The sequence below is a fragment of the Pelagivirga sediminicola genome, from assembly GCF_003072125.1.
Classification (GTDB): Bacteria; Pseudomonadota; Alphaproteobacteria; order Rhodobacterales; family Rhodobacteraceae; genus Roseovarius; species Roseovarius sediminicola.
Window position 1 is genome coordinate 1 of sequence record NZ_QCYH01000010.1, and the last position, 54040, is coordinate 54040.

Annotated in this window: 60 protein-coding genes, 1 tRNA gene, 1 other RNA gene, 1 pseudogene and 1 riboswitch (1 of these 64 cut by a window edge); of the genes and pseudogenes, 40 read left to right on the forward strand and 23 right to left on the reverse strand. The window is 66.3% G+C overall.

Annotated features, from left to right (window positions below; translation table 11 throughout):
• A partial coding sequence (gene ku / locus DC366_RS14745) for a non-homologous end joining protein Ku (RefSeq protein WP_108693004.1) occupies positions 1-675 on the reverse strand: 675 nt, incomplete at its 3' end.
• Between the two features lie 383 nt (positions 676-1058).
• Positions 1059-1148 (reverse strand) — tRNA-Ser (locus DC366_RS14750).
• Between the two features lie 248 nt (positions 1149-1396).
• On the opposite strand from DC366_RS14750, the gene DC366_RS14755 reads away from it, so the two are divergent.
• The 8 genes from DC366_RS14755 to DC366_RS14790 are packed head-to-tail and all read left to right on the forward strand — an operon-like array spanning position 1397 to position 8243.
• A complete protein-coding gene (locus DC366_RS14755; RefSeq protein ID WP_108693005.1) occupies positions 1397-2260 on the forward strand; it encodes an SPOR domain-containing protein in 864 nt (287 codons plus the stop codon).
• Positions 2261-2308: 48 nt separating this feature from the next.
• Complete coding sequence (locus tag DC366_RS14760) at positions 2309-3475, forward strand: D-alanyl-D-alanine carboxypeptidase family protein (RefSeq protein ID WP_108693006.1); 1167 nt, start codon at positions 2309-2311, stop codon at positions 3473-3475.
• Entirely contained in the window at positions 3472-4110 is a 639-nt protein-coding gene (gene tmk / locus DC366_RS14765; RefSeq protein ID WP_108693007.1) for a dTMP kinase, read from the forward strand. Before DC366_RS14760 ends, tmk begins: the two co-directional genes overlap by 4 nt.
• On the forward strand, positions 4107-5216 hold the full coding sequence (locus tag DC366_RS14770) for a DNA polymerase III subunit delta' (protein WP_108693008.1): 1110 nt from the start codon (positions 4107-4109) through the stop codon (positions 5214-5216). The genes tmk and DC366_RS14770 overlap by 4 nt, the downstream gene beginning before the upstream one ends.
• Positions 5217-5225: 9 nt before the next feature.
• Positions 5226-6044, forward strand: coding sequence for a TatD family hydrolase (locus DC366_RS14775; protein ID WP_108693009.1), 819 nt, complete (start codon positions 5226-5228; stop codon positions 6042-6044).
• Complete coding sequence (locus DC366_RS14780) at positions 6044-6856, forward strand: MBL fold metallo-hydrolase (protein WP_108693010.1); 813 nt, start codon at positions 6044-6046, stop codon at positions 6854-6856. The genes DC366_RS14775 and DC366_RS14780 overlap by 1 nt, the downstream gene beginning before the upstream one ends.
• Before the next feature lie 4 nt (positions 6857-6860).
• Positions 6861-7790 (forward strand): AEC family transporter, encoded by a 930-nt coding sequence (locus DC366_RS14785; RefSeq protein ID WP_108693011.1) that lies wholly within the window; start codon positions 6861-6863, stop codon positions 7788-7790.
• Positions 7791-7811: 21 nt separating this feature from the next.
• Positions 7812-8243, forward strand: coding sequence for a PACE efflux transporter (locus tag DC366_RS14790; RefSeq protein ID WP_108693012.1), 432 nt, complete (start codon positions 7812-7814; stop codon positions 8241-8243).
• On the opposite strand, the gene DC366_RS14795 is transcribed toward DC366_RS14790, so the two are convergent.
• Genes DC366_RS14795 through DC366_RS14810 form a run of 4 tightly spaced genes read right to left on the reverse strand, consistent with a single transcriptional unit; the run spans position 8234 to position 12032 of the window.
• Positions 8234-9466: a mandelate racemase/muconate lactonizing enzyme family protein gene (locus tag DC366_RS14795; RefSeq protein WP_108693088.1), complete on the reverse strand. Its 1233-nt coding sequence runs from the start codon at positions 9464-9466 to the stop codon at positions 8234-8236. The two genes, DC366_RS14790 and DC366_RS14795, sit on opposite strands and share 10 nt — an antisense overlap.
• Positions 9467-9522: 56 nt before the next feature.
• Positions 9523-10509 carry a threonine ammonia-lyase gene (locus DC366_RS14800; RefSeq protein ID WP_108693013.1) on the reverse strand — a complete coding sequence of 329 codons (987 nt, stop codon included), beginning with the start codon at positions 10507-10509 and terminating at the stop codon, positions 9523-9525.
• On the reverse strand, positions 10506-11348 hold the full coding sequence (locus tag DC366_RS14805) for an alpha/beta fold hydrolase (protein ID WP_108693014.1): 843 nt from the start codon (positions 11346-11348) through the stop codon (positions 10506-10508). Before DC366_RS14805 ends, DC366_RS14800 begins: the two co-directional genes overlap by 4 nt.
• Positions 11349-12032, reverse strand: a complete 684-nt coding sequence (locus DC366_RS14810) for a haloacid dehalogenase type II (protein WP_108693015.1) — start codon at positions 12030-12032, stop codon at positions 11349-11351.
• A 301-nt stretch (positions 12033-12333) separates the two neighbouring features.
• On the opposite strand from DC366_RS14810, the gene DC366_RS14815 reads away from it, so the two are divergent.
• Together DC366_RS14815 and DC366_RS14820 are read left to right on the forward strand one after the other, a co-directional pair.
• A complete protein-coding gene (locus tag DC366_RS14815; RefSeq protein WP_108693089.1) occupies positions 12334-12762 on the forward strand; it encodes an FKBP-type peptidyl-prolyl cis-trans isomerase in 429 nt (142 codons plus the stop codon).
• Between the two features lie 137 nt (positions 12763-12899).
• Positions 12900-13229 carry a hypothetical protein gene (locus DC366_RS14820; RefSeq protein ID WP_108693016.1) on the forward strand — a complete coding sequence of 110 codons (330 nt, stop codon included), beginning with the start codon at positions 12900-12902 and terminating at the stop codon, positions 13227-13229.
• A gap of 162 nt (positions 13230-13391) precedes the next feature.
• On the opposite strand, the gene DC366_RS14825 is transcribed toward DC366_RS14820, so the two are convergent.
• A complete protein-coding gene (locus tag DC366_RS14825; RefSeq protein WP_108693017.1) occupies positions 13392-14381 on the reverse strand; it encodes an NADPH:quinone reductase in 990 nt (329 codons plus the stop codon).
• Positions 14381-14812 (reverse strand): iron response transcriptional regulator IrrA, encoded by a 432-nt coding sequence (gene irrA / locus DC366_RS14830; protein ID WP_108693090.1) that lies wholly within the window; start codon positions 14810-14812, stop codon positions 14381-14383. The genes DC366_RS14825 and irrA overlap by 1 nt, the downstream gene beginning before the upstream one ends.
• Positions 14813-15007: 195 nt before the next feature.
• On the opposite strand from irrA, the gene fabA reads away from it, so the two are divergent.
• From fabA to DC366_RS14850, 4 genes are all read left to right on the forward strand, one after another.
• Positions 15008-15517: a bifunctional 3-hydroxydecanoyl-ACP dehydratase/trans-2-decenoyl-ACP isomerase gene (fabA, locus tag DC366_RS14835; RefSeq protein ID WP_108693018.1), complete on the forward strand. Its 510-nt coding sequence runs from the start codon at positions 15008-15010 to the stop codon at positions 15515-15517.
• Positions 15518-15547: 30 nt separating this feature from the next.
• Positions 15548-16777, forward strand: a complete 1230-nt coding sequence (locus DC366_RS14840) for a beta-ketoacyl synthase N-terminal-like domain-containing protein (RefSeq protein WP_108693019.1) — start codon at positions 15548-15550, stop codon at positions 16775-16777.
• 6 nt (positions 16778-16783) lie between these two features.
• The gene (locus DC366_RS14845; protein ID WP_243405147.1) at positions 16784-17602 is read left to right on the forward strand and encodes an enoyl-ACP reductase FabI; all 819 of its coding nucleotides are present in this window, start codon (positions 16784-16786) and stop codon (positions 17600-17602) included.
• A gap of 132 nt (positions 17603-17734) precedes the next feature.
• On the forward strand, positions 17735-18403 hold the full coding sequence (locus DC366_RS14850) for an FAD-binding oxidoreductase (RefSeq protein ID WP_108693021.1): 669 nt from the start codon (positions 17735-17737) through the stop codon (positions 18401-18403).
• Positions 18404-18407: 4 nt separating this feature from the next.
• Here the strand turns inward: DC366_RS14850 and DC366_RS14855 are convergent, their stop codons facing one another.
• On the reverse strand, positions 18408-19280 hold the full coding sequence (locus DC366_RS14855) for a glycosyltransferase family protein (RefSeq protein WP_108693022.1): 873 nt from the start codon (positions 19278-19280) through the stop codon (positions 18408-18410).
• 221 nt (positions 19281-19501) lie between these two features.
• Between DC366_RS14855 and miaB the strand changes: the two genes are divergently transcribed.
• The 9 genes from miaB (at position 19502) to trmB (ending at position 28255) form a co-directional block, all read left to right on the forward strand.
• A complete protein-coding gene (gene miaB / locus DC366_RS14860) occupies positions 19502-20830 on the forward strand; it encodes a tRNA (N6-isopentenyl adenosine(37)-C2)-methylthiotransferase MiaB (protein WP_108693023.1) in 1329 nt (442 codons plus the stop codon).
• 217 nt (positions 20831-21047) lie between these two features.
• Complete coding sequence (locus tag DC366_RS14865) at positions 21048-21638, forward strand: OmpA family protein (protein WP_165802926.1); 591 nt, start codon at positions 21048-21050, stop codon at positions 21636-21638.
• Positions 21639-21650: 12 nt separating this feature from the next.
• A complete protein-coding gene (locus DC366_RS14870; RefSeq protein ID WP_108693024.1) occupies positions 21651-21950 on the forward strand; it encodes a hypothetical protein in 300 nt (99 codons plus the stop codon).
• Positions 21951-22168: 218 nt separating this feature from the next.
• Complete coding sequence (locus tag DC366_RS14875) at positions 22169-23134, forward strand: PhoH family protein (RefSeq protein ID WP_108693025.1); 966 nt, start codon at positions 22169-22171, stop codon at positions 23132-23134.
• Positions 23135-23161: 27 nt separating this feature from the next.
• A complete protein-coding gene (gene ybeY / locus DC366_RS14880) occupies positions 23162-23650 on the forward strand; it encodes an rRNA maturation RNase YbeY (RefSeq protein WP_108693026.1) in 489 nt (162 codons plus the stop codon).
• A gap of 58 nt (positions 23651-23708) precedes the next feature.
• Positions 23709-24608: a hemolysin family protein gene (locus DC366_RS14885; protein WP_108693027.1), complete on the forward strand. Its 900-nt coding sequence runs from the start codon at positions 23709-23711 to the stop codon at positions 24606-24608.
• On the forward strand, positions 24601-26118 hold the full coding sequence (gene lnt, locus DC366_RS14890; protein ID WP_108693028.1) for an apolipoprotein N-acyltransferase: 1518 nt from the start codon (positions 24601-24603) through the stop codon (positions 26116-26118). The genes DC366_RS14885 and lnt overlap by 8 nt, the downstream gene beginning before the upstream one ends.
• Before the next feature lie 38 nt (positions 26119-26156).
• A riboswitch (SAM-SAH riboswitch) is annotated at positions 26157-26204 on the forward strand.
• A gap of 5 nt (positions 26205-26209) precedes the next feature.
• Positions 26210-27409: a methionine adenosyltransferase gene (gene metK / locus DC366_RS14895; RefSeq protein WP_108693029.1), complete on the forward strand. Its 1200-nt coding sequence runs from the start codon at positions 26210-26212 to the stop codon at positions 27407-27409.
• 132 nt (positions 27410-27541) lie between these two features.
• A complete protein-coding gene (trmB, locus tag DC366_RS14900) occupies positions 27542-28255 on the forward strand; it encodes a tRNA (guanine(46)-N(7))-methyltransferase TrmB (RefSeq protein ID WP_108693030.1) in 714 nt (237 codons plus the stop codon).
• Between the two features lie 14 nt (positions 28256-28269).
• Here trmB and argE read toward each other — a convergent pair whose 3' ends face one another.
• Positions 28270-29403: an acetylornithine deacetylase gene (argE, locus tag DC366_RS14905; protein ID WP_439331664.1), complete on the reverse strand. Its 1134-nt coding sequence runs from the start codon at positions 29401-29403 to the stop codon at positions 28270-28272.
• Positions 29404-30058: 655 nt separating this feature from the next.
• Between argE and DC366_RS14910 the strand changes: the two are divergent.
• Positions 30059-30269: pseudogene (locus DC366_RS14910) on the forward strand (transporter); the annotation flags it as partial.
• Between the two features lie 56 nt (positions 30270-30325).
• On the opposite strand, the gene dtd reads toward DC366_RS14910, so the two are convergent.
• From dtd to DC366_RS14950, 8 genes are all read right to left on the reverse strand, one after another.
• Positions 30326-30763 carry a D-aminoacyl-tRNA deacylase gene (dtd, locus tag DC366_RS14915; RefSeq protein WP_108693032.1) on the reverse strand — a complete coding sequence of 146 codons (438 nt, stop codon included), beginning with the start codon at positions 30761-30763 and terminating at the stop codon, positions 30326-30328.
• Positions 30763-31878, reverse strand: coding sequence for a TFIIB-type zinc ribbon-containing protein (locus tag DC366_RS14920; RefSeq protein ID WP_108693033.1), 1116 nt, complete (start codon positions 31876-31878; stop codon positions 30763-30765). The genes dtd and DC366_RS14920 overlap by 1 nt, the downstream gene beginning before the upstream one ends.
• A gap of 42 nt (positions 31879-31920) precedes the next feature.
• On the reverse strand, positions 31921-33057 hold the full coding sequence (locus tag DC366_RS14925; RefSeq protein ID WP_108693034.1) for an SPFH domain-containing protein: 1137 nt from the start codon (positions 33055-33057) through the stop codon (positions 31921-31923).
• An 84-nt stretch (positions 33058-33141) separates the two neighbouring features.
• On the reverse strand, positions 33142-34107 hold the full coding sequence (locus DC366_RS14930; RefSeq protein ID WP_108693035.1) for a DUF2927 domain-containing protein: 966 nt from the start codon (positions 34105-34107) through the stop codon (positions 33142-33144).
• A gap of 4 nt (positions 34108-34111) precedes the next feature.
• Positions 34112-35308 (reverse strand): toxic anion resistance protein, encoded by a 1197-nt coding sequence (locus tag DC366_RS14935; RefSeq protein ID WP_108693036.1) that lies wholly within the window; start codon positions 35306-35308, stop codon positions 34112-34114.
• Entirely contained in the window at positions 35308-36210 is a 903-nt protein-coding gene (locus tag DC366_RS14940; RefSeq protein ID WP_108693037.1) for a 5-bromo-4-chloroindolyl phosphate hydrolysis family protein, read from the reverse strand. Before DC366_RS14940 ends, DC366_RS14935 begins: the two co-directional genes overlap by 1 nt.
• Before the next feature lie 5 nt (positions 36211-36215).
• Positions 36216-36431, reverse strand: a complete 216-nt coding sequence (locus tag DC366_RS14945) for a hypothetical protein (protein ID WP_133176219.1) — start codon at positions 36429-36431, stop codon at positions 36216-36218.
• Between the two features lie 134 nt (positions 36432-36565).
• Positions 36566-37594, reverse strand: coding sequence for a pseudouridine synthase (locus tag DC366_RS14950; RefSeq protein WP_243405149.1), 1029 nt, complete (start codon positions 37592-37594; stop codon positions 36566-36568).
• A gap of 64 nt (positions 37595-37658) precedes the next feature.
• On the opposite strand from DC366_RS14950, the gene DC366_RS14955 reads away from it, so the two are divergent.
• Entirely contained in the window at positions 37659-38111 is a 453-nt protein-coding gene (locus DC366_RS14955; protein WP_108693040.1) for a nucleoside deaminase, read from the forward strand.
• Between the two features lie 81 nt (positions 38112-38192).
• Here the strand turns inward: DC366_RS14955 and DC366_RS14960 are convergent, their stop codons facing one another.
• Positions 38193-38885, reverse strand: coding sequence for a metal-dependent hydrolase (locus DC366_RS14960; RefSeq protein WP_108693041.1), 693 nt, complete (start codon positions 38883-38885; stop codon positions 38193-38195).
• Between the two features lie 141 nt (positions 38886-39026).
• On the opposite strand from DC366_RS14960, the gene gatC reads away from it, so the two are divergent.
• The 7 genes from gatC (at position 39027) to DC366_RS14995 (ending at position 44110) form a co-directional block, all read left to right on the forward strand.
• A complete protein-coding gene (gene gatC, locus DC366_RS14965; protein WP_108693042.1) occupies positions 39027-39314 on the forward strand; it encodes an Asp-tRNA(Asn)/Glu-tRNA(Gln) amidotransferase subunit GatC in 288 nt (95 codons plus the stop codon).
• Complete coding sequence (gatA, locus tag DC366_RS14970; RefSeq protein ID WP_108693092.1) at positions 39314-40801, forward strand: Asp-tRNA(Asn)/Glu-tRNA(Gln) amidotransferase subunit GatA; 1488 nt, start codon at positions 39314-39316, stop codon at positions 40799-40801. Before gatC ends, gatA begins: the two co-directional genes overlap by 1 nt.
• 35 nt (positions 40802-40836) lie before the next feature.
• Positions 40837-41592 carry a hypothetical protein gene (locus DC366_RS14975; protein ID WP_108693093.1) on the forward strand — a complete coding sequence of 252 codons (756 nt, stop codon included), beginning with the start codon at positions 40837-40839 and terminating at the stop codon, positions 41590-41592.
• A 10-nt stretch (positions 41593-41602) separates the two neighbouring features.
• Complete coding sequence (locus DC366_RS14980; RefSeq protein WP_439331663.1) at positions 41603-42319, forward strand: N-acetylmuramoyl-L-alanine amidase; 717 nt, start codon at positions 41603-41605, stop codon at positions 42317-42319.
• A gap of 11 nt (positions 42320-42330) precedes the next feature.
• An RNA gene (rnpB, locus tag DC366_RS14985) (RNase P RNA component class A) lies at positions 42331-42743 on the forward strand.
• A 222-nt stretch (positions 42744-42965) separates the two neighbouring features.
• Positions 42966-43133, forward strand: a complete 168-nt coding sequence (gene rpmG, locus DC366_RS14990) for a 50S ribosomal protein L33 (RefSeq protein ID WP_007204264.1) — start codon at positions 42966-42968, stop codon at positions 43131-43133.
• Between the two features lie 197 nt (positions 43134-43330).
• Complete coding sequence (locus tag DC366_RS14995; protein ID WP_108693044.1) at positions 43331-44110, forward strand: cyclase family protein; 780 nt, start codon at positions 43331-43333, stop codon at positions 44108-44110.
• 100 nt (positions 44111-44210) lie between these two features.
• On the opposite strand, the gene DC366_RS15000 is transcribed toward DC366_RS14995, so the two are convergent.
• Both DC366_RS15000 and DC366_RS15005 read right to left on the reverse strand, forming a co-directional pair.
• Entirely contained in the window at positions 44211-44930 is a 720-nt protein-coding gene (locus DC366_RS15000; RefSeq protein WP_108693045.1) for a Bax inhibitor-1/YccA family protein, read from the reverse strand.
• 128 nt (positions 44931-45058) lie between these two features.
• Positions 45059-46018 (reverse strand): NADPH:quinone oxidoreductase family protein, encoded by a 960-nt coding sequence (locus DC366_RS15005; RefSeq protein ID WP_108693094.1) that lies wholly within the window; start codon positions 46016-46018, stop codon positions 45059-45061.
• A 317-nt stretch (positions 46019-46335) separates the two neighbouring features.
• Here DC366_RS15005 and DC366_RS15010 point away from each other — a divergent pair, with 317 nt between their 5' ends.
• From DC366_RS15010 to DC366_RS15020, 3 genes are all read left to right on the forward strand, one after another.
• Positions 46336-46716 (forward strand): helix-turn-helix domain-containing protein, encoded by a 381-nt coding sequence (locus DC366_RS15010; RefSeq protein WP_108693046.1) that lies wholly within the window; start codon positions 46336-46338, stop codon positions 46714-46716.
• Positions 46717-46793: 77 nt separating this feature from the next.
• On the forward strand, positions 46794-47627 hold the full coding sequence (locus DC366_RS15015; RefSeq protein WP_243405159.1) for an inositol monophosphatase family protein: 834 nt from the start codon (positions 46794-46796) through the stop codon (positions 47625-47627).
• 115 nt (positions 47628-47742) lie between these two features.
• Positions 47743-48177, forward strand: coding sequence for a CAP domain-containing protein (locus DC366_RS15020; RefSeq protein ID WP_243405150.1), 435 nt, complete (start codon positions 47743-47745; stop codon positions 48175-48177).
• A gap of 31 nt (positions 48178-48208) precedes the next feature.
• Here the strand turns inward: DC366_RS15020 and DC366_RS15025 are convergent, their stop codons facing one another.
• A complete protein-coding gene (locus DC366_RS15025) occupies positions 48209-48463 on the reverse strand; it encodes a hypothetical protein (RefSeq protein WP_108693049.1) in 255 nt (84 codons plus the stop codon).
• A gap of 179 nt (positions 48464-48642) precedes the next feature.
• Between DC366_RS15025 and mgtE the strand changes: the two genes are divergently transcribed.
• Both mgtE and DC366_RS15035 read left to right on the forward strand, forming a co-directional pair.
• Positions 48643-50043 carry a magnesium transporter gene (gene mgtE / locus DC366_RS15030; RefSeq protein WP_108693050.1) on the forward strand — a complete coding sequence of 467 codons (1401 nt, stop codon included), beginning with the start codon at positions 48643-48645 and terminating at the stop codon, positions 50041-50043.
• Positions 50040-50606, forward strand: coding sequence for a 5-formyltetrahydrofolate cyclo-ligase (locus DC366_RS15035; RefSeq protein WP_108693051.1), 567 nt, complete (start codon positions 50040-50042; stop codon positions 50604-50606). Before mgtE ends, DC366_RS15035 begins: the two co-directional genes overlap by 4 nt.
• A gap of 70 nt (positions 50607-50676) precedes the next feature.
• Here the strand turns inward: DC366_RS15035 and tyrS are convergent, their stop codons facing one another.
• Positions 50677-51927 carry a tyrosine--tRNA ligase gene (gene tyrS, locus DC366_RS15040; RefSeq protein ID WP_108693095.1) on the reverse strand — a complete coding sequence of 417 codons (1251 nt, stop codon included), beginning with the start codon at positions 51925-51927 and terminating at the stop codon, positions 50677-50679.
• 63 nt (positions 51928-51990) lie between these two features.
• Between tyrS and DC366_RS15045 the strand changes: the two genes are divergently transcribed.
• The 3 genes from DC366_RS15045 to DC366_RS15055 form a co-directional block, all read left to right on the forward strand.
• Positions 51991-53091, forward strand: coding sequence for an anhydro-N-acetylmuramic acid kinase (locus tag DC366_RS15045; RefSeq protein WP_108693052.1), 1101 nt, complete (start codon positions 51991-51993; stop codon positions 53089-53091).
• Positions 53091-53822: a maleate cis-trans isomerase family protein gene (locus DC366_RS15050; RefSeq protein WP_108693096.1), complete on the forward strand. Its 732-nt coding sequence runs from the start codon at positions 53091-53093 to the stop codon at positions 53820-53822. Before DC366_RS15045 ends, DC366_RS15050 begins: the two co-directional genes overlap by 1 nt.
• A gap of 67 nt (positions 53823-53889) precedes the next feature.
• Positions 53890-54040 carry the start of a hypothetical protein gene (locus DC366_RS15055; protein ID WP_243405151.1) on the forward strand. The gene runs 1148 nt beyond the window's last position, so 151 of the gene's 1299 nt are visible here — the first part of the coding sequence; its start codon is at positions 53890-53892; its stop codon lies beyond the right edge, outside the window.

Genomic DNA, 54040 nt, shown 5'->3' on the forward strand with positions numbered 1-54040 from the left:
GGCATCCAGCAGATCCTGCATCGCCTCGGCATATTTGTCGTGATAGGCGCCGGCATCGAAGGGCGCGCTCTTGCGGTCGATCAGGGAGGTCGCGACCTCCAGCAGGTCCTTGTCGACCTTTTCATCCTCGATATCGGTGAATATCTGATCGGCCTCGCGCAGCTCGTCCTCGTAATGCAGCGTCTCCATCAGCAGCCCGTCACCGCAGGGCTTGACGGCCGCCAGATATTCCTTGCCCCGCATCGTGACCTGCCCGAGGCCCACCTTGCCCGCCTGCCGCAGCGCGTCGCGCACCACGCGGTAGGCATCCTGCGCCAGCTCGTCCGAGGCGCTGATGTAATAGGGCTTGTCGAAATAGAGCGGCGAGATTTCGCAGGCGTCGACGAACTGCACCAGTTCGAAGGTCTTCTTCGTCTCCAGCTTGATCGCGTCGATCTCGTCGGGATCCAGCAGGAGGTATTCGCCGTCATCCACCTCATATCCCTTGACGATGTCCTCGGTCTTGACCGGACCGATGCCGGGGACGGATTTTTCATACCGTATGCGCTTGCCCGACGGTTTGTGAATCTGGCGGAACGACACCCGCGCGCCCGATTTCGTGGCCGAAAATATCTCGACCGGGATGGAGACGAGCGACAGCCGAAGCTGCCCTTTCCAGAGTGCGCGCGGTGCCATGTCGGTCCTTTCCCTGCAAGACTCGCCGCCATGAGGGCGGGATACCTGAAGATATAGTTTCAGACCGATAATTGTTCCACATTCCGGTTATGCGAACTCCGGCTTGGTTTCCGCCTATGTCGAAGGCTTGACCAGCAACGCATACATTGCCTTTGCACACTCAATCCAACTGGGCATTGTCATCGATCTCCACCAGATCATCCTTACCAATGACCTTGGCAATACAAGAAAAAATCGATATATCAACGCGTTGATGGGTCGTGCTACATCGCCGCCTCATTGTCCCTTGTGCAGGGCAGAGACTGGCAAAATGTCACGGAGTCGGTTTGGTGACTTTTGAGTGCAGTCGATGTGTGGTTAAGAAATAATCAAATCAGGTCAGATGGCGGAGGAGGTGGGATTCGAACCCACGGAGGACTTACACCCTCGTCGGTTTTCAAGACCGGTGCATTCGACCACTCTGCCACTCCTCCGACGCGGATCTGTCTAGTGGGTGATGCGCGATTCTGAAAGCGCATCTTTTGGCATTGCGCCGCAGTCCGCAGCAGGGCGGGCCAAGGGGAATTCCGCCGAACCGGCACAGTTTGCTTTTCTTGGTGCCGGGGAACGGATATGGTGCGCGCACGTGGCAAAGACCGCGGTGACAGAGGCTATCTCGCCCTCTCGTGGCGCGGCAGGGCCGCGCGGCGGGCAGGGGCAGGAAAAGGGCAGGGGACGACGCATGGGATTGACATACGCGGGTGGCAGCGCCGGATGGCGCAGGGCGGCATGTGGGGGCGTGGCGCTCTTGATGCTGGCCGGGTGTCAGGGCACGGAGGGCGGCGGGCTTTTCGGCTCCAAGGCCAAGGACGAGCCTGCTTCCGTCACGGGTGATGCGTCCTCGGTCCGGCTGGTCGAGCGGGACGTGGAGGCGCCGGAGGTGTTCCAGGTCACCGACAAGGGGCTTTGGGACGGGCGGCCGTCGCTGGGGGGTGTCTGGGTGGCGCATCCCGACGTGAAGGATCCCGAGCGTGTCATCATCCGCAACACGACCAATTCCAAATTCGTCATCGGCGCGCTGTTTCGCCGCGAGCGGGCCAATCCGGGCCCGTCCCTGCAGGTCTCCTCGGACGCCGCGGCGGCGCTTGGCATGCTGGCGGGCGCCCCGGCCGAGTTGAACGTGACGGCGCTGCGCCGCGAAGAGACGCCCGCGCCGGGCGCCGCCGAGACGCTGGCGCCGAACGCCGTCGAGACGAGCAGCCTCGATCCGGTGGCCGATGTCGCCTCGGCCGCGATCGATGCCACGGAGGCGGAGGCCCAGCCCGCGCTGACACCGACGCCTGCGCCGGCCCCTGCGCCGCGCGCATCCTCGCTGGCCCGGCCCTATCTGCAGATCGGCATTTTCAGTGTGGAGCAGAACGCCGAGAATACCGCCACCGCCATGCGGCAGGCGGGGATGGTGCCGAAGGTCGTGAAACAGGAAAGCCAGGGCAAGGCGTTCTGGCGCGTGATTGTCGGCCCCGCCTCCACCGCATCCGAGCGCGACGCGCTGCTGAAAAAGATCAAGGGCGTCGGGTTTGACGACGCCTATGCCGTGTCCGACTGACGCGGCCCGACCCAAAGAGCAACCTGAACTGAACCCCGGATCCATGCCATGCTGACTTTTTTCAGAAACGCCCTGACCGCCCTGGCCCTTGGCTGCGCCGCATTGCCGGCCGCGGCCTTCGATACAGCGGCCAAGGCGGCGTATGTCGTGGACCTGGGGACCGGCACCGTCCTGCTGAACAAGAACGCCGATCAGCCGTTGCCGCCCGCGTCGATGTCCAAGCTGATGACGCTCTACGTCGCCTTCGAGGCGATCCGCGACGGGCGCCTGTCGATGGAGGAAAAGCTGCCCGTGTCGCAACACGCGATGAGCTATGGCGGCTCGACCATGTTTCTGGACACGACCGACCGGGTCAAGGTTGTCGATCTTCTGCGCGGCATCATCGTGCTGTCGGGCAACGATGCCTGCGCCGTCATCGCCGAGGCGCTCAGCCCCGACGGGACCGAGGCGGGATTTGCCCGCTTCATGACACAGCGCGCGCAGCAACTGGGCATGACCAACTCGACCTTTGCCAATTCCAACGGCTGGCCCGCGCCCAGCCACAAGATGAGCATGCGCGATCTGGCGCTGCTGGCGCGCCTGATCATCACCGATTTTCCCGATTTCTACCCGATGTTCGCGGAAACCGAGTTTGCCTTTGACGGCCGCGCGCCGCAGAACACGCAAAACCGCAATCCGCTGCTGAACCTCGGGATCGGGGCCGATGGTCTGAAAACCGGCCACACGCAGGCGGCGGGTTACGGCCTTGTCGGGTCTGCCAAGCAGGGCGAGCGGCGCATCGTGTTCGTTCTGTCGGGGCTTGAGACCCCGCAGGTGCGCGCCGAGGAGGCTGAAGCGATCGTCAACTGGGGCTTTCGCCAGTTTTCGGAAAACACCCTGATCAAGGCGGGCGCGGATGTGGCGCGCGCAGATGTCTGGATGGGCGATGTGCCCAAGGTGGGGCTGGTCACCGCCGAGGATGTGACCATGCTGCTGCCCGTTCTGGGCGATGACAAGATCGCCGCCGAAGTGATCTATACCGGCCCGCTTCAGGCGCCCATCGCGCAGGGCGACCGCATGGCCGAACTGGTCATCACCCCCGAAGGCATGCCCGAGACGCGCGTGCCGCTTCTGGCGGCCAATGACGTGCCGCGCGGCGGGTTTGCGGTGCGGCTGAAAACGGTCTCCGGCATCTTGCTGAACCGTCTGCGGCAGGGGCCAGAGGGCGCCTTGTGAGCGCGGGACCGGGCAAGAAACCGGGCCTTTTTATCAGCTTCGAGGGGATCGACGGGTCGGGCAAATCCACGCAGGCCCGGCTGTTGCAGGAGCATCTGCAAAAGGCCGGTCATGAGCCCGTGCTCACGCGCGAGCCGGGCGGCAGCCCCGGCGCCGAGGAGATCCGCGCGCTGGTGCTGAACGGCGCGGTAGACCGCTGGTCGCCCGAAACCGAGCTGCTGCTTTTTACCGCCGCGCGCCGCGATCATCTGGAGCGCACGATCCGCCCCGCGCTGGCCGCCGGGCGCATCGTCATCTGTGACCGTTTTGCCGATTCCACGCGCATGTATCAGGGCCTGCGCGGCGATGGTCTGCGTGCGCAGGTCGATGCGCTGCATGATCTGATGATCAGGCAGGAGCCGGACCTGACGCTGCTGATCGACATGGAGGCGGGCGCCGGCCTTGCCCGCGCGGTTCAGCGCGGCGGCGAGGGCCGGTTCGAGGCGTTCGGCGCGGATCTGCAAGTGGCGATGCGGCAGGGGTTTCTGGCGCTTGCGGATGAATTCCCGTCGCGGTTTCGCGTCATCGACGGCGCCCGCGACATCGCGGACGTCGCAGTGGACGTGCGCGCCATCGTGGCGGAGCGGCTGGCATGAGCGACGATGCCGTTCAGCCCGACCGTATCGAGGGCGCGCCGCATCCGCGCGAGACGCCGCGCCTGATCGGGCAGGGCGCCGCCGAGGCCGCGTTTCTGGATGCCTTTACCGGCGACCGGCTGCATCACGCCTGGCTGATCACCGGGCCGCGCGGGGTGGGCAAGGCGACCTTCGCGTGGCGCGCCGCGCGCTTTCTTCTGGCGCATGACGAAGGCGGGCTGCTGGGCGCGCCGATGGATCTGGACATCTCGCCCGATCATCCGGTGGCGCGCCGCATCCTCGCGCGGTCCGAGCCGCAGCTTTTCCACATCACGCGCTCGGTCAACGAGGATACCAAGCGCATGCGCGACATGATCGTGGCGCGCGACGTGCGCAGCCTGCATGGCTTTCTGGCCCTGTCCAGCGCCGATGGCGGGCGCCGCGCCGTGATCCTCGATTCCGCTGACGAGATGAACGTGCAGGCCGCCAACGCGCTGCTGAAAATGCTCGAAGAGCCGCCCGCGCGCACGACGCTGTTTCTCATCAGCCACCAGCCCTCGGGCCTTTTGCCGACCATCCGCTCGCGCTGCCGCGAGCTGCGTCTGCCGCCGCTGGATGCACAGGATATGGCCGCCGCGCTGGCACAGGCCGGGATCGACGCCGAGGGCGAGACGCAGGCGCTGGCCGCGCTTTCGGGTGGCTCGGTGGGCGAGGCGGTTCGGCTGATCAACCTGGGCGGGCTCAAGATCTATGCCGAACTGGTGCGCCTTTTCGCGGACCTTCCGAATATCGACCGGCCCCGCGCCCTTTCGCTGGCAAATGCCGCGGCGCAGCGCGGCGCCGAGGACAAGCTGAACCTCCTGATCTGGCTGATCGAGCTGATGCTGGGCCGCATGACCAGCACCGGCGCCACGGGCGCCGCCCCCAGCCCCGAGGGCGCGCCCGGAGAGGCGCAGATGCTGGCCCGCGCCGCGCCTGACCTGAGCGCGGCGCGCCGCTGGGCCGATTGCGCGCAGGACGTGGGCGCGCGGATGCGCCATGGCCGGGCGGTCAACCTTGACCCTGCCGCGCTCGTCCTAGATACCGTGTTCAGAATACAAAAGACGGCGGCGGGCCAGCCCGCCTGAAGGGCCTCGATGCACGCTGAAATCACCGACAGTCACTGCCACCTCGATTTCCCCGACTTTGCCGAGGAATTGCCGGAGGTCGTCGCCCGCGCGGTCGCGGCCGGGGTCACGCGCATGGTCACGATCTGCACGAAGCTGCGTCTTGAGCCGCAGGTGCGCGCCATCGCCGAGGAGCACGCGCCCGTCTTTTACGCGGCCGGCACCCATCCGATGAGCGTGGCGGGCGAGCCGATGGCAAGCGTCGATGACCTGGGCCGGCTGGCCGCGCATCCCAAGTTTGTCGGCATCGGCGAGACGGGGCTGGATTATCACTATACCGCCGAAAGCGCCGGGGCGCAGCAGGCGTCCTTGCGCACCCATATCGCCGCGGCGCGCCAGACGGGCCTGCCGCTGATCGTGCATGCGCGCGATGCCGACGCGGACATGGCGCGCATCCTCACCGAAGAGTTCAGGAACGGCGCCTATACCTGCGTGATGCATTGCTTTTCTTCCGGCGCGGCCCTTGCGCGTGCGGCGCTCGATCTGGATTTTTATCTCAGCATGTCGGGCATCGCCGCCTTTCCCAAAAGCCAGGAGATTCGCGATATCTTTGCCGCCGCCCCGCGCGAGCGCATCCTGGTGGAAACCGACGCGCCCTATCTGGCGCCGCCGCCCTATCGCGGCAAGCGCAACGAGCCTGCCTATACGGTCCACACCGCGCAGCGCGGCGCCGAGACGATGGGCATGGACTGGCCCGAATTCGCCGCGCAGACGCAGGCCAATTTCGACCGGCTCTTCACCAAGGTCGCAGCGTACGGGCGCAGCGCGGACAGCGGGGGGCAGGGCTGATGGCGACGCGGCGCTTCATCATCCTTGGCTGCAGCTCGTCCGGGGGCGTGCCGCGCATCGCCGAGAAGCCGGGCGGCGAGTGGGGCGAGTGCGATCCCGATGAGCCGCGCAACCGGCGCACGCGCTGTTCGGTCCTGATCGAGCAGGAGGGCGCGGATGGCGGCCTGACCCGCGTTCTGATCGACGCGTCCCCCGATCTGCGCGAGCAGCTCTTGCGCCACGGGATAGGCAAGCTGGATGCGGTGGTCTTTACCCACAGCCACGCCGATCATTGCCATGGCCTCGACGATCTGCGCGTGGTGGTGTTCAACATGCCCGGCCGCCTGCCGGTCTGGGCCGACCCGCCCACGCGCGATGCGCTGTTCGAGCGGTTCGGCTATGCGTTCCGCCGCCCCGAGGGGTCGTCCTATCCGCCGATCCTGGACATGAACATCATCGACGGCGATGTGACCGTCACGGGCAAGGGCGGGGCGATCACGCTGACGCCATTTCTGGTCAATCACGGGGCCATCGACGCGCTGGGGTTCCGCGTGGGCGATGTGGCCTATCTGCCCGATGTGGCGGATATGGACGAGCGCTGCTGGGATGTGGTGCAGGGGCTGGATATCTGGATCCTGGATGCGCTGCGCCGCACGCCGCATCCGACGCATATCCACCTTGCGCGCAGTCTGGAATGGCTGGCCCGCGCCGCGCCGCGGCTGGGGGTCATCACAAACATGCATAACGACATGGATTACCGCACCCTTGTGGCCGAGGTGCCGCAGGGCGTGGATGTTGCCTATGACGGAATGACGCTGACAGTCGAGATCTAGGGCGATGAGCGCGCTTCTGGATGTGGTCCTGCCCGTTTTCGTCGTGATCGGGGCGGGCTATGCGGTGGTCTGGCTGGGCTGGTTCAACGCGGCAAGCGTCGAGGGCCTGCTGCGCTTTACCCAGAATTTCGCGATCCCCTGCCTTTTGTTCACCGCCATATCGCAACTGGATCTTGGCCAGAGCTTCAACGCGCCGCTGCTGATCAGCTTTTACGCGGGCGCATTGGCGGGCTTTGGCATCGGCACCATGGCCGCGCGGCTGGTCTTCGGGCGCGACTGGCCCGAGGCGATCGCCATCGGGTTTTGCTGCCTGTTCTCCAACACCGTGCTTCTGGGCCTGCCCATCACCGAGCGCGCCTATGGCGCCGGCGCGCTGAGTGCGAATTTCGCCATCATCGCGCTGCACTCGCCGGTCTGCTACGCGGTCGGCATCACCGCGATGGAGATCGCGCGCGCTGGCGGCACCTCGCGCCGCGCCGTGCTGGGCAAGGTGCTCAAGGCGATGTTCTCCAACGCGCTGATCATCGGCATCGGGCTGGGCTTCATCGTCAACCTGACGGGGCTCGCCGTGCCGGACACGCTTGGCGAGGGGCTGGAGCTGATCGCGCGGGCGGCGCTGCCCGCGGCGCTTTTCGGTCTGGGCGGCGTGCTGGTGCAATATCGCCCCGAGGGCGATCTGCGCGTCATCGCGATGGTCGTGGCCGTGTCGCTGGTGGTGCACCCCGCGATCACGATGGCGCTGGCGCGGGTGCAGGCGCTGCCCGTGGATGCGCTGCGCAGCGCGGTCATCACCGGCGCCATGGCACCGGGGATCAACACCTATATCTTCGCCAACATGTATGGCGTGGCGCGCCGCGTCGCGGCCTCGGCGGTGCTGATCGGGACGGCGCTGTCGATCCTGACGGCGTGGCTGTGGCTGGGCCTGCTGCCGTAACCGAAACAGAAGGAAAGACCGATGCGCAGCACCGCAGACCGTATCCGCCACGCGCTTTTGTTCGAGGGGCTGGGCCTTGCCATCGTGGTGCCGGTGGGCGGCTGGGTGTTCAGCCTTGCCGCGCAGGACATGGGCGTGGTGGCCGTGGTCAGCGCGACGCTGGCGACGCTGTGGACCTATGTCTACAACCTCATCTTCGACAAGGTCATGCAGGCCCGCGTCGGCCATACGCGCAAGGACCTTGGCCTGCGCGTGATCCACTCCATCCTGTTCGAGTTCGGCCTGCTGCTGTTCCTGATGCCCTTCATCGCGTGGTACTTGGGCATTTCGCTGATCGCGGCGTTCTGGATGGATATCGCCTTTGCGCTGTTCTACCTCGTCTATGCCTTCGTCTATAACTGGATCTACGATATCGTCTTTCCGGTGCCGCAGCCCAGCCCGCGTCAGCCCTGACCCCTCGGCGCGCCGCCGCGAAACGCGTTGGGGCCGTGATAGCTGCAAGGCTCCTCAGTCATTTCCAGATGCAGCGCCTCGCCGCGCCAGGGATGCGCGCGGGCCAGATCCTCGTCCACCTCGATGCCAAGGCCGGGCGCGTCCGGCACCGGGATATACCCGTTCTCGACGCGCAATGAGCCGCGGATCAGGGCGCGGTGGAAATCGGTGTCGATCGTCTCGGCCATCAGCAGGTTGGGCAGGGACGCGGCCAGTTGCACATTGGCCGCCCATTCGATGGGGCCCGCGTAAAGATGCGGCGCAACTTGCGCATTATAGACCTCGGCCATGGCCGCGATCTTCTTGCACTCCCATATGCCGCCCGCGCGCCCCAGCGCCGGTTGCAGGATGCTGGCCGCACCCTCGCGCAGGACCGGCGCGAATTCGGCCTTGGTGCAAAGCCGCTCGCCGGTGGCGACGCTGAGGCCCGTGGCAGCGGCGACGCGCGCCATTGCCGCGACGTTGTCGGGCGGAATCGGCTCCTCGAACCATAGCGGATCGTAAGGCGCGATGGCGCGGCCCAGCCGGATCGCGCCTGCGGTGCTGAACTGCCCATGCGTGCCGAAAAGCAGGTCGGCGCGGGTGCCCACCGCCTCGCGGATGGCGGCGCAGAACTGAACGGATTGCTCGATGTCTTGCAGGGACGGCATGTGTCCGCCGCGCAAGGTGTAGGGACCGGCCGGGTCGAACTTGACGGCGGTATAGCCCTCGTCCACCAGATCGGCCGCGCTTTCGGCGGCCATGTCGGGCGAGGACCAGAATTCGTCCTCATCGTGGTGGGGCAGGGGATAAAGATAGCTGTAGGCGCGGATGCGGTCGTTCATGCGCCCGCCCAGAAGGGCATGGACGGGCCGCCCCCGCGCCTTGCCGACGATGTCCCAGCAGGCGATCTCCAGCCCCGAAAACGCGCCGATCACGGTCAGGTCGGGGCGCTGCGTGAAGCCGGACGAATAGACGCGGCGGAACATCATCTCGATATTTTCGGGGTTCTCGCCGGCCATGTGCCGCTCGAACACGTCCTCGATCACGCCGCGCATCGCCTCCGGGCCCACGCTGGCGGCATAGCATTCGCCCCAGCCGGTGATGCCGGTATCCGTCGTCACCTTCACCAGGATCCAGTAGCGCCCGCCCCAGCCGGGCGCGGGCGGCGAGGTGACGATGATGTCGAGCGTGGACAGGCGCATGGTCTGGCTCCTCATGGGCGGCCTTTCGCGCCGCAGGATCGGGGGATCGGTGCGCATCAGTGAAGGTCTCCGTACTGGCTCAGCGCGCGCTGGAAGATATCCGCATCCACGTTGCCGCCCGATATTGTCACGATCACATCATCCCCCTCGACCCGGCCCGCGTGAAAGAGGGCCGCGGCCAGCGCGACCGCGCCGCCCGGCTCGGCCACCAGTTTCAGCCGGCCCCATGCCAGCGCCATGGCACGCAGCGCCTCCTCGTCGCTGACGACCAGGCCGGGGCCGCAAAGACGCTGCAGGATGGGAAAGGTGATCTCGCCGGGCTGCGGCGTGATGATCGCATCGCACAGCCCGCCCGACAGGCGCGCGTTGCGCTGGATTTCCCCGCTGGCGAGCGAGCGGGCGGTGTCGTCGAACTCCTCCGGCTCGCAGGGGCGTGCGCGCAGGCCGGGCGCCTGCGCCTCCAGCGCCAGCGCGATCCCGGCGGTCAGCCCGCCGCCGCCGCAGCAGACCAGCACTTCGGCGCGCGCGATGCCCATGGCGGCCGCATCCTCGGCAATCTCCAGCCCGGTGGTGCCTTGGCCCGCGATGACCTGCGGCTCGTCATAGGGGCGGATGAGGGCCATGCCCCGTTCGCCGCGCAGCGCCTCGCCCAGCTCTTCGCGGCTCTCGCCCGCGGCGCGGTCATAGAGCACCACCTCGGCCCCCAGAGCGCGGGTGTTGGCGATCTTGAGTGCGGGCGCATCGGCGGGCATGATGATGACGGCGGGCACGCCATGCTGCGCCGCCGCCAGCGCGACGCCCTGCGCGTGATTGCCGGACGAGTAGGCCAGCACGCCGCGCGCGCGCGCGGTGTCCTCCAGCGCCGAGACGGCGGCATATCCGCCGCGATACTTGAAGCTGCCGGTATGCTGCAGGCATTCGGGCTTGACCCAGACGCGCCGTCCGGCGATGCGGTCCAGAAAGGGCGAGGACAGCAGCGGCGTGCGCCGCGCGTGCCCCTTTAGCCGCGCGGCGGCGGCGCGGATCATGTCGATATCGCTCATATGTGGTCTTTCAGATGGCTCAGGATACCCTCCAGCGCCGCACCTTCGTCGAGAAACGGAACGTGGCCCCGGTCCGGCACGGTGACGGCGCGCATGCCCGGCGCGCGGGCCTGCATCCGCGCGACGATATCCGCGCTCAGCAGATCGGAATTGGCGCCGTGCAGCACCGTCAGCGGCAGCGCGGCCAGCGCATCGAAGAACGGCCAGAGGTCCGGCGCGGGCTGCACGCCTGCCTGCGCCAGCGCCTCGCGCAGCCCGGCATCATAGCGCAGCGCCAGCCGCTCGCCGGGGACGGCGCGCCAGACATGCTCGGCATGCACGCGCCAGCGCGCGAGGGTGACGCCCGGAAACTGCACTGCATTGAGCGCGGCCAGCCCCTCTGCCGCCTCGTCATAGCTGCGGTATTTCGGGCGCCGCCCGACGTAATCCATGATCCGGCCCAGACCGCCCGGCGACAGTTCGGGGCCGATATCGTTCAGGATCGCGCCCTGCAGACGCTCCGGCGCCGCCATCGCCAACGCCATGGCGATCAGCCCGCCGCGCGATGTGCCAAGGATCGTGACACGCTCAAGGCCCAGATGATCGAGCAGCTCAAGCGCATCCTGCGCCTCTTGCGCGACGGTATAGGTGGCCGGGTCCGCCGCCTCCGACAGGCCGCGCCCGCGATAGTCCATGCGGATCACGCGATACCCAGCGAGGAACGGCAGCACGAACGCGAAATCCGCAGAGTTGCGCGTGAGCCCCGAAAGGCACAGGACCGGCGGCCCGTCGCCGCCCTCGGCCCCGGCGCTGTCGCGGTAATGCAGGCGCAGGCCGCCGGAGGTGGTCAGATCGGGCATCTAGAGACTCGCACAATCGGGCACGCCGCGCAGATCGCGCAGCACATGCGCCGGGCGGCCCGGCAACCGCTCGACCGGGGCGCCATCGCGGTTCACCCAGGCGACGGTAAACCCGTAGGCCGCAGCACCGGCCGCGTCCCAGCCATTGGAGGTGACGAACAGCACCTGACCCGGCGCGCAGGCAAAGCGGCGCGGCGCCATGTCATAGACGGCGCGCGCGGGCTTGAATATGCCGCACATCTCGGCCGAGAGCACGTCGTCCAGCAAGGGCCCGATCCCGGCCGAGGCGACGGCGGCGTTCAGCATCTCCGGCGTCCCGTTCGACAGGATCGCGGTGTTCAGCCCGGCCTCTTTCAGCGCGGCCAGCACGGCCTTCGCCTCGGGATAGGCCGCAAGCTCGTGGTAGAGCGCGAGCAGCCGGGCGCGCAGGGCGGCATCCTCGATCCCGTGCGCCTCCAGCGTCCAGTCGAGCGCGTCGCAGGTGATCTGCCAGAAATCGGCGCGGTCCTGCATGATCGTGCGCAGCCAGCTGTAATGCAGCTGGCGCAGGCGCCAGTCCCGCGCGATCTGCGGCCAGCATTCGGCCAGCCTGTCCTGTCCCGGCTCGGCGGCCGCGATGCGCGCGGCGGCGCTGACATCGAAAAGCGTGCCATAGGCGTCGAAGATGCAGGTGGTGATGGCCAAGGGCGCGCTCCGGCTGGGACAGGGGCAGACTGGCACGGATAAAGGTGCCGCGAAAGAGTGCAAATGGGGTTTGGCGGCGGTGAAATGCAGGGGGCATTTTCACGCCCGCCGCGTTGTGGCACCGCGAGTATATTAAAATATTCGTCCCTTATCAGTGGTTTGCCGACAAATCTGGCACAGCGGTTTGCAATCCGGCGCACCCGTTGCTAGGTAATTCGTCAATTCGCACAAGCACCCGCGCGCGGCGCGGCCTTGCCATTCATTCACCATCCCATATCCAAATCAGAACTGGAGTCTCATGATGACCGAAGTGAAATCGGGCGACACCGTCCATATCCATTACACCGGCACGCTGACCGACGGCACTGTCTTTGACAGCAGCGAAGGGCGCGATCCGCTGAAATTCGAGGTTGGCTCGGGCCAGATCATTCCCGGCCTCGACACCGCCATGCCCGGCATGAACGTGGGCGAGAAGAAGACCGTCGAAGTGCCCGCCGATCAGGCCTATGGCCAGGTTGACCCCAATGCGCGCCAGCAGGTCCCGCGCGAGGGCATCCCCGCCGACATCCCGCTGGATCCCGGCACGCAGCTTCAGGTGCAGACCGAAAACGGTCAGGTCCTGCCCGTGACCGTTCTGGAAGTCACCGAGGAGCATGTCACGCTGGATGCCAACCACGCGCTGGCCGGCAAGGATCTGAAGTTCGATATCGAGCTGGTCGCGATCGCCTGAAGGGCGCGCCGCACCCCCCCCCGTATGGAACGAGGAAAGCCCCGGTCGGATGATCCGGGGCTTTTTCGTTTGTTGATAACGTTGCTATGGGACGGAGACGCCCCGATGCGACATCTGATGAGGCTTGGACAATCGCTATGGATATCACCTTTCCCCGTCCGCGGGATAACGAGCCCTTCGCCTGGGGCCTGTCCGGTCCGGAGCCGGTCCAGATCTGGGAGAGATTTTCGTCGGCCTATGAGGCCCAGTTGGAACGGCTGGTTTCAACCTTGAGCGATCTAGGCTTCAGCCCCGCCATCGGCGGCTCCGGTTCGGAGGACGGCGAATATGTCAGGGCGGAATACGAGGGCAACAGCCGCATCGTCTTTTTCCATCATCTCGAAGATCCCGCCGATGCACGCTTCATATCCTCGCTTGACGACAGAGCGCTGCGAGACTGGATCGTGGAGACATGGATAGGCGCTTAGGAAAGGCTCAGGTTGCGCGGCAAGTCTGGTCGCGCCCAAGCAGCGCTACTGCTCGGGCAATCCCTCAGCGACCGCGCTCACGCGGCGACAGGCATCCCTGACCAAATAGCGGGCGGCCGAAAATCACGGGTTTTCTTTGCAGGGCCCGTTCGGGTCTTTCATTCAGCCGAGATCCAGCAGAACCGCGCCCGCGCGGCCCGGCGTCATCACCGCATCATGCGCCTCGGCGCAATCCTTGAGCGGATAGACCCGGTCGATGGCGGGGGTCAGAGCACCCGCGCTCAGCGCCCGGTGGAGGTGCTGGATGGCGGTTTGCCGCTGGGCGTCGGGCAGGATGTAGATCAACGTGATGTCGATCTTGAGCGCCTTGAACAGCAGCGGGCCGAAGGGCAGGGTGGGGGTCATGTCCTTGCCCGATCCATAGGCGGCGATGGTGCCCAGGGGGGACATGACCTCGGCCAAAAGGGCGGCGTTGGCGCCGAATTCAACCTCGACGGCGCGGGCGACCCCGGCACCTGCAGTGCCGTCTGTGATCTTGGCCGCCAGATCCGGGTCCGAATAGTCCAGCACCAGATCGGCGCCCGCGGCGCGCACCCGGTCCATGGATCCCGCGCTGCAGGTCGCGATCACGCGCGCCCCGGCCCATTTCGCCAGTTGCACGGCGTTGTGGCCCACGGCCCCGGCGCCGCCGCTGACAAGCACCGTCTGGCCCGCTATGTCGTCGCCGCCCAGCACCGTCTGCGCCGCGGTGAGGCCGGGAATGCCCAGCACCGCGCCGATCTGCGGGTCGAGGCCGTCCGGCATCGCCACCGCCTGCGCGGCCGGCAGGCAGATATATTCGGCCGCCGTGCCGAAGGCGCGCTGCCATTGCCCGTTCCAGACCCAGACCGGCTGGCCCACGCGGGCGGCATCGACGCCGGCGCCGACCGCATCGATCACGCCGACGCCGTCGGAATGGGGGATCACCCGCTCAAACGGCGGCTTCGTCACGCCCGGCCGCGTGCCCGAGCGGGCCTTGGCATCCGAGGGATTCACGCCGGAATGGCTGAGTTTCACGCGCACCTCGCCGGGGCCCGGCGCGGGCGTTTCGATCTCGCCCAGCTCGATGACGTCGGCGGCATCGCCGAAGCGGCTGTAGAACGCGGCCCGCATCAGGATTTCTGCCGCAGGCGGATGACCACGTCGACCGATGCGATCTCGGCCCCTTCGGGCGCGGTGGGCAGACGGGTGATTTCCAGCTGGTCGGCGGGCGCGTCGGTCAGACGGTTCTCGTCCTCCCAGAAGAAATGGGGGTGATCGTGGGTGTTAGTGTCGAAATAGGATTTCGTGCCGTCCACCAGAACCTCCTGCATCAGCCCGGCCTCGCAAAAGGCGCGCAGGGTGTTGTAGACGGTGGCCAGCGACACCTGCTCGCCGCAGCGCTGGACATCGGCAAAAAGGCTCTCGGCGGTGACGTGGCGGTGCTGGCCGTCGCCGATCAGCATCGCGGCCAAGGCCACACGCTGACGGGTCGGGCGCAATCCCGCGCCGGTCAGCCAGTCCGAGCCGCGCCGGCTCGCTTCAGGGGTCGCTGTGCATGTCATCTTGCGGGCATCCTTCCGTCTTGCGCCAATATAGGGTGCGGGGGCGCGGAATTTCAAACAGATTTCCCGGCATGGCACCCGCAGCGCGTCCCGCGCAGGCTTGCATGGGCGCGGGCGCGGGTGCTAGAGGATATGGCGCGATCACGAAAGACGACCAGAGCACGCCAGAGTTTCAAGTTCAAAAGGACCGCCCGAATGGCAGACTACCCCACGCAGTTCGGAAAAGAAGACCTGCTGAAATGCGCCCGAGGCGAGCTTTTCGGCCCAGGCAACGCGCAGCTTCCGCTGCCGCCCATGCTGATGATGGACCGCATCACCGACGTGTCGTCGGATGGCGGCGCGCATGGCAAGGGGCATATCACCGCCGAATTCGACATCACGCCCGACCTGTGGTTTTTCGAATGCCATTTTCCCGGCAACCCGATCATGCCCGGCTGCCTTGGCCTTGACGGGCTGTGGCAGCTGACCGGCTTCAACCTCGGCTGGCGCGGCTGGCAGGGGCGCGGCTATGCGCTGGGCGTGGGCGAGGTCAAGCTGACCGGCATGGTAAGACCGGATCGCAAGATGTTGACATATCACGTGGATTTCACCAAGGCCGTGCAGAGCCGCCGCCTGACCATGGGCGTCGCCGATGGCCGGGTCGAGGCCGATGGCGACGTGATCTACCAGGTCAAGGACATGAAAGTCGCGCTCAGCGAAAGCTGACGGCTGACACACGACAAGAGGGAGAGCGCCATGCGCCGCGTGGTCGTAACAGGGCTGGGTATCGTCTCATCCATCGGAAACAGCGCGGATGAGGTGCTGGCATCGCTCAAGGACGGGCGGTCGGGAATCACCGCGAATGCCGAAATGGCCGAGCACGGGTTTCGCAGCCAGGTTGCGGGCGCGATCGATCTGGATCCGGCCGACCAGATCGACAAGCGCACGCTGCGCTTCATGGGGCCGGGCGCGGCCTATGCCTATATCGCGATGCGCCAGGCGATCGCCGATGCGGGGCTTGAGGAAAAGGACGTGGTGAACCCCATGACCGGCCTCATCGCCGGATCGGGCGGCCCGTCGACCAGCGCGATGCTGCAGGCGCACCAGACCGTGCTGAAGACCGGCGCGACCAAGCGCATCGGTCCCTTTGCGGTGCCCAAATGCATGTCGTCCACGGTCAGCGCGAATCTTGCGACCGCGTATCAGATCAAGGGCATGAATTTTTCCATCACCTCGGCCTGCTCGACCTCGCTGCATTGCATCGGCATGGCGGCGCAGCAGATCGCGCTGGGCCAGCAGGACGTGATGTTCGGCGGCGGCGGCGAGGAGCTGGACTGGACGCTGTCCTGCCTGTTCGATGCGATGGGCGCGATGTCGTCGAAATACAACGACACGCCGGAAAAGGCGTCGCGCGCCTTCGACGCGGGCCGCGACGGCTTCGTGATTTCCGGCGGCGGCGCAATGCTGGTGCTGGAAGCGCTGGAGCATGCAGAGGCGCGCGGCGCCAAGATCTACGCCGAAGTCACTGGTTTTGCTGCCACTTCCGACGGCGCCGACATGGTCGCGCCCTCGGGCGAGGGCGGCGAGCGGGCGATGCGCGGCGCGCTGCGCACGCTGGGCGAGGATCGCAAGGTCAGCTATATCAACGCGCATGGCACATCGACGCCCGTCGGCGACGTGGGCGAGGTGGAGGCGGTGCGCCGCGTCTTCGGCCAAGGGTCCACCCCGCCGATCAGCTCGACCAAGTCGATGACCGGCCACAGCCAGGGCGCGACCGGCGCGCAGGAGGCGATCTATTGCCTTCTGGCACTTGAACATGACTTCATAATCCCTTCAATCAACGTCGAAAATCTCGATCCTGCACTCGATCCGGCCGAGGTGGCGACCGCCCGCGTCGACGATGCCGGGCTTGATACGGTGATGACCAATTCCTTTGGCTTCGGGGGCACCAACGGCTCGATGCTGCTGAGCAAATTTCATGGATAAACGCGCATGACACAGACACCCGACTTGCCGACCGCCCCCCTGCCGATGCAGGGCAAGCGCGGGCTGATCATGGGCGTCGCCAATGACCGCTCGATCGCGTGGGGCATTGCCAAGGCGATGCATTCGGCGGGCGCCGAGCTGGCCTTCAGCTATCAGGGCGAGGCGTTCGGCAAACGGCTGGAGCCGCTGGCGGCCAGCGTCGGGTCCGATTTCATGGTCGATGTGGACGTGACCGATGACGCGTCGCTTGATGCCGGTTTCGCGGCGCTGGCCAAGCGTTGGACGACCATTGACTTCGTCGTGCATGCCATTGCTTTTTCAGATAAATCCGAGCTGACAGGCCGGTTTTTGAACACCAGCCGCGCGAATTTCAAGCATTCGCTGGAGATATCTTGCTACAGCTTTATCGATGTGGCGCGGCGCGCGCATCCGCTGATGCAGGAAAACGGCGGCACGCTGCTGACGCTGACCTATCAGGGCAGCAACCGCGTGGTTCCCAGCTATAACGTGATGGGCGTCGCCAAGGCGGCGCTGGAGTCGGCGACGCGCTATCTGGCCAATGATCTGGGCCCCGACGGGATCCGCGTCAACGCCATATCGCCCGGTCCAATGAAGACGCTGGCCGGCGCGGCCATCGGCGGGGCGCGGCGCACGTTCAAGCATACCGACATGAACGCGCCGCTGCGCGCCAATGCCACGCTGGACGCGATCGGCGGCACGGCGGTTTATCTGGCCTCCGACGCGGGAGCCTGCACCACGGGCGAGATCATCCGCGTCGATGGCGGCTATCACGTGCTGGGCATGCCGCAGGCCGAGAACCTCTGACGCTGACCGCCGCGCCCGCAGGGATGCGGCGGATTTGAGTATTTTTGCCAAGATGAAGCACGAAAGGATGCAGCCCGCACGCGGGAACGCGGGCGCGGCGCCGCGCGTTGTTCGGTCAAAGGAGATTTGACCATGGCCCATACACTCACGCTGCGCGCGATCGAACCTGTCACCCATGACACCCATCACCTCGTGTTCGAGCGTCCCGAAGGCTTCGCATTCGAGCCAGGGCAGGCGATCGAAATGAAGCTGCAAAAGGACGGCTGGCGCGACGAGGGCCGCCCCTTCACGCCGATCAGCCAGCCGGACGAGGAGACGCTGGAATTCGTGATCAAGAGCTATCCGTCGCATGACGGCGTCACCGAGCAGATCGCGAAGTTGCAGCCCGGCGACGAGGTCAGCATCGAGGGCCCCTTCGGCGATATCCGTGACAAGGGGCCGGGCGTTTTCATCGCCGGCGGCGCCGGGATCACGCCGATGATCGCACTTTTGCGCAAGAGGCTGGCCGATAACGGAACCTTGAAGGGCTCCACGCTGGTCTTTTCGAACAAGACCGAGGATGACATCATCCTGCGCGAGCAGCTTTCCGCGATGCCGGGCCTGACGGTTGCCTTCGTCGTGTCCGACGGCCCGGGCGACACCGTGCCAAAGCGCAAGCTGGACCGCGATTACCTGCGCCAGTTCATCGAGCCTGGAACGCTGTGCTACCTGTGCGGACCGCCGCCGATGATGGATGTTCAGGCCGAGCTTGATGCGCTAGGGGTCGATCCCGGCGATGTGGTGGCGGACGACTGGAGCTGACGCGTCAGAACCACTGGCCCGGCTCCATCAGGCCCAGGTCCAGCAGCTGGCGGGAATGCCACTCGAACGGCACCGAATTGTGCCATTTGAATGTGGGGATGTCGAAGGTCGATCCGGGGTTTCGTTTCAACGCCTTGGCCGTGCGGAAGGATGCAATGGCCGCCGTCAGGTTGTTGTGCCATGGGCAGGCATAGGTGTTGTACTCTTCGTCTGAGAACACGTTCCCCTGGCGCAGCTCCAGCCCTCGTTTCGTGCGGAAAATCGCAATCCGGTCGATGGTGCGGCGGGGGGCGGGGATGTGTTCCTCGTAGCGCCAGCGCAGGCCGCCGAAGAAATCCAGCTGCCGGTCCTTGGGGTGGCCGTAATTGGCCGGGTCCGGCCGGGCGAGCGCGTAATAGCCCGACTTGTCCAGCCACACATCCTCCAGCGCGACGGCGCCGGGGTGCGTGTCCAGATCGCCGGCATAGACATCCACGACATAGGTCAGCATCGCGTCGCGCCGCTCTTCGGTGTGAAAGCTCAGCATTTCGCCGATGCTGCGCGTCTCGCAGAACGGATAGAAAAGATATTCGGCGTTGAAGCAATAATAGAGCCATGTTCCCGGCGGCGCGGCGGCGATGATGCGGTTCACCGCGTCGATATGGCCGGTGCCGCCCGATCCGTCGTGATCGACGCGCACCGCGCGTTTGGCCACATCGGCAGGCAGGCTGAAACCGGGCGGCATCAGCGCGACGACCGCCTTGAAGCCCAGCGATGCATGATGGCGCCATGTCGTGTCGAGCTCGACCTCATCCTCGGCAAAGATCAGCGCGACAGGCCCCTTGGCCAGGTGGGCCGCGCCGCGTGTGCAGAAATCCTGCAAAGATGTGTAATGCATGCCGCTCTTCTTCGTGTTTGGGCGCAGACTCGGCCAATTCGGCGCGCATTGCAAGACGGCGCCGCTGTGTTATAAAGCGTTTCGCGAAAAACCTGAATCACCGGGCCTTCGCGGAGCGCAGCGCAACACATGAGCGTTGCCCGCGTTTCACCTTAACCGATCATACCGTGGCCCGCGCGCCGCGCCCCTTTCATCACCCGCGCATCGTCCGGAGGCCCGTCATGGCAGAGCCAAAGAAGCTCTACATCAAGACATATGGATGTCAGATGAACGTCTACGATTCCGAGCGCATGGCCGAGGCCATGGGCAGCGCGGGCTATACCGAGGTGTCCAGCGCGGATGAGGCGGACATGATCCTGCTGAACACCTGCCACATCCGCGAGAAGGCGGCGGAAAAGGTGTATTCCGAGCTGGGCCGCTTTCGCGATCTGAAGGACGCCAAACCCGATCTGAAGATCGGCGTTGCGGGCTGCGTCGCGCAGGCCGAGGGGGCCGAGATCATGCGCCGCCAGCCGCTGGTCGATCTGGTGGTGGGCCCGCAAAGCTATCATCGCCTGCCCCAGATGGAGGCCAAGCTGCGCCAGGGCGGCACCGCGCTGGACACCGATTTCCCCGAAGAGAGCAAGTTCGAGAAGCTGAAGCGCCGCCCCAAGGCGCCGCGCGGCCCGGCGGCATTCCTGACCGTGCAGGAGGGCTGTGACAAGTTTTGCGCCTTCTGCGTCGTGCCCTACACCCGCGGCGCCGAGGCATCGCGCCCCGCTGCCCGCGTCATCGACGAGGCCAAGGATCTGGTGGAGCGCGGCGTGCGCGAGATCACGCTGCTGGGCCAGAACGTCAACGCCTATCACGGCGCCGGTCCCAAGGGCGACGACTGGTCGCTGGCGCGACTGATCTGGGCGCTCAATGACATCGACGGGCTGGAGCGCATCCGCTTTACCACCAGCCACCCCAACGACATGGGCGAGGATCTGATCGAGGCGCATGGCACCTGCGCCAAGCTGATGCCCTACCTGCATCTGCCGGTGCAATCGGGCAGCGACCGCATCCTCAAGCGGATGAACCGCAGCCATACGGCGGACAGCTATATCCGCCTGATCGAGCGTATCCGCGCCGCGCGGCCCGATCTGCTGCTGTCGGGCGATTTCATCGTCGGCTTCCCCGAAGAGACCGAGGCCGATTTTCAGGCGACGCTCGATCTGATCGAAGAGGTCCGCTATGGGCAGGCCTATTCGTTCAAATATTCCACCCGCCCCGGCACCCCGGCCGCCGAGCGCGTGCAGGTGGACGGCGCCGAGGCGACCGAGCGGTTGCAACGGCTTCAGGCGCTTTTGACGCGCCAGCAGCGCGAGATCCAGCAGGCGATGGTCGGGCGCGACCTGGATGTTCTGCTTGAGCGGGCAGGGCGCCAGCCGGGCCAGATGGTGGGCAAGTCGCAATATCTGCACGCCGTCCACGTGACCGCGCCGGACGCGGCGCCGGGCGACATGGCGCGTGTGCGGGTGCAGGAATCGGGCGCCAACTCGCTGGGCGGTGTGCTGATCGGCGCCTGAATGCCGCGAATCGCCGTGCCGTGCGCGCGTGCTCTGCGACGCTCCATCTAAGGGCTGCATGCCGCAAGCCCACGATACTTGGCGTTCTCGCGCCTGTCCGGGCTGCATCAGCGCTTCACATGGATGGCAAAACTGCTAAGATCACGGGGTAATCAAGTGTTTGTGACATGCATATTTCGCATGTTTCAAATGGGGGAACAGTAGAAGGATTATCAGTGTGACTGGAAGACTTTCCAGGTCGGTCCGGAAGGCTGCGGGCGCTTGCGCCGCGCTTGCCTTGGGCGGGGCTGTCGCAATTTCGGGCACTTTGTCCGGCGGGGCCGCGATCGCCCAGCAGGCCACCATCACCGGCGAAAGCTATGTGCCAACGATCTGGGTCGATCCCGACGGGTGCGAGCATTGGGTCATGGATGACGGATGGGAGGGCTACATGTCGCCCCATACGAACCGTCAGGGCATTCCGGTCTGCCGCCGGGGCAATGTCTGCGGCGTGATGAATTCCGATCAACTGTTCCGCACCGACAGCGCCCATATCAACGCGGCGGGCCGCAATCATCTGGTCAATTTCTTCCGCCAGACCGGCGCCGTGTCCTATATCATCACCGGCCACACGGACAGCCGCGCCTCGGACGAATACAACATGGACCTGTCCCTGCGGCGGGCCAATGCGGTGGCGCGCGTCGCGCAGCAAAGCGGTGTGCGCATCGCCGATGTGCGCGGCTATGGCGAGCGGGTGCCGAAAGCGTCCAACAGCACGGCGGCTGGCATGCAGCAAAACCGCCGCGTCGAAATCATTTGCATCCGTTGAGGGGGACGAGACATGAAATTCGCTAAACTGGCAGCTTGCCTTGGCGTCGCTGTCACCCTCGCCGGGTGCGATGCGCCCAAGCAGGACAAGACCGTTGACCGCGGTGTCGATGCCAAACATCTGAGCCAGCTGAAGGCCGGTGTCTGGATCGATCCCAACGGATGCGACCACTGGATCATCGATGACGGCGCCGAAGGGTATCTGTCGGCCCGTCTGGACCCCTACGGCAAGCCGGTCTGCTCGGGCACCGCGCCGCCGAACACGGCGGTCGGACCGTTCAAGAGCGGCTCGACCGTGGCTGACTCGATCTGACCCGCCCATGGTGTCATCGCGACATGAAGCCGCGTGCCCGCTGGCGCGCGGTTTTTTTTGCGGTTCCGCCGCGCCTGCGGCAAACCGCCTTGCGCCCGCCCGTTCAGGTTGTCACCATCGCCGCGCGGGCCTATATGCCAAGGATCCTGAACGCATTTCACGAAGCGGAGACTTGATTGCCGACATCCCCCACGCAAGACGCATCCCTCACCGGTGAAATGCACAGTCAGATCGTCGAGTTTCCCGACAATTTCCTGCTGATCGACCTGTGCGGCGCGCATGATCGCAACCTGGCCGAGATCGAGCGCAATCTGGAGGTTCAGATCCTGCGCCGGGGCAATCAGCTGGCCGTGCATGGGGATGCGGACCACGTGGCCGAGGCGGTGCAGGTGTTGCAGGCGCTCTATCAGCGGCTGGAGACGGGCAAGGACGTGGCCCCCGGCGATATCGACCGCGAGCTGCGCATGGGCGGCAGCGACGCGGCCGCCGCCTCCGAAGATGGCGGCCAGATGGAGATGTTCCGCGGTGGCCGTGTCGAGATCAAGACCCGCAAGAAGATGGTCGAGCCGCGCACGGAGGCGCAGAAGGCCTACGTGCGCTCCCTGTTCGAGAAAGAGCTGGTCTTCGGGATCGGCCCCGCCGGCACCGGCAAGACCTATCTGGCCGTCGCCGTGGGCGTGTCGATGTTCATCGAGGGCCATGTCGACAAGATCATCCTGGCCCGCCCCGCCGTCGAGGCGGGCGAGAAGCTGGGCTATCTGCCCGGCGACATGAAGGACAAGGTCGACCCCTACATGCAGCCGCTCTATGACGCGCTGAACGATTTTCTGCCGGGCAAGCAACTGGCCAAGCTGATCGAGGACAAGAAGATCGAGATCGCGCCGCTGGCCTTCATGCGGGGCCGCACGCTGAGCCGCGCCTTCGTGGTGCTGGACGAGGCGCAGAATGCCACGACGATGCAGATGAAGATGTTCCTGACCCGTCTGGGCGAGGGCAGCCGCATGGTCGTCACCGGGGACCGCACCCAGATCGACCTGCCGCGCGGCGTGGCGTCGGGCCTGCACGATGCCGAGCGGCTGCTCAAGACGATCCCCAAGATCGGCTTCAACTATTTCACAGCAAAGGACGTGGTGCGCCATCCGCTGGTGGCGGCCATCATCGAGGCATATGAGGCTGATGGATAACGCCATTCTGGCCGGGCGGGGCGCCCCATGCTGACCGATGTGATGATCGAGGATCGCCGCTGGCGCGCGCTGGATCTGGAGGCGCTGGCCGAGTGTGCCGCGCGCGCCGCGCTGGAGCATCTGGCGCTGGAGCCGGGGCGCTTTGAAATCAGCGTTCTGGCCTGTAATGATGCTCGCATCGCCGCGCTGAACGAGGATTTCCGCGGCAAGCCGCAGCCGACCAACGTGCTGAGCTGGCCCAGCGACGAGCGCGGCGCGCCCAAGGCGGGCGGCGCCCCGAACCTGCCGCGGCCCGGCATCGAGAGCGAGCTGGGCGATATCGCCATCGCCTATGACACCTGCGCGCGCGAGGCCGGGCTAAGCGGCAAACCGCTGGCCGATCACGCCACGCATCTGATCGTGCATGCGGTGCTGCACCTTCTGGGATATGACCACGTCCGTGACGAAGATGCCACGTTGATGGAGGCGTGCGAGGTTGCCATCCTTGGCAAACTGGGCATAGCTGACCCATATTGAAGCATGGCGCCCGGTGCCTTCGGTCCCGGCCTTGCATAGTATTTTGGAAACGAGAGTAATGGACGACAGCAGCGACAGTTCCTCTAGTGCAGCGCATGGCGCGCAGCCCGAGAGGCAAGATGGCGACGATGACGACTCGGGCGGTTTTTTCCGGCGCATATTCGGCGCCTTCGGCTCCTCCGAGGATGAGGGCGGGACAGGCGAGGGCCCGCTCACCAATGCCGCGCAGCAGGGCCGCGGCCTGATCAACCTGCGCGACATGGTGGTCGAGGATGTGGCCATCCCCAAGGCCGATATCGTGTCCGTGCCCGCCACCATAACGCAGGCCGAGCTGGTCCATGTCTTTCGCGACAGCGGCATGTCGCGCCTGCCGGTGTACGAGGGCACGCTGGATTCGCCCGTCGGCCTTATTCACCTCAAGGATTTCGCGCTGCGCCACGGCTTCAACGGCGACGCGGAGGACGCATTCGTGCTTCAGGACATGCTGCGCCCGCTGCTTTATGTGCCGCCATCCATGCGCATCGGTGTGCTGCTTCAGAAGATGCAGACCGACCGGCGCCACATGGCGCTGGTGATCGACGAATATGGCGGTGTCGATGGCCTTGTCACCATCGAGGATCTGATCGAGCAGGTTCTGGGCGAGATCGAGGACGAGCATGACATCGGCGAGGATGCCCACTGGACGCAGGAAAAACCGGGCTGCTACGTGGCACTCGCCAAGACCCCGCTGGAGGAGTTCGAGGCCGAGATCGGCCAGTCGCTGACCGACCATGATGATGTGGACGAGGAAGAGATCGACACGCTGGGCGGGCTGGTCTTCATGCTGCTGGGCCGGGTGCCGGTGCGCGGCGAGGTTGTCGAGCATCCGGGCGGCACGGTGTTCGAGGTGATGGACGCCGATCCGCGCCGGATCAAGCGTCTGCGCGTGCGCGTGCCTTATGCGGGCGCCCATGCCTGACAGCGCAGCGCGGCGCTGGCTTGCCTCGCGGCGGTTGTGGGTGCAGCTGTGCGTCGCCGCCGCGCTGGGCGCGCTTGCGGCGCTGGGGCAGGCGCCGCTGGATCTGTGGCCGCTGACATTGCTGGCATTTGCGGGGCTTTATGGCTGTTATGCCGCGTCACCCGGCTGGCGCCGCGCCACTTGGCTGGGCCTTGGCGGCGGCGCGGGATATTTTGCCGTCGCGCTCAGCTGGATCATCGAGCCCTTCCTGATCGACGTTGCGCGCCACGGCTGGATGGCGCCCTTTGCGCTGCTCTTTTCGGCCTTTGGCTTTGCGCTTTTCTGGGCGGGGGCGATGGGCCTTGCGCGCAGGCTGGGCGGCGGCGCCGTGACATGGGCCGCGGTGCTGACGCTGTCGGAGGCGCTGCGCGGCTGGCTCTGGACCGGGTTTCCCTGGGCGCAGCCGGGCCATGTGCTGATCCCGACGCCGCTGCTGCACTGGGCGGCCGTGGGCGGCGCGTTGCCGCTGACGTTACTGGTGCTGCTGGCCGGCGCCTCGCTGTGGCATCTGGCGCTGGGGCGCCGGGTGGCCGGGGGCGCGGGAGTGGCGCTTTTTGCCGCGCTCTTTGCCATCGTGCCGCATCTGGGCGAGGTGCCCGCCGCCGGGCCGGATGCGCCGACCATCCGGCTGGTTCAACCGAACGTGCCGCAGCAGCAAAAGTGGGATCCGGCCCATATGCAGGCGCATTTCGACCGGCAGATGCGCTATACGTCCGCCGATGCGCCGCCCGATCTGATCGTGTGGCCCGAAACGGCGCTGCCGACGCTGCTCGATCATGCCGGTGAGTTGCTGGACGCCATTGCGGATGCGGCGCGCGGCGCGCCCGTGGTGCTGGGCGTGCAGCGCGCGGAAGGGGCGCGGTATTACAATTCGCTGCTGCTGCTGGACGGGCAGGGGCGCGAGGCGGCGCTTTATGACAAGCATCATCTGGTCCCGTTCGGGGAATACGTGCCCTTTGGCGATCTTCTGGGCCGGATCGGCATCCGGGGGCTCGCGCAGCAGGGCGGCTTTGGCTATTCGCCCGGTCCGGGCGCGCAGGTGATCGACATGGGCGCGATGGGCAAGGCGCTGCCGCTGATCTGCTACGAGGGTGTTTTCGCCCGTGACGTGGCCGCCGCCGAGGGGCGGGCGGACTACCTGCTGCTCATCACCAACGATGCATGGTTCGGGAAGGTGTCCGGCCCGTTCCAGCATCTTGCGCAGGCGCGGCTGCGCAGCGCCGAGCAGGGGCTGCCGATGATCCGCGCCGCCAATACCGGCATCTCCGCCATCATCGATGCGGGCGGCCGGATCACCGCCGAAATTCCGCTGGGCGAGGCGGGGTATCTGGACGCGGTCTTGCCGCCGCCCGCGCCGCCGACGATCTATGCGCGCAGCGGTGATCTGCCCGCGCTGGCGATCCTTGCGTTTCTGGCCCTCGTGCCCGCGGCGCTGCGCCGCCGCAGAAAGCCGCGCGTCGCGCGGGGATAGCGATTGACGCGGGCCGGCAGCCCGGTCTAGGCAGGCGCATACCGTCGCAACGGCTTCCTGGCGCGGCGGGATTTCATAATGGAGCGACCTCATGGCACGACAGAACTATACACTGACCTCCGAGTCCGTCTCGGAGGGGCATCCCGACAAGGTGTGCGACCGGATTTCCGACGCGATCCTTGATTTCTTTCTCGACAAGGAATCCGAAGCGCGCGTCGCCGCCGAAGCCTTTGCCACCACCAACCGTGTCGTGATCGGCGGCGAGGTCGGGCTGTCGGACAAGGAGAAGCTGACCGAGTACAAGGACCAGATGTCGACCGTCGTGCGCGACTGCGTGCGCGATATCGGCTATGAGCAGGACAAGTTCCATTGGCGCACGCTGGAGGTCACCAACCTTCTGCACGAGCAATCGGCGCATATCGCCCAAGGGGTCGACGCGCGCGAGGACAAGGAAGAGGGCGCCGGCGATCAGGGCATCATGTTCGGCTATGCCACGACCGAGACCGAAGAGCTGATGCCGGCCCCGGTTCAATTCTCCCACGCGATCCTGCGTCGGCTGGCCGAGGTGCGCAAGGACGGGACCGAGCCGCTGCTGCTGCCCGATGCCAAAAGCCAGCTTTCGGTGGTCTACGAGGAGGGCAAGCCGTCGCATATCGGCTCGGTCGTGCTGAGCACGCAGCATCACCAGTTCGAACAGGACGGCAAGCACGAGCTGACCCCCGGCGACGTGCGTGATATCGTCGAGCTCTATATCCGCGAGGTTCTGCCCGAAGGGTGGCTGCGCAAGGACACCGTCTGGCACGTCAACCCCACCGGCACCTTCGTCATCGGCGGTCCTGACGGGGATGCCGGCCTGACCGGACGCAAGATCATCGTTGACACCTATGGCGGGGCTGCGCCGCATGGCGGCGGCGCGTTTTCGGGCAAGGATCCGACCAAGGTGGACCGCTCGGCCGCCTATGCCGCGCGCTATCTGGCCAAGAACGTGGTGGCGGCGGGCATGGCCGAACGCTGCACGATCCAGCTGAGCTATGCGATCGGCGTGTCGCACCCCTTGTCGATCTTTGCCGACACCCACGGGACCGGGCAGGTGGATCCTGCGGCCATCGAAAAGGCGATCCGCGAGTGCATGGATCTGAGCCCGCGCGGCATCCGCGAGCATCTGTCGCTGAACCGCTCCATCTATCAGCGCACGGCGGCCTACGGCCATTTCGGCCGCGCGCCCGAAAGCGACGGCGGCTTCAGCTGGGAGCGGACCGATCTGGTGGACCGGCTGCTGGCCTGCGTCTGACGACCTGGCCCGGCGCCGATGCGCCGGGCCGACGTCTGCCTCCGGCGGGAGTATTTTTGCCAAGATGAAGCCGCAGGCGCGCGCCGCGTGCACTCTTGCGCGCCTTTGGCAAGCGGGATAGAGCCTGCGGCCATGATCAGGGACAGGCATCCATCCGGCGCGCCGTGGCGCAATTTTTATGGCCGTTTCAAGGGCAAGGCCCTGCGCAAGTCGCAGGAGGCGCTGCTGGACGAGGATCTGGACGCGCTGTCGCCCGGACCGGTGGGCTGGGACGAGAACCCCGAGCGGGCCGAGCTGGACCTGCAGGCGCTTTTTGGCGCGCACGATCTGTGGCTTGAGATCGGCTTTGGCGGGGGCGAGCATCTGGCGCATATGGCCGTGGCCGAGCCGGATGTCGGGTTCATCGGCTGCGAGCCTTACCTCAACGGCGTTGCAATGCTGCTGACCAAGCTGCGCAAGATCGAGGCGCCGCATGTGCGGGTGCATCCCGGCGACGCGCGCGATCTGTTCGATGTGCTGCCGGAGGCGTCGGTCGGGCGGGCCTATCTGCTCTATCCCGATCCATGGCCCAAGGCGCGGCATCATCGGCGCCGCTTTGTGACGGCCGAGCATCTGGAGCCGCTGGCGCGCGCGATGCGCCCCGGCGCCGAGCTGCGCATTGCCACCGATATCGAGGATTATGTGCGCCAGACACTGGAGGAGGTGCCGCGCGCCGGGTTCGAATGGCTGGCCGAACGACCCGGCGACTGGCGCCAACCATGGGATGGCTGGATTTCGACGCGCTACGAGAAAAAGGCGCTGCGCGAGGGGCGCGTGCCCCATTACCTGCGCTTCAGGCGGGTTTGATCAGGCGGTTCTGATCAGGCTGCGGCCAGTTTCAGGCTGAGCCGGTCCAGCATTTCGAGGCACTGCACCATCTGGTCCATGGTGACGAACTCATCGGCCTTGTGCGCCTGCTCGATCGAGCCGGGGCCGCAGAGGATGGCGGACATGCCCATCGACTGAAAGATGCCGGCCTCTGTGCCGAACGGGACCACATCCGCGCCATTCGCGCCGGTCAGCTCCATCATGATGTCGCGCGCCTCGGAGACTTCGGCGGGGATCAGCCCCTCGACCTCGCCGATGGTTTCGGTGTGGATGCCCGCCTCGGGGTAGACCGCGCGCATCGCGGGCAGCAGGATGTCGGTGCAGTAATGGTGCAGATCCTCCTTGACCAATGCGAAATCGGAATGCTGCACGGGGCGCATTTCCCAATCCACCTGGGCGGTGGAGGGGATCACGTTATGCGCGACGCCCCCGATCAGCGCGCCGGTGTTGATGGTGGTCCAGGGCGGATCAAAGCGGCTGCCCTGCGGGGCGCGCGCCCGCAGCGTGTCCTTGAGCGCCAGAAGACGCGCGACGAACCGGGCGGCATATTCGACCGCGTTGACGCCGCGATCTGGGCCCGAGCCATGCCCGGCCAGCCCGGTGAAATGCGTGGAGTATTCGCAGCAGCCCTTGTGCCCTTCGATTACGCGCATCATCGTCGGCTCGCCGATCAGCGCGACCGACGGCTTCAGCCCGCGCGCCGTCAGCACCTGCGCCAGATCGCGCGCCCCGACGCAGCCGGTCTCCTCGTCATAGGTAAAGGAGAAATGCAGCGGACGATTGCCGATCCGCTGCGCAAAGGCGGGCGCCATGGCAATGGTCGCGGCGATGAAACCCTTCATGTCACACGATCCGCGCCCGTAAAGGCGGCCGTCCTGCTCGTGCATCGCGAAAGGGTCCGTCGCCCAGACCTGATCGGCCACCGGCACCACGTCGCTGTGGCCTGACAGGACGATGCCGCCATCGCCCTCGGGCCCGAGCGTGGCAAAGAGATTGGCCTTGTTGCCGCCTGCGTCATGCATGATCTCGACCCGCGCGCCGGACGCTTCGAGCCGCGTGGCAAGATAGGCGATCATGTCCAGGTTGCTGTCCTGGGAGACTGTCGGAAACCCGATGAGGGACCGCATCAGGAAAAGCGTATCGTCGATTGGCAATGACACGGCGGCTGTCTGTCCTTTGGCATGGCGCGAGCGCGTGGCGGGGGTGCGAAAGGCGCACAGGATGCGCCGTTGCGTAACCCGATCCATGGCACGCCCGCGCCATTCTGCCAAGTGCCGCGTGACAAAACCCAGGCCCGTCGGACGGGTTGATCTTCCTGGACGGAACCGATGTCGCCGGCGCCGCCACCGGTGAGAACGAGATCGCGACGATGCTGGGCACGGGAATCCTTGGCGGCGGCAGCCTGCTGGGCCTTGGTGCGGCAGGGGCGGCAGCCGTGGTCGGCGCGCAGATCATCGGCGGCGGCGGCGGCGCGGGCGGGCCCGCGCGCATCCTGCCCAGCGTGGACCAGAAGGACGATATCGTCATCGGCCGAGACGGCGTGGACGGCACGACCGATCCCATCGGCATTTCCGGCGGCGCGCAGCGCGGCTCGGCCGTCGAGGTGACGATCGGTGACAAGACGCTGCAGACGCTCGCGGATGAGAATGGCCGCTGGCAGGTCGAGTTCGGGACTGGCGATTTTCCCTGCGACGGCGGCCATGATGTCAGCGTCAGGGTGACCGAGCCGGATGACATGCAGACCACGCTCGGGGGGCCGGGCGTGCTGATCGGCACGGCGCCCCCGGCGAAGAGATCCTGTCGATCACCCCGCTGGATGACGAGCTGTTCGTCGAGGCGTGCGTCGCGCCCGAAAACATCGCCGGGCTGCGCCACGGGCAGGGCCACGATCAAGCTCACAGCCGAGGTCGAGCTGCACACGGGCGAAAAGACGGTGCTGCAATACCTGCTCAAACCGCTCTACAAATCGCGCGAGGCGGTTCGCGAGCCATGAAGTCGATTTTCGCGAAAATCGGCGGCCAGATTTTTCGGCGAAAAATCTTGGTCGGCTCAGACGTCCAGCCAGATCGTGACCGGCCCGTCATTGACCAGCGAGACCTGCATCGACGCGCCGAAGCGGCCGGTCTCGCAGGGGATGCCCTGCTGGCGCAGCGCGTCCGTGAAATGCCGGTAGAGCGCCTCGCCCTCCGCGGGCGCCGCGGCGGCCGAGAAACCCGGCCTGTTGCCGCTGCGCGTGTCGGCGGCCAGCGTGAACTGGCTGACCACCAGCGCGCTGCCGCCGATGTCGCGCAGGCTGAGGTTCATCTTGCCCGCGCCGTCCTGGAATATCCGCAGTTTCGCGATCTTGGCGGCCAGCGCGTCCGCCCGGGCCGCATCATCGCCCTGCATCGCACAGACAAGGATCAAAAGGCCCGGCCCGGTCTGCCCGATGGTGGCGCCGTCCACGGCCACGGCAGCCTGCGTGACGCGCTGGAGGAGCGCGCGCATCAGACGGCCCCCTGCTGGACCGCGTAGGCGTAGCCGAGGGCGCCTGCGATCAGCAGGCCCAGAATGACGGCAAAGCCGATCTTCCACGCCGACCACGGCCGCTCGCCCTGCACGCGGCCGGTGCGGCCGTTCACGACGAAGCGAAAGCTGCGGCCGCGGTACTTGTAGGCGGCCATCCAGACGGGCAGCAGCACATGCTTGAAGGAGGCATCGCTGATTTCGGTCTCGACCGCGTGGATGCGCTGGCGGTCGCCGCCGATGTCGAATCGCACATCGCGCGCGATCACCGCGTCCATATGCGCGCGCGCCTCGACATACCCCTCATCGAGCGGAACGGTATAGGCCTCGGCGGCGAAACCGGCCAGGTAGGCGGGGCTGTAGGGTTGCAGCGCCGACAGGTCCCAGGGCTGCAGCGCATCGGTAAAGCGCTTGGGCAAGGCGTGCGAGGCGAGCACGAGAATGTCGTCAAAGGCGCGCGCGACGCGACCCGACACCGGGCTCCAGCGGATCTTGGCCACCTGGACCGTTTCGCGCTTGCCGTCGCGCATGACGGTCTGCGTCTCGTAATAGACGGTGCCCCGCTCGCCGCGATAGGCCGAGCGCGTGGCGGCATCATAGGTCCAGTAGGGCACATAGACGCCCTGCAGCTTGCGGCCCTTGCGGGCGTATTGCTTCAGCCCTGATGGCGCGAACCACAGGCTCCCCAGCCAGTCAGACATCGCCGCGCGCGCCGTGCGCTCGTCCAGTGCGAAGGGCAGCACACCGCGCGGTTTGTAGCGCCGCTCGGCGCCGGTTCCGGTCACCAGCGGCGTGGCGCAGAACGGGCAGACGCCTGCATGGGCGTCCCCCTCCAGCGTGACTTCGGCGCCGCAACTGGGGCATTTCAGATGCGCGCTGGTTTCCGTCTCCTCGGCGGGCAGCTGCGCGGCGAGCGCTGCGGCAAGATCCAGCTCCCTCAGCGAGTTGTTCCATGGACCGGGCCCTGCAACCTCCTCGCGGTTGCCGCAATGATCGCAGATCAGCGCGCCTTCGCCCGGCGCATAGCGCATCTCGGCGCCGCAGGTGTCGCACGGATAGTTGTGCTGCACCGGGGTGTCAGGGTATTGCAGGGGCATGAGGCGGCGCCGTTGGCTGAGGATCTGGGAAAATGGGCGGGATCAGGCCGCGGGCGGCGGCGGGGGCGGCATGACGGTGAAGAGCTGCGCCAGTTCGGCGACGTCGCCTGCGCGCAGCCAGCCGTCCTGACCTGCGGTCCAGACCAGCGTGTCGCGCGTCAGCTCGCCCCCGGTGGCCATCCGGCCCATCGCGGCGCGGCTGTAGGGACCGCGCGTCTTGCCGTCCTCGGCGATGTGCCAGACATTCTCGGGCTGGGGGGGCGGCGGCGGCGTCTGGGCGTGCGGCGGCTGCGCGCCCCAGGGGCCGGGCTGCTGCGCGTCTTGCTGCCCGCCGACCATCTGCTGCGCCATGGCCATGCCCATCCCCATGCCGAGCCCCGCGCCCATGCCGCCGCCGCCCGAAGGGTTCGCAGCGGCCTCGGTCATCGCCTCGGCGGCGGAATATTGCGTGTAGGCGCCCAGATCACCGGCAAGGCCCATGGAGGTGCGCTTGTCCAGCGCCTTTTCGACGGCAGGGGGCAGCGATATATTCTCGATATAGAGCTCGGGAATGGTCAGACCGTAGCCTTCGACGGTCTTGCTGATCGCGCCTGCCACCAGCTTGCCCAGATCGGCGGTGTTTGCGGCCATGTCGAGCACGGGGATGCCGGATGCGGCAATGGCGCGACTGAATTCCTGCACGATGATGTTGCGGATCTGATAGCTGATCTCGTCCATCGTGAATTCGCCGTCGGTGCCCACGATCTCCTGCAGGAAGCGGCCGGGATCGGTGACGCGGACGGTATAGGTGCCGAAGGCGCGGATGCGCGTCGGCCCGAATTCCGGATCGCGCAGCATGATCGGGTTCTTGGTGCCCCATTTCAGATCGTTGAACCGGGTGGTCGAGACGAAATAGACCTCGGATTTGAACGGGCTTTGAAAGCCGTGATCCCAGTGCTGCAGCGTCGTCATCACCGGCATGTTGTTCGTCTCAAGCAGGTAGAGGCCGGGGGTGAACACGTCCGCCAGCTGCCCCTCGTGCACGAACACGGCGGCCTGACCCTCGCGCACGGTCAGCTTGGCGCCATACTTGATCTCGTGGCCCTCGCGCTGGAAGCGCCAGACCATCGTGTCGCGGGTGTCATCGGTCCAGTGGATGACGTCGATGAATTCGCCCGTCAGAAAATCGAAGATGCCCATCTGCGCGGCCTCCCTGACCAAAATATTATCTGAAAGATAGAACCATGTTTGCCTGCCAGTGCCAAGCGGTTGCGGCGCCGAGCGCTAGCTGGACCCGCCCCTGGCCTCGGCGATCAGCTGCACCAGGATCGGGCGCGCCTCGTCATAGCTCATCCCCGGCTTCAGGCGGGGGGAGTAGAGCAGGCGCAGCAATTCCTCGTCATGGGTGGTCAGCAGCGCGAATTCGTCATCATCGTTGAAGATGGACGGGCGCGCGCGCGGGCTGTCATTGGCCAGGCCCAGCCCCTGCGCCAGTTCCTCGTGAACGCAGGATTTGCGCAGAAGGCTGGGATGCTCGGTGCGGATGAGGGCGATGGCGCGGCGATAGGTGTGATCGTCATTCGTGCCCGAAAACGCCACCACGAGGCAGTGAATCGAGCGCGGAAGAGACTCGAACAGGTCGATCGAGGATTGGTTGATGTTCGGAACCAGCGCCTTGATGCGCGCGACGGCCTGCGCGCGGTCGTCCTCGCCCATGAAAAGCACGTTGAAATTGGCGTCCGTTCCGGCGCCCGCGCTGATCGGGTGTCCGGTCACGCGCGCCAGCCGCGCGGCATAGCCCGCAACGACCCGCCTGTCGGCCTCGCGCTGCTCCAGCGGGACCGAGGCGCCGAATTCGACCGACATGCGCACCGGGCCCGACCATTTGCGCAGGCCGCCGGGGCGGCCGTCCGATTGGGCCAGTCCGCGGTTGCGCGCGTATTCGTCATGAAAGGCGATCCGCTCGAAATTGCGCAGGATGTCGGTATCGGTATAGGGCGTGTCCGGCCCGCCGCCATCGGTGCGCAAAAGGCCCTGGCCCACGAGGCTGGCCTCGACGCGGGTATAATGCGCGGCCAGGGCGCGGCTGCGCTCGGACGGCTCGATAGGGGCGGCCGAGGAGGGCGGGCGCATGGCCGAGGGGCGCGGCGGCTCGGGCGGCGCCTTGGCGGGCGGCATTTCGCTGCAGGCGGCCAGCACTGCAAGCAAGGCTGCACTGGCCGCTGTCTTGAGGATACTGCCCGCCTGCATCGTCTTAGCCCTTCGTCGCGGTGGCGATGGTGTCGCCCGTGCCGGTCTTGCGCGCCTTGGCGGAGGCGAGCGTGTCGCGCAGCTCGGCCTCCATCTTTTTCAGATCCTCTTCGGCCGCGGCGCGGCGGGCCTTGCCCTCGTCGGCGATCTGCAGGCTTTCCTGAATGGTGCCGATCAGGTCCGCGTTGGCCTTCTTGACCGCTTCGATGTCGAAGACGCCGCGCTCCATCTCCTCGCGGATGACCTTGTTGCTCTGGCGCAGGTTGGCGGCGTTGGCGGTCAAGAGCTCGTTGGTCAGATCATTGGCGCCGCGCACCGCCTCGGCGGCCTCGCGCGAGCGCTGGATGGTGACGGCCTGCGCCAGCTGCGTCTCCCACAGGGGGACGGTGTTGACGAGGGTGGAGTTGATTTTCGTCACGAGGCTCTTGTCGTTTTCCTGCACGAGGCGGATCGACGGCAGCGATTGCATCGTCACCTGCCGCGTCAGTTTCAGATCATGCACCCGGCGTTCCAGATCGTCGCGGGCGGCGCGCAGATCGCGCAGCTCCTGCGCCTCCATCACCTTGTCGCTCTCGGCCGCCTTTTTGACCTCGGCTTCCTTGGCGGGGATATCCTCGGCGTCCAGCAGGCGGATCTTTTCCTCGCCCGCCGCGATGTAAAGCGCCAGCTCGTCATAGAAGGTCAGCGTGCGGTCATAGAGCATGTCGAGCGATTTGATGTCCTTCAGCAGCACATGCTCGTGGCGCAGCAGGTCGTCCGTGACCTTGTCGATCTGGCCCTGCACCTCCTCGAAACGGGCGGTGAACTTGGCGAAGGGGGCGGCGCGGCCCAAGAGCTTTTCCCACCATGACCGCTCGCGCCGCACGTCCAGTTCGGAGACCGAGAAGCCGCGGATGGTGGTGACGATCCCGCGCAGGGAATCGCCCGCCGGGCCGACATCCTTGTTGCGCACGCCGGCCAGCATGGATTGCGAGATTTCCTGCAATTCGGCCTGCGCGGCGGAGCCGAAGGACACGATGGATTGCGTGTCGTCCATGTCGATCTCGGCCATGCGTTTCTTGATCTCGGCGCTTTCGGGCTTGCCCGCGTCCTTGAGCGGCACGATGGCGTTCGCGTCCTGCGGCATCGGCAGGATGCGCTGGCTGACTTCGGTGACTTCGGCAAGGCTGGCTTCGGCCTTCTGGCGCACGGTTTCGGGCATTATCGGTCCTCTCGGGTGGGGGATGATGTGGAAAGGTGGACGCCTTCGCGCTCCAGCCGGTCGCGCAGGACAGAGATCTCGATCTCCAGATCGCCCTGATCGTCCTGCAGCAATTTCTGTGTCTTGGCGGCGAAATTCGCCTCCAGATCGTCAAGCAGCGCCATGTAATCGCGACGCGCGGCGCTGTCTTGGCTGCGCGCGTGGATATCGGCGAACTTGATCGTCGCATCGCGCGCGCCCATCAGGTAGACGCCGGTATAGCGGCGCGCGGAGGTCAGATCGCGCGGATCGTCCTCGATCGTGCGCAGCATGTCGCGCACGGTGGTCTGAAACTGCGCGACACGCTCCTCGGCGCGGCGGTCGCCCGCGCGGCGGATGGCGTCCGACATCTGCGCCAGCAGCGTCTCGGCCTGCTGCACGGTGCGATGGGCGCGGTCCTGCTGGAACGTGTCGATCCCCTCCATGCCCTTGTCGCGCAAGGGGTCGATGCCGAAGGAGGCCAAGTGCAGACCGGCGGTCACGGCACCATAAAGCACCGCGGCAACCACGCTCCCGTCGCCGGAAAGCGCGGCCAGCGCGATGCCGGCGCCTGCAAGGATTGACGAGAATATCTTGCGCGGGATGGCGGGGCGGCGGGCGACCTTGCGCTCGTCATAGGCGGCCTCGGCCCGCAGCCCGCCGCGCAGCAGCCATGCCGAGAGCGCCAGAACAGCCGCCGCCGCCGCGCCGAGGGCAAGCCCGGCCGCGCCCGAAGCCAGCGACGCGAAAAGGACCACGGCGGCGGGCACGAACATCAGGTTCGCGCGCGCGCCCACCGGATCGACGCGCGGCCGCGCCGAGGCGCCGGGGCGCGCGGGATCATTGCCATCGGGGCTGTATTTGCCGCCAAACCGCTGGGCCATGCCGCTCAGAGCCCCCCCAGAAGGCCGCTGGTGACGCCCAGCATCAAAAGGATCAGCGCGGCGTAGCTTATGCGTTGCATCGTTATTCCCTTACCCGGTGCGGCCAGATCCCTGGCCAGTGAGCGGCTGTCCTGCGCCGCGCGGCTGAGCGCCGAGATCGCGGCCCCGGCCAGCGCCAGCAGCGCGACAACCAGACATATCAGCAAAAGTAGCCGTGCCATCCGCTTTTGTCGCCCCTTGCCTGCGTTTGCTCGATCGTGTTGCGTTGGTGAAAAGGTAGGGGATGAAGTGCGCCGTTACCAGAGGGAACCTTGCGTGACATCGTTCGGGCGCCCCGTTCCGGCGCCTGCCTGCGCTATGGCGTGCGGCGGCGGCGCTGGACCGCCGGGCGGGCAGGCGTGCCGGATTTGGCGGCTGGTTTTCCCCCGGGTTTCCCACCAGGTTTGCCGCTCGGTTTCCCGCCCGCCTTTGCGCCGGGTTTGCAACCCGTTCGGGGCGCGGCCTTGCCGGGTTTCGCACCCGGCTTGCCTGCTGCGGGCTGCGCCGGGCCGGGCTTGCCTGCAAGCGAGGATTTGCGATGCGGCGGACCCTTGCGCGGCCTTGGCTTCGGCTTGGCCTCGGCCTCCTCCGGGGCTTCGAGGCCCAGCTGGTCGCGCAGCACGCGGGGGCGGATCTCTTCCACCGCGCCGGGCTTCAGATCGCTCAGCTGGAAGGGGCCATAGCTGACGCGGATCAGGCGGTTGACGGTCAGGCCCACGGCCTCCATCGCGCGGCGCACCTCGCGGTTGCGCCCCTCGCGGATGGCGACGCTTACCCATGCGTTCGCGCCCTGCTGGCGGTCCAGCGTGACGACCATCGGCTGAAACCGCTCGCCGTCCAGCACCAGACCCTCGCGCAGCGGCGCGAAGGTGGCATCGGTGGGCCGCCCGTTGACACGCGCGCGATACTTGCGCAGCCAGCCCGTGCTGGGCAGCTCAAGCCGCCGCTTGATGCCGCCGTCATTGGTCAGCAAAAGCAGCCCTTCGGAGGTGATGTCGAGCCGCCCCACCGTCATCACGCGCGGCAGATCCTCGGGCAGCTCGTCAAAGATGGTGCGCCGGCCCTGTTCGTCGCTGTTGGTCGTCACCAGACCGCTGGGCTTGTGATAAAGCCACAGGCGCGCAGGTTCGGGCGCGCTCAGCGGCTTGCCGTTGACGGCGATCCTGTCCTGCGGCGTCACGTTCAGCGCGGCGCGGTCGATGACGGCGCCGTTTACCGTGACGCGCCCGGTCTCGATCAGGCGCTCGGCCTCGCGGCGGCTGGCGACGCCCGCGCGCGCGATCACCTTGGCGATACGCTCGCCGGGGGGCGGGGTGGATCCGGGGGAGGGCGGGGTTTTGCTCATGCCGCCGGGCATAGCGTATCGCCGGGCCTTGCGAAAGCGTCTATCGCGGGGCATCACGGCCTGCATGAGCTTTACCAGCCATATGGACAGCGCCCTGGCCGAGGCGCGCGCCGCCGCCTTGCGCGGCGAGGTGCCGGTGGGCGCCGTGCTGCTGGATCCGGCGGGGCGGATCGCGGCGCGCGCGGGCAACCGCACCCGCGAGCTGAGCGATCCCACGGCCCATGCCGAGATCCTCGCGATCCGCGCCGCCTGCGCCGCCGCCGGGTCCGAGCGGCTGGCGGGCCATACGCTCTATGTCACGCTTGAGCCTTGCGCGATGTGCGCCGCGGCCATCGCCGCCGCGCGCCTGAAGGCGATCTATTTCGGCGCGAGCGATCCAAAATCGGGCGGCGTCCTGCACGGCGCGCGGGTCTTTTCGCACAGCCAGGCGCATCACGCGCCCGAAATCTATGACGGCATCTCGGCAGAAGCCTGCGAGGCGCTGCTTCGCGCGTTTTTCCGGTCCAAGCGCTTTTGAGGGCTCGCGCCGCCTCCGGCGGGAGTATTTGCGCCAAGATGAAGGCGCGGGGGCGTCACCTCGGTTCCCGCGCTGCCGATATCAGAGCTCGATCGGCGTCATCACCTCCGGCTCGATGACCGTGACGCCGGGAAGGTCGGCCGCAAGCCTGTCGGCGGATTGCTCCAACGCGTCGAAGGTCCGGTAGTGACAGGGGATGACGGTCTTGAACGAAAAGAAAGTTTTGGCGGCATAGGCCGCGCGCTTCATGTCCATGGTGAAATGGCCGCCGGCGCAGAGGATGCCGATTTCGGGTTCGTGCAGCGCCTGGAAGACGGCCATGTCGGCCATCACGTCGGTGTCGCCGCTGAGATAGATCGTGCGCCCGTCATGCTCGATCATGTAGCCGCATTCGCTGCCCGCCGCCTGCGGGCCGTCCTTGCCGGGGAAGCTGCTGGAATGGGTCGCGTGAACCATCGTCACGCGCACGCCGCCCAGATCGACGGTGCCGCCCTTGTTGAAGCCGACGGTCTCGATCCCTTCGTTCTCGGCCCAGTGGTTCATCAGATCGAACTGGCCGACGACCGGGATCTTCAGCCTGCGCGCCAGATCGAGCGTGTCGCTGGCGTGATCGAAATGCGCGTGGGTCAGCAGGATGTGCGTCGCGCCTTTTGTCGCGTCCTCATGCCGGGCCTCTTCCAGCATCGGGTTGCCGTTCAGCCACGGGTCGATCAGCAGGATCTGCCCGCCCCATTCAATGCGGAACGCGCTGTGTCCGAGCCAAGTGATCTTCATGTCATTCTCCTTTGCGGATGTGGGATGTGCTGCACAGACAGCGCTTGAGCGGCGGGCCCGGTTCCCGCCTTCGCAGACTTGCACCGGCAGCGGCGCGGCGCTAAACGCGGGGGCAACGCCCAATTGCGAAGGATCGCCCCCATGTCCATCGACACAAGCACCGCCGCGCGCGTGGCCAAGCTGGCCCGGATCCGCGTCGAAGAGGACGCGCTGCCCGCGCTTGCCGAGGAATTCAACACCATCCTCGGCTTTATCGAGCAATTGGGCGAGGTGGATGTAGACGGGGTCGAGCCGATGGTGTCGGTCACGCCGATGCGCCTGCCGCGCCGCGCCGACGAGGTCACCGATGGCGGCCAGCAGTCCAGGGTTCTGTCGAACGCGCCCGATGCGCGTGAAGGGTTTTTTGCCGTGCCTAAGGTGGTGGAATGATGTCGGATCTGAACAAACTCACCATTGCCGAGGCCCGCGACAGCCTGCGCCGCGGCGACATCACCAGCGCCGAGCTGACCGAAAGCTGCCTGACCGCCATTAGCGGCGCCGGCGCTTTGAACGCGTTCGTCCACGACACGTCCCAGTTGGCGCGCGAGATGGCCAGCGCGGCCGATACGCGGCTGAAGGCCGGGGATGCCCCTGCGATGTGCGGCATTCCGCTTGGCATCAAGGATCTGTTCTGCACCCGGGGCGTGCCCAGCCAGGCGGCCAGCGGCATTCTGGACGGGTTCAGGCCGGAATACGAATCGACCGTCACCTCCAAGCTGTTCGAGGCCGGGGCGGTCATGCTGGGCAAGCTCAACATGGACGAATTCGCCATGGGCTCCAGCAACGAGACCAGCGTTTATGGCAATGCCGTCAATCCATGGCGGCGCAAGGGCGATGATGCGGCGCTGACGCCCGGCGGCTCGTCGGGTGGCTCGGCTGCCGCTGTTGCCGCCGATCTGTGCCTGGGCGCAACCGGCACCGATACCGGCGGCTCCATCCGCCAGCCGGCCGCCTTCACCGGCATCACCGGGATCAAGCCGACCTATGGCCGCTGCTCGCGCTGGGGCGTGGTGGCGTTCGCCTCCAGCCTGGATCAGGCCGGGCCGATGACCAAGACGGTGCGCGACTCGGCGATCATGCTGGGCGCGATGTGCGGCCATGATCCCAAGGACAGCACCAGCGCCGACATGGCCGTGCCGGACTTCGAGGCGGCGCTCACCGGCGACATCCGCGGCAAGGTGATCGGTATTCCCGAGGAATACTCAATCGACGGTATGCCTCAAGAAATCCGCGATCTTTGGGCAGATGGATCAGAGATGCTAAAAGATGCGGGGGCAGAAATTCGGTGGATCTCTCTGCCACATACGAAATACGCGCTGCCCGCCTATTACGTGATCGCCCCGGCCGAGGCGTCCTCGAACCTCGCGCGTTATGACGGGGTGCGCTATGGCCACCGCGCGAGTCTGGCGCCGGGCGATGGCATCACCGAGATGTATGAAAAAACCCGCGCCGAGGGGTTTGGCCCGGAGGTGCAGCGCCGCGTCATGGTTGGCACCTATGTCCTGTCGGCGGGCTTTTACGACGCCTATTACAACCGCGCGCGCAAGGTGCGCACGCTGATCAAGCGCGATTTTGAACAGGTGTTCGCAGATGGCGTGGATGCGATCCTGACGCCCGCGACCCCCAGCGCGGCCTTCGGTCTGGGCGAGATGGCCAGCGCCGATCCGGTGCAGATGTATCTAAACGATGTCTTTACCGTGACGGTCAATCTTGCGGGCCTGCCGGGGGTTACGGTGCCCGCCGGGCAGGACGCGCAGGGGCTGCCGCTGGGCCTGCAACTGATCGGGCGGCCATGGGAAGAAGGCGAGTTGCTGAATTGCGCCTACACCCTGGAACGCGCCGCCGGATTTGTGGCCAAGCCGGAGAAATGGTGGTAATGCGCAGGATCCACCTGAACGAGGCAAAGACGAACATGCGATTCCCGAAGACTGCTCTGGTCATTCTGGCACTGCCCCTGGCGCTGGCCGCCTGCGGCACGTCCATCCCCGACAGCGGGCCGGATAGCGGCGCCGGCGTGGGGTTCGGCAGCTACAGCGAATACGAGAAACGTCAGGCAGCGCGCGATGCGCAGCTGGCGGGCAACGCGTCGCCCGCGCCGAACGCCGCCGCCGGCCAGCCGCTGGGCGGCGGCGGGCAGGCGCGCAGCGAAGCCGACGAGCTGGCCGCGCAGACGCGCGCCGCGCTGGGCACCGATCCCGAGGATCTGGCCGCCAATTCCGGTCGGCCCATCGTGCAGGCCGGGCCGGGCAACCCGGCGCCGCAGATCGCCGATGCGCCGGGCATCTCGGTCGAGAACAATTTTGACGCCGTCAGCTCGCGCCGCTCGATCGAGGACGACGCCGCCCGCGTTGCCGAGCAGCGCAGGCAGTATCAGGTCGCGCAGGTTCAGTCGCTTCCCAGCCGCACGGGCGGCGAGGGCCCCAACATCGCGGCCTATGCGCTCAGCAGCAAACATGCGCCCGGCACGCAGGTCTATCGCCGCGGCGGGCTGAACAAGCAGGCCAAGTTCGAGCGTAATTGCGCGGCTTATCCCGGCCCGGATCTGGCGCAGATCGCGTTCCTTGAAAAGGGCGGCCCGGAGCGGGACCGCCTGGGCCTCGATCCGGACGGCGACGGTTATGCCTGCGACTGGGATCCGCGCCCCTTCCGCAAGGCCGCCGGCGGCTGAGGCCGGGCGGGTGACGGTGCCCGCCTTGGCGCCGGGCGCGGCAGGATCGGCGATCTGGCGCGCCTCGCCCAATGTCGGCGCGCGGCGCGGCGGGCTCCGGCCCGATATGCTGGTCCTTCATTTCACCAAGATGGCGACGGCCGAGGCCGCGGTTGACCGATTGTGCGATCCGCAGGCCGGTGTATCGTGCCATTACGTGATCGGCGAGGACGGCACGCTGTGGCAGCTTGTGGACGAGGCGCAGCGCGCCTGGCACGCAGGGCGCGGCAGCTGGGACGGCGCGGGGGACGTCAACTCGCGCTCGATCGGGATCGAGCTGGCCAATCGCGGCAATCACCCCTTTGCCGAGCCGCAGATGCGGGTGCTGGAGGCGCTGATGGGCGGTATCATGGCGCGCTGGCATATCCGGCCCGAGCGGGTCATCGGCCATTCGGACATGGCGCCGGATCGCAAGGATGATCCCGGCCCGCATTTCGACTGGCGCCGCCTTGCGCTGCAGGGGCTGGCCGTCTGGCCCGCGCCGGGGGCGGGCGCGGATCCGGCCCGGTTTCGCGCCCTGAGCGAGCGAATCGGCTATGGCGCCGAATTCACCGATGCGCAGGTCCTGACCGCGCTGCGCCTGCGCTGGCGTCCATGGGCGCGGGAGCCGCTCGCGGCGGAGGATATGGCGGTGGTGGCCGACATCGCCGCGCGCTTTGGCGTTGACCGGGCGGGGCCGGGCGCTTAACTGACATCTGCGCGGAGGGCTGGATGGCCGCTTTGGCAGGGGCAACCCTGCCGGGGAGGAAAGTCCGGACTCCACAAGGCAACGGTGCCGGGTAACGCCCGGCCGGAGCAATCCGAGGGAAAGCGCCACAGAAAACAGACCGTGCCCGTTTATCGGGCGTAAGGGTGAAACGGTGGGGTAAGAGCCCACCGCGGGGCTGGCAACAGCACCGGCACGGCAAGCCCCACCGGGAGCAATGCCAAATAGGGACCGCGCGCGGGGCAGGTCGGGTTTCCCGATACCGCCCGCAGGCACGTCTTGGCCCGGCGGTCCGGGTTGGCAGCCAAAGGGGCGGTGGCAACATCGTCTTCAGATGAATGGTCATCCAGGGGGCGGGTCTTGGCCCGTCTCTGGACAGAATCCGGCTTACAGGCCCTCCGCGCATATCTGGACCGGTGTGGAAAATTCTGCGAATTTTCCTGTTCCGCGTCACAAGAACGTCCGCGGTCGCATCTGGCCGCGCTCTTTTGGGTATTTGGCCCAAGAAAAAACCGGGGCCGCGCGCCGCTCATATGTCGCAATGGCGGTTGACTCGGGGGGTGGCGGCGTTAAAAGGCAGACAAATGAATTTACCGGCAGCCCGGCTGCCCGGCGCAGGAGATGACCAATGGCGAAGCCGACCACAATCAAGATCCGCCTGAACTCGACCGCGGGCACCGGCCACTTCTATGTGACCAAGAAGAACGCACGCACCATGACCGAGAAGATGGCGATCAAGAAATACGATCCCGTCGTGCGCAAGCATGTCGAGTACAAGGAAGGCAAGATCAAGTAACGATCTGCCGAATTTGAAGAGTTGACAGAGGCCGCGCCGTTCGAGCGCGGCTTTTTCTTTGGACCGGCATCGTTTCTGAAGGGCGTTATCGCTGGGCAATGATCCGCCGTGATGAGCGGATTTTTGCGAAAAGGTTGCACGGTTCGGGCAAGGGGATACGCTGGATGGTCTCATAGATCGCCCGGAGGAATGATCCCATGACCAAACCCGTACTCACGCTTTTCGCTGCCTTGCTTGCGAGTTCTGCCAGCGCGCAAGACTTGTCCAAAGGCACCTGGATCGATCTGACACATGCGTTCAATTCCGACTCGGTCTATTGGCCGACCGCCAATATGTTTGAGCAGACCGAGATTTTTGCGGGCCACACCGAAGGTGGTTATTACTACTCATCCTACGATTTTGCCTCGTCCGAACATGGTGGGACGCATCTGGACGCGCCGGTTCACTTTGCCGAGGGCGGGCATTCATCCGATGAAATTCCCATCGAGCAATTGATCGGGCCGGGGTTTGTCATCGATGTCACCCGCCAGTCGGCTGAGGATGTCGATTATCTGGTGTCGGCGGCCGATATCGAGGCCTTCGAGGCCGAGCATGGAGAGATACCGCAAGGCGCCATTGTTCTGCTGAATACCGGCCGCGCGGGGCTTTATCCGGATCGCGAAACCTATATGGGAACGGCAGCGCGGGGGCAGGAAGCCGTCGCCGATCTGCATTTCCCGGGGCTGGGTGTCGATGGGGCCGAGCTGCTTGTCGCGCGCGGGATCGGAGCGGTCGGGCTGGATACGCCATCGATCGATTACGGGCAATCGGCGGATTTCGCAACACATGTCGCGCTTATGACGAATAACATAGCGGCCTTCGAGAATGTTGCCGACATGAGCGCGCTGCCTGCGACGGGCAGCACGATAATTGCCATGCCGATGAAGATCGAGGGAGGCTCCGGCGGCCCGCTGCGGATCATTGCGCATCTGCCGTGATGGGCGGGCTGGAGCGTCCTTGAGGGCGCGAAGGCGCGCCAAGAAAAAAGCCTGCCAAGCATGGAGCTTGGCAGGCTTTATCACGTCCGGGTTCGCAGTGTTACTCGCGGTTGCCCAGCAGTTGCAGAAGGAACATGAACATGTTGATGAAGTCGAGATAGAGGCGCAGCGCGCCCATGATCGCCGACTTGCCCAGCCACTCGCTGTCGCCGTGCTGTGCGTGCGCCAGGTATTCATTCTTGATCGACTGCGTGTCGTAGGCCGTGAGGCCCGCGAAGATCAGCACGCCGATGATCGAGATGGCGAACATGATCGCGGGCGAGCCGAGGAAGATGTTGATGATCGACGCCACGATCAGGCCGATCACGCCCATGATCAGGAAACTGCCCCAGCCGGAGATGTCCTTTTTGGTGGTATAGCCCCAAAGCGACAGGCCCGCGAAGGCGATCGAGGTGGTCAGGAAGACCTGCGCGATCGAGAAATCGGTGAAGACGATGAAGATATAGCTGATCGACACGCCCATCACCGCCGCGAAGGCGTAAAAGAACAGCTGCGCGGCCGCGGCCGAAAACTTGTTGATGACGGCGCCGAAGGCAAAGACCATGATCAGCGGCGCGAACATCACGATATAGCGGGTGAAGCCGGTGAACAGCGTCTGCATCATGTAGGCGTTGTTGCCAACGGCCCAAGCGGTCAGGAACGTCAGCAGCATGCCCACGGACATGGTGCCGTAGACCTTGTTCATATGGGCGCGCAGGCCCTGGTCAATCTGGGCGGAGCGGGTCGCGCCCGCCGTCCGGATCGTTTTGTATTCAGCCATTTATCCCTCCAGGTTGATCGTGCCATGCCCCATGGCGAAGCGTTGCGACCAATATCGGGCGCGCGGGGGCGGTTTTCAAGGCTTTTCGGTCATGGATCTGTGCGGTGCGCGCCGATTGTGGCGCGCGCCTACATCGTCACCACGATCTTGCCGGTGGATTGGCGTGTGCGCAGCAGATCCAGCCCCTCCGTCGCGCGCTCCAGCGGATAGCTGTGGTGGGCGCGCGGCGTGATGCGCCCCTGCGCGGCCCAGTCCAGCAAGGTCGCCAGCGATCCCGTCAGCACATCGGGCGCGAAGCTCAGGTATCCGCCCCAGTAAAGGCCCATGACGGTCAGGTTCTTGACCAGCAGGTGATTGGCAGGGATCTGCGGCACGTCGCCACTGGCAAAGCCGATGGTCAGGATGCGCGCCTCGGGACGGCAGGCGCGGAAGGCGGCGGTGAATTGAGCGCCGCCGACCGGATCATAGACCACATCGGCGCCGCCCAGATCCTTGCAGGCGGCGCGGATGTCATCGGTCTCGGCGTCGATCAGGTGATCTGCGCCCGCCGCGCGCGCGGCCTCCAGCCTGGCCGCGCCGCGGGCGCAGGCGATGACGCGCGCGCCCATGGCATGGCCGATCTCGACCGCCGTCAGGCCCACGCCGCCCGCCGCGCCCAGAACGAGCAGCGTCTCGCCCGCGCTCAGCCGCGCGCGATGGGCAAGCGCCAGGTGCGAGGTGCCGTAGGCGATCTGAAACGCGGCGGCGGCGTCAAAGCCCATGCTGTCCGGCAGGGGCAGGGCGCGCGCGGCATCGAAACATCCGTATTCGGCCAGGCCCCCATGGCCGCCATAGACCGCAACGCGCGTGCCCGGCGCCGGGCCGCTGGGGCCCGGCCCCAGCGCATCGACAATGCCCGCCACCTCCATGCCGAGGGTAAAGGGCAAGGCGGGCGTGTCCTGATAGCTGCCCTTGATCATCAGCAGATCGGCAAAGTTCAGACCGCAGGCATGGATTCGCAGCCTGAGCTGGCCGGGTCCGGGTGCCGGGACCGGCAGCGCGGTCAGGGCCGGCGCGGCACTGTGCGAGGTCAGGTGAAGGGCTTGCATCGTCATGGGTCGGCAGGGCCTTTGCGAGAGGGCGATCGGGATGCGGCGCAGAGTGCGCAGGCGGCACGGCACTTGTCAATTTACTGCCGCGGCGCGCTCGATTCTCAGGTATTTGTCCGGCTTTTTCCCGCAAGGATTGAATAAATTCGGGCCGGGCGCCGCAAAGGGCGCATTTTTTGTTGAATAACTTCTGACCGATGTTAATGTTTGCGCTATATTTTTGCGTGTATGTATCGCGGGAACGCCGCTTTGTCTGCGCGGGACGCATAGTGCCCCGCGTATCATGGCGCATCAGCCGCCGTTAAAAGGATTTGAACATGCCCCACCCTGTCGATGTCCATGTCGGGAAACGCATCAGGCACCGCCGGTGGCTGGCGGGAATGACGCAGCAACAGCTTGCGGAAAGCGTCGGGATCAAGTTCCAGCAGATCCAGAAATACGAGACTGGCGCAAACCGCGTCAGCGCGTCGCGCTTGTGGGATATCGCGGCGGCGATGGGGGTCGATGTTGCCTTTTTCTTTGAAGGGATGCAGGCGGCGCCCTCCAGCGGCGACCAGATTGCCGCACCCAAGGGCAGCCCTGCCGATCTGCTGGGCGACAAGGAGGCGCTGGATCTGGTGCGCTCCTACTACGCGATTCCCGAGAATCAGCGTCGCCGCCTGTTCGATCTGGCCCGCGTGCTGAGCGACGTCGCCTGACAGCGATTCAGGCGCGGCGCGAGGCTGCCATGCGAGGGCAGATTGCCGTGACATCCGATGACATCATTTGCAGCGCGCTGCGCTCGCAGGATCGGACCGATCCGGCGGAGGCGGCGCGCATCATCCATATCGCACATCGTCTGGCCGATGCCGCGCGCGTGGCGATTCTGCCACATTTCCGTACCGGCACCTTGAGCGCCGAGAACAAGTTCGCCGCGGGCGCCACCAGCGAAGGGCAGTTCGATCCCGTCACCGCCGCCGACCACGCCGCGGAGCGCGCGATGCGCGACATTCTGGCCAAGGAACGCCCGCAAGACGCCATTCTGGGCGAGGAATTCGGCAAAAGCGACGGCACCAGCGGTCTGACCTGGGTGCTGGACCCCATCGACGGCACGCGCGGTTTCATCGCGGGCACGCCCACCTGGGGGGTGTTGATCGCGGCGATGGACGCGCAGGGCGCCGTTTATGGCCTGATCGATCAGCCCTATATCGGCGAGCGGTTCGAGGGCGGGCTGGGCCGCGCCTGCATGACCGGTCCGCATGGCACGCGCGCCCTTGCCGCCTGCGGCGACCGCGCGCTTGACGCGGCAACTGTGATGACGACCTTTCCGGCGGTCGGGACGGCGGCGGAGGGCGCGGCCTTTGCCGAGATCGCGGCGCGTGCGCGGATCGTAAGATATGGCTGTGACTGCTATGCCTACGCGCTTCTCGCGCTGGGGCAGGTCGATCTGGTGATCGAGGCGGGGCTGAACGCCTATGACATCTGCGCGCCCATCGCCGTGATCGAGGCGGCGGGCGGCATCGTCACCAATTGGCAGGGCGGCCCCGCTGTGGATGGCGGCCGCGTGGTGGCCGCCGCGGGGCGGGTGCAGCATGACGCCGCGCTGAAGGTGCTCTCGCAAGTGCGCTGAGGCGCCCGTGCATCGGTGCGCGGCCAAATGCGCCGCAAGCCGCGATTGCACTGGCTGCTGGGCAGCCCGACCGCTACGCTTCGCCTGCTTTTCTGCCGATGACGGAGACCTGATCATGCGCCGACTGCTCGCTTCTTGCCTTGGCCTTTGCCTGATGGCTGCACCTGCCCTTGCCGAGGATTTGGGCGGCGCGGCGCAGGCGCAGGTCAATACCTTGCGCGCAGATGCGGGGCTGGGGCCGCTTTCGACCAGTGCCGCGTTGTCGCGCGCGGCGGCAGGCCACGCGCAAGACATGGTTCAGAACGGGTTTTTCAGCCATACCGGCTCGGACGGGTCGGGGATCGGGGACCGCGCCCGCGCGGCGGGCTACGGGTTTTGCTTCATCGCCGAGAACATTGCGCAAGGCCAGCCTGGCATTGACGCGGTGATGAGCGGCTGGATGAACTCGACCGGCCACCGGCGCAATATCCTGAGCGAGGGCGCCCGCGAATTCGCGCTGGTGCGTGAGCGCGATACCTGGGTGATGATGCTGGGCCGTCCGGGCTGCTGAGCGTGCTGTCCGATATGGCCAGCTAACCGCATCAGCCGCCAAAAAATTTCGGTTTGAGACGCAAAAGCGTCTCGCAGATCTGCGATGTCAGCCCTTGCGCCAGACCGAGCGCCTCCTGATGCGCGCCGTATCCTGTTGCGACCGCCGCCTCGATGGTGGCCGATTGCACCAATGCGGCGACAAGATGCGGGTTTTGCGCGGCATAATCGGGCCCGAACTCGGCCTCGATGGCGGCGATCGCGGCGCGCAGATGACGGGCGGCTGCAGGGCGGGTCTGGTTGGACATGAGGGCAATTCTCCTGATGTGGCGTCCTGCCGGAACCTAAGGCGCTTGGCCCCGATTCCGAGTCTGGCGCCGATGCGGCGGGGATGCTCACCGTTTTTTCAGCGCCGCGCGCAGGGTCGCACGTTGTTTTTCGCATGCTCATTGCGTAAAGCTGCGCAACACGCCATCGGGAGCGACAGATGAACGATCACGATCAGACACCGGACGCTCCTGCCCCCGAGGACGAGCGCGAGGGCGCCTACGATCTGGGCCGCCAGGCGGTGGCGCGGATCATCAATGCCGTCGACAATGACGACCGCGCCGCGCTGATCGCCGAGCTGGAGCCGCTGCACCCCGCCGACATCGCCGATTTGCTGGAGCAGATCGACGCCTTCGACCGGCGGCGCCTGATCGAGCTTTATGGCGACGAATTCGACGGCGATATCCTGTCCGAGCTGGAGGATTCGATCCGCGAGGAGGTGCTGCGCTACCTCAACCCCGAGGTTCTGGCCGATGCGGTGCGCGAGCTGGATAGCGACGATGTGGTCGACCTGATCGAGGATCTGGAAGATCACGAGCAGGATGCCATTCTGGAAGTGTTGGAAGACAGCGACCGGATCGCGGTGCGCCAGTCGCTGACATATCCCGAATACTCGGCCGGGCGCCTGATGCAGCGCGAATTCGTCATGGCGCCCGAGCATTGGAACGTCGGCGAAGCGATTGATTTCATGCGCAATCAGCAGGAGCTGCCCGAGCAATTCTATCACATCATGCTGGTCGATCCCAAACTGCATCCCGTGGGGAATGTCACGCTGGGCAAGCTGATGTCATCGCGCCGCGAGGTCATGCTGAGCAGTCTGGTGGAGGACACGTTTCACGTCATACCGGTGACGCAGGACGAAGGCGACGTTGCCTATGCGTTCAACCAGTATCATCTGATTTCGGCGCCCGTCGTGGACGAGAACGAGCGCCTTGTCGGCGTCATTACCATCGATGACGCCATGGCCGTTCTGGACGACGAGCATGAGGAGGACATGCTGCGCCTCGCGGGTGTGGACGAGGAAAGCTCGCTGTCGGACTCGGTCGGCGCGACCGCGCGACGGCGGCTGCCATGGCTGGTGGTGAACCTTGTCACCGCGAACCTCGCCGCGCTGGTGATCTCGCGATTCGAGGCGACGATCGCGCAATTCGTCGCGCTGGCGGTGCTCATGCCCATTGTCGCCTCGATGGGCGGCAACGCGGGCACGCAGGTGCTGACCGTGGCGGTGCGGGCGCTGGCGGCGCGCGATCTGACCGGCTCGAACGCGGTGCGCGTCGTGCGGCGCGAGGCGCTGGTCGGGCTGCTGAACGGCGGTGTCTTTGCCGTGCTGATGGGGGGCATGGGCTATGTCTGGTTCGGCTCGCCGGTGCTGGGCTATGTGATCGCGGCGGCGATGGTGATCAACCTGACGGTGGCCGGGCTGGCCGGCACGCTGGTGCCACTTACGCTGGACCGGTTCGGGATCGACCCGGCGCTGGCCTCGGGCACCTTCGTGACCACGCTGACGGACGTGATCGGGTTCCTGTCCTTTCTGGGCCTTGCCACGATCTTCCTGCTATGAGCGATCTGGCGCAGATCAAGGCCGCCGCCCGCAAGGCGGCGTTTGCCCGGCGCAAGGCGGCGCATGAGGCGTGCCGCGGCGCCGCGGCGGGGCGCCTGAGCGAGGTTCTGGCCGGGTATCGCGGCGCGCCTTTGGCGGGCTACATGCCGATCCGGACCGAGATCGATCCGCTGCCCGCGATGCAAGAGGCGGCGGCGAATGGCCCGGTCTGCGTGCCAGTGATCGTGGGCGAGGGGCAGGCGCTGAAATTCTCGCGCTGGTGGCCGGGCGGCGCGATGAAGGACGGCCCGTTCGGCGCGCGTATCCCGCAGCTTGATGATTTCATCACGCCGGAAATCCTGATCGTGCCGCTGGTGGCGTTCGATCGCGCGGGCGGGCGGCTGGGCTACGGCGGGGGCTTTTACGACCGCACGCTGGAGGGGCTGCGCAAGGCGGGCGGCGCGCTGGCCATCGGCTTTGCCTACGGCGCGCAAGAGGCGGCGGAGCTGCCGCTGGAGCCGACCGATCAGCCGCTGGACATGATCGTGACCGAGGCCGACGTGATCGAGTTCGGGCGCGCCTGATCTGTTGCTGCGCCCGGCGCAGAAGGTTGCGCCGGGAGTATTTTTGCCAAGATGAAGCGGCGTGCCGCGCTTATCCCAGACGGATGAGCGCGTGGCGTTTCTTGCCCGCGCTCAGCTTGATCGGCTGGGCGAGGGCGGCGGCGTCGATCATCAGGCCGGCATCGGACAGCGGCGCATCGTCGAGCCGCGCGCCGTTCTCCGCGATCAGGCGTTTGGCATCCTTGCCGGATTTGGCAAGGCCCGCGCGCACGATGAGCTGCACGATCGAGATGCCATCGGCCACTTCGGACGGCTCCAGCGTCAGGGTGGGCAGATCGTCGCCGACGCCGCCCTTCTCGAACACCTCTCGCGCGGTGGCCTCGGCAGCCTCGGCCGCCTCAGCGCCGTGCAGCAGGCTGGTCACCTCGTTCGCCAGGATGATCTTGGCCTCGTTGATTTCCGCGCCGCCAAGCGCGCCGAGCCGCTCGCACTCCTCCAGCGGCAGTTCGGTATAGAGCTTGAGGAAACGCCCGGTATCGGCATCGGTCGTGTTGCGCCAGAATTGCCAGAACGTGTAGGGGCTGCACATCTCGCCATTCAGCCAGATCGCACCATCGGCGGATTTGCCCATCTTGCGCCCGTCCGAGGTGGTCAGCAGCGGCGAAGTCAGGCCAAAGACCTGGCCGTCGATCACGCGGCGCGTCAGGTCGATGCCGTTGACGATATTGCCCCATTGGTCCGAGCCGCCCATCTGCAATGCGCAGCCATAACGGCGGTTCAGCTCCAGAAAATCATAGGCTTGCAGGATCATGTAGTTGAATTCGAGGAAGCTCAGAGATTGCTCGCGGTCGAGGCGCGATTTCACCGATTCAAACGACAGCATCCGGTTGACCGAAAAATGCCGCCCGATGTCGCGCAGGAAATCGAGGTAGTTCAGCCCGTCCAGCCATTCGGCGTTGTTGACCATCATCGCATCACGCGCGCCATCGCCATAGGTCAGGTATTGCGCAAAGACCTGCTGCATCCCGTCGATATTCTCGTCGATCACCTGCGGCGTCAGCAAGGGCCGCTCGTCGCTGCGAAAGCTGGGATCGCCCACCTTGGTGGTGCCGCCGCCCATCAGGGTGATCGGCTTGTGCCCGGTCTTTTGCAGCCAGCGCAGCATCATGATGTTCAGCAGATGGCCGATATGCAGCGATTTGGCGGTCGCGTCATAGCCGATATAGGTGGGCACCACGCCCGCCATCATCGCATCGTCCAGCCCCTGCAGGTCGGTGCAGTCGGCCAGATAGCCGCGCGATATCATCACGTTCAGGAATTCGGATTTCGGATGATAGGTCATGGTGCTTGTCCCGGTCTGGTTTGCGCGGCATGTATAGGGGCGCATCAGGCAAAGGAAAAGGCCATGTTGAAGGCAGGGCGGTTATGGGCCTTGGGGGCGATGTCGGGCACGTCACTGGACGGGGTCGATGCGGCGATGATCGACACCGACGGCGAGGCGATTTACGGCTTTGGCGCCAGCCGCTACCGGCCCTATTCGGCCGGGGAGCAGGCGGTTCTGGCCGCCGCGCTGGGGCGCTGGCCGGGGGATGATCTGGACGCGGCGGCGCGCGTTGTCATGCAGGCGCATATCGAGGCGTTGAGCGGTTTTGACGCGGCGCAGCTGGTCGGCTTTCACGGCCAGACCCTCGCGCATGAGCCGCAGGGGCGCGGCACGCATCAGCTGGGCGATGGGGCGGCCTTGGCCGAGGCGCTGGGTGTGCCCGTGGTCTGGAATTTCCGCAGCGCCGATGTGCGGCTGGGCGGGCAGGGCGCGCCGCTGGCGCCGTTCTTTCACTTTGCCTGCGCAAAATATATCGGGGCGGATGTGCCTGTCGCGTTTCTCAATCTGGGCGGCGTGGGCAATCTGACCTGGGTCGATCCCGGCGCGCGGCGTCCCGAAGATGATGGGGCGCTGATCGCGTTTGACACCGGCCCGGCCAATGCGCCGATCAATGATCTGATGATGGCGCGCCGGGGCGTGCCCTATGACGAGGGCGGCAGGCTGGCGCGCGGCGGCACCGTGGCCGAGGGCGCGCTTGAGATGTTTCTGGACGAGGCCTATTTTCTGAAGATGCCGCCGAAATCGCTGGACCGCGACGCCTTCGCCGACATGATCGGGCTGGTAGGGGAGTTGAGCGATGCGGATGCCGCCGCAACCCTTACCGCCATGTCCGCCGCCGGTGTGTTGCGCGGTATGGAGCATTGTCCGGCCCCGCCCGCGCGCCTTCTGGTGACTGGCGGCGGGCGGCATAATCCGGTGATGATGGACATGCTGCGCGCCGCGCTCGATTGCGAGGTGGCGCCGGTCGAGGATGTGGGCCTCGATGGCGACATGCTGGAGGCGCAGGCATTCGGCTATCTGGCGGTGCGCGTGGCGCGGGGGCTGCCCACCTCTTGCGCCAGCACGACGGGCGTGCGCGCGGCGGTGTCGGGCGGCACGCTCAGCCGGCCGGGGGGCGGCTGATGAAGTATGTGCTGAACGACGGCGCCGGGGCCGGTGCGCGGCTGGGCCTGATCGTGCTGGCGACGGATGAGACGCTGGAATTCGAGGCGCGGCGGATGCTGGCGCGGCGGGGCGCCGTGCTGTTGCACACGCGCATCCCGGTGGCCACCACGATCACCCCCGAGACGCTGGCGCAGATGGACGCGGCCATGCCCGCCGCCGCCGCGCTGCTGCCCGCCGGGCTGGACGCGATCGGATATGCCTGCACGTCGGGGGCCACCGTGATCGGGCCAAAGCGCGTGCGCGAGCAGATCCGCAGCATCCATCCCGCGGCAGAGGTCACCGATCCGATCAGCGCGGCGCGCGCCGCATTGCAGCATTTGGGCGCCCGGCGGATCGGCATGGTCACGCCCTATCTGCCCAGCGTCACCGCGCCCATATGCGCGCTGTTGGGCGCAAGCGGTATCGAGATCGCGCATCAGACCAGCTTTGCCGAGCCGGATGATCGCCGCGTCGCGCGGATCGATCCTGCCTCGACCCGCGCGGCGCTGCTGGAGGCGGCGAAGGCGCCGGGGGTCGATGCGCTTTTTGCCAGTTGCACGAATTTGCAGACCTTCGACATCATTGACGACGTCGAGGCGATCACCGGGTTGCCGGTGGTCACGTCCAATCAGGCGCTGCTATGGCACATGCTGAGACTTGCGGGCGAGGGTGCCGGGGGCTGGGGTCCAGGGCTGCTGTTTCGCGCGTGACGCGGCGCTTTGCCATCAGGGGGCAAAGCCCCATATTGGGACGAATGACAGGGGCGAGGACCACAGGATGACAGACCGGCAAGAGACCGCGCAGCGCGCGCAGATCACGCGCGCCGAGGCGCAGGGCGTGCGCTATGCCGCCGAGTTGGAGGGCCATGTGCGCTGGCTGGACGGGATCACCGGCGCCGCGCTGGGGGTGCTGGCGACGGCATCGGGGA

Excerpts from the sequence above, each read along its gene's own strand:
- DC366_RS14770 (WP_108693008.1), top strand. The coding sequence starts at position 4,107 with ATGAGCGACGATGCCGTTCAGCCCGACCGTATCGAGGGCGCGCCGCAT.
- gatA (WP_108693092.1), top strand. The coding sequence starts at position 39,314 with ATGTCGGATCTGAACAAACTCACCATTGCCGAGGCCCGCGACAGCCTG.
- DC366_RS14870 (WP_108693024.1), top strand. The coding sequence starts at position 21,651 with ATGAAATTCGCTAAACTGGCAGCTTGCCTTGGCGTCGCTGTCACCCTC.
- DC366_RS15000 (WP_108693045.1), bottom strand. The coding sequence starts at position 44,930 with ATGGCTGAATACAAAACGATCCGGACGGCGGGCGCGACCCGCTCCGCC.
- DC366_RS14945 (WP_133176219.1), bottom strand. The coding sequence starts at position 36,431 with ATGGCACGGCTACTTTTGCTGATATGTCTGGTTGTCGCGCTGCTGGCG.
- DC366_RS14975 (WP_108693093.1), top strand. The coding sequence starts at position 40,837 with ATGCGATTCCCGAAGACTGCTCTGGTCATTCTGGCACTGCCCCTGGCG.
- tyrS (WP_108693095.1), bottom strand. The coding sequence starts at position 51,927 with ATGACCTATCATCCGAAATCCGAATTCCTGAACGTGATGATATCGCGC.
- DC366_RS14755 (WP_108693005.1), top strand. The coding sequence starts at position 1,397 with ATGGGATTGACATACGCGGGTGGCAGCGCCGGATGGCGCAGGGCGGCA.
- DC366_RS14995 (WP_108693044.1), top strand. The coding sequence starts at position 43,331 with ATGACCAAACCCGTACTCACGCTTTTCGCTGCCTTGCTTGCGAGTTCT.
- DC366_RS14805 (WP_108693014.1), bottom strand. The coding sequence starts at position 11,348 with ATGCCCGATCTGACCACCTCCGGCGGCCTGCGCCTGCATTACCGCGAC.
- dtd (WP_108693032.1), bottom strand. The coding sequence starts at position 30,763 with ATGCGCGCGCTCCTCCAGCGCGTCACGCAGGCTGCCGTGGCCGTGGAC.
- miaB (WP_108693023.1), top strand. The coding sequence starts at position 19,502 with ATGGCAGAGCCAAAGAAGCTCTACATCAAGACATATGGATGTCAGATG.
- rpmG (WP_007204264.1), top strand. The coding sequence starts at position 42,966 with ATGGCGAAGCCGACCACAATCAAGATCCGCCTGAACTCGACCGCGGGC.
- lnt (WP_108693028.1), top strand. The coding sequence starts at position 24,601 with ATGCCTGACAGCGCAGCGCGGCGCTGGCTTGCCTCGCGGCGGTTGTGG.
- trmB (WP_108693030.1), top strand. The coding sequence starts at position 27,542 with ATGATCAGGGACAGGCATCCATCCGGCGCGCCGTGGCGCAATTTTTAT.
- DC366_RS14855 (WP_108693022.1), bottom strand. The coding sequence starts at position 19,280 with ATGCATTACACATCTTTGCAGGATTTCTGCACACGCGGCGCGGCCCAC.
- DC366_RS15025 (WP_108693049.1), bottom strand. The coding sequence starts at position 48,463 with ATGTCCAACCAGACCCGCCCTGCAGCCGCCCGTCATCTGCGCGCCGCG.
- DC366_RS14930 (WP_108693035.1), bottom strand. The coding sequence starts at position 34,107 with ATGCAGGCGGGCAGTATCCTCAAGACAGCGGCCAGTGCAGCCTTGCTT.
- DC366_RS14795 (WP_108693088.1), bottom strand. The coding sequence starts at position 9,466 with ATGCGCCTGTCCACGCTCGACATCATCGTCACCTCGCCGCCCGCGCCC.
- DC366_RS14885 (WP_108693027.1), top strand. The coding sequence starts at position 23,709 with ATGGACGACAGCAGCGACAGTTCCTCTAGTGCAGCGCATGGCGCGCAG.
- DC366_RS14850 (WP_108693021.1), top strand. The coding sequence starts at position 17,735 with ATGGCCCATACACTCACGCTGCGCGCGATCGAACCTGTCACCCATGAC.
- DC366_RS14780 (WP_108693010.1), top strand. The coding sequence starts at position 6,044 with ATGGCGACGCGGCGCTTCATCATCCTTGGCTGCAGCTCGTCCGGGGGC.
- mgtE (WP_108693050.1), top strand. The coding sequence starts at position 48,643 with ATGAACGATCACGATCAGACACCGGACGCTCCTGCCCCCGAGGACGAG.
- DC366_RS14925 (WP_108693034.1), bottom strand. The coding sequence starts at position 33,057 with ATGGGCATCTTCGATTTTCTGACGGGCGAATTCATCGACGTCATCCAC.
- DC366_RS14840 (WP_108693019.1), top strand. The coding sequence starts at position 15,548 with ATGCGCCGCGTGGTCGTAACAGGGCTGGGTATCGTCTCATCCATCGGA.
- fabA (WP_108693018.1), top strand. The coding sequence starts at position 15,008 with ATGGCAGACTACCCCACGCAGTTCGGAAAAGAAGACCTGCTGAAATGC.
- DC366_RS15010 (WP_108693046.1), top strand. The coding sequence starts at position 46,336 with ATGCCCCACCCTGTCGATGTCCATGTCGGGAAACGCATCAGGCACCGC.
- DC366_RS14785 (WP_108693011.1), top strand. The coding sequence starts at position 6,861 with ATGAGCGCGCTTCTGGATGTGGTCCTGCCCGTTTTCGTCGTGATCGGG.
- DC366_RS14935 (WP_108693036.1), bottom strand. The coding sequence starts at position 35,308 with ATGCCCGAAACCGTGCGCCAGAAGGCCGAAGCCAGCCTTGCCGAAGTC.
- DC366_RS14920 (WP_108693033.1), bottom strand. The coding sequence starts at position 31,878 with ATGCCCCTGCAATACCCTGACACCCCGGTGCAGCACAACTATCCGTGC.
- DC366_RS14875 (WP_108693025.1), top strand. The coding sequence starts at position 22,169 with ATGCACAGTCAGATCGTCGAGTTTCCCGACAATTTCCTGCTGATCGAC.
- DC366_RS15005 (WP_108693094.1), bottom strand. The coding sequence starts at position 46,018 with ATGCAAGCCCTTCACCTGACCTCGCACAGTGCCGCGCCGGCCCTGACC.
- DC366_RS14790 (WP_108693012.1), top strand. The coding sequence starts at position 7,812 with ATGCGCAGCACCGCAGACCGTATCCGCCACGCGCTTTTGTTCGAGGGG.
- DC366_RS15020 (WP_243405150.1), top strand. The coding sequence starts at position 47,743 with ATGCGCCGACTGCTCGCTTCTTGCCTTGGCCTTTGCCTGATGGCTGCA.
- DC366_RS14815 (WP_108693089.1), top strand. The coding sequence starts at position 12,334 with ATGACCGAAGTGAAATCGGGCGACACCGTCCATATCCATTACACCGGC.
- DC366_RS14940 (WP_108693037.1), bottom strand. The coding sequence starts at position 36,210 with ATGGCCCAGCGGTTTGGCGGCAAATACAGCCCCGATGGCAATGATCCC.
- DC366_RS15050 (WP_108693096.1), top strand. The coding sequence starts at position 53,091 with ATGAAGTATGTGCTGAACGACGGCGCCGGGGCCGGTGCGCGGCTGGGC.
- DC366_RS14845 (WP_243405147.1), top strand. The coding sequence starts at position 16,784 with ATGACACAGACACCCGACTTGCCGACCGCCCCCCTGCCGATGCAGGGC.
- DC366_RS14950 (WP_243405149.1), bottom strand. The coding sequence starts at position 37,594 with ATGAGCAAAACCCCGCCCTCCCCCGGATCCACCCCGCCCCCCGGCGAG.
- metK (WP_108693029.1), top strand. The coding sequence starts at position 26,210 with ATGGCACGACAGAACTATACACTGACCTCCGAGTCCGTCTCGGAGGGG.
- DC366_RS14955 (WP_108693040.1), top strand. The coding sequence starts at position 37,659 with ATGAGCTTTACCAGCCATATGGACAGCGCCCTGGCCGAGGCGCGCGCC.
- DC366_RS15045 (WP_108693052.1), top strand. The coding sequence starts at position 51,991 with ATGTTGAAGGCAGGGCGGTTATGGGCCTTGGGGGCGATGTCGGGCACG.
- DC366_RS14820 (WP_108693016.1), top strand. The coding sequence starts at position 12,900 with ATGGATATCACCTTTCCCCGTCCGCGGGATAACGAGCCCTTCGCCTGG.
- DC366_RS14825 (WP_108693017.1), bottom strand. The coding sequence starts at position 14,381 with ATGCGGGCCGCGTTCTACAGCCGCTTCGGCGATGCCGCCGACGTCATC.
- DC366_RS14760 (WP_108693006.1), top strand. The coding sequence starts at position 2,309 with ATGCTGACTTTTTTCAGAAACGCCCTGACCGCCCTGGCCCTTGGCTGC.
- DC366_RS14775 (WP_108693009.1), top strand. The coding sequence starts at position 5,226 with ATGCACGCTGAAATCACCGACAGTCACTGCCACCTCGATTTCCCCGAC.
- gatC (WP_108693042.1), top strand. The coding sequence starts at position 39,027 with ATGTCCATCGACACAAGCACCGCCGCGCGCGTGGCCAAGCTGGCCCGG.
- argE (WP_439331664.1), bottom strand. The coding sequence starts at position 29,403 with ATGCGGTCCCTCATCGGGTTTCCGACAGTCTCCCAGGACAGCAACCTG.
- DC366_RS14800 (WP_108693013.1), bottom strand. The coding sequence starts at position 10,509 with ATGAGCGATATCGACATGATCCGCGCCGCCGCCGCGCGGCTAAAGGGG.
- DC366_RS14960 (WP_108693041.1), bottom strand. The coding sequence starts at position 38,885 with ATGAAGATCACTTGGCTCGGACACAGCGCGTTCCGCATTGAATGGGGC.
- ybeY (WP_108693026.1), top strand. The coding sequence starts at position 23,162 with ATGCTGACCGATGTGATGATCGAGGATCGCCGCTGGCGCGCGCTGGAT.
- DC366_RS15035 (WP_108693051.1), top strand. The coding sequence starts at position 50,040 with ATGAGCGATCTGGCGCAGATCAAGGCCGCCGCCCGCAAGGCGGCGTTT.
- irrA (WP_108693090.1), bottom strand. The coding sequence starts at position 14,812 with ATGACATGCACAGCGACCCCTGAAGCGAGCCGGCGCGGCTCGGACTGG.